At 73.2% G+C, this 57671-nt stretch carries 48 protein-coding genes, 1 tRNA gene and 2 pseudogenes (1 of these 51 running past the window's edge); 16 read left to right on the forward strand and 35 right to left on the reverse strand.

Translation table 11 applies throughout. The features are described from left to right. The 13 genes and pseudogenes from CCE02nite_RS01590 to CCE02nite_RS01650 form a co-directional block, all read right to left on the reverse strand. Window positions 1-260: pseudogene (locus CCE02nite_RS01590) on the reverse strand (hypothetical protein); the annotation flags it as partial. Next, the gene (gene der, locus CCE02nite_RS01595) at window positions 257-1801 is read right to left on the reverse strand and encodes a ribosome biogenesis GTPase Der (RefSeq protein WP_141387579.1); all 1545 of its coding nucleotides are present in this window, start codon (window positions 1799-1801) and stop codon (window positions 257-259) included. The gene der and the pseudogene CCE02nite_RS01590, both read right to left, overlap by 4 nt. An 84-nt stretch (window positions 1802-1885) precedes the next feature. Then, the gene (locus CCE02nite_RS01600) at window positions 1886-2257 is read right to left on the reverse strand and encodes an iron chaperone (RefSeq protein WP_141387580.1); all 372 of its coding nucleotides are present in this window, start codon (window positions 2255-2257) and stop codon (window positions 1886-1888) included. A gap of 78 nt (window positions 2258-2335) precedes the next feature. Further along, the gene (locus CCE02nite_RS01605) at window positions 2336-3304 is read right to left on the reverse strand and encodes an EamA family transporter (RefSeq protein WP_255318573.1); all 969 of its coding nucleotides are present in this window, start codon (window positions 3302-3304) and stop codon (window positions 2336-2338) included. Further along, the gene (locus CCE02nite_RS01610; protein WP_141387582.1) at window positions 3301-4005 is read right to left on the reverse strand and encodes a lysophospholipid acyltransferase family protein; all 705 of its coding nucleotides are present in this window, start codon (window positions 4003-4005) and stop codon (window positions 3301-3303) included. Before CCE02nite_RS01610 ends, CCE02nite_RS01605 begins: the two co-directional genes overlap by 4 nt. After that, the gene (cmk, locus tag CCE02nite_RS01615) at window positions 4002-4754 is read right to left on the reverse strand and encodes a (d)CMP kinase (protein WP_255318574.1); all 753 of its coding nucleotides are present in this window, start codon (window positions 4752-4754) and stop codon (window positions 4002-4004) included. The genes CCE02nite_RS01610 and cmk overlap by 4 nt, the downstream gene beginning before the upstream one ends. Next, window positions 4751-5113, reverse strand: a complete 363-nt coding sequence (gene aroH, locus CCE02nite_RS01620; protein WP_047234608.1) for a chorismate mutase — start codon at window positions 5111-5113, stop codon at window positions 4751-4753. The genes cmk and aroH overlap by 4 nt, the downstream gene beginning before the upstream one ends. Before the next feature lie 81 nt (window positions 5114-5194). Then, window positions 5195-6220 carry a pseudouridine synthase gene (locus tag CCE02nite_RS01625; protein ID WP_141387584.1) on the reverse strand — a complete coding sequence of 342 codons (1026 nt, stop codon included), beginning with the start codon at window positions 6218-6220 and terminating at the stop codon, window positions 5195-5197. A 152-nt stretch (window positions 6221-6372) separates the two neighbouring features. Next, window positions 6373-6981: pseudogene (gene scpB, locus CCE02nite_RS01630) on the reverse strand (SMC-Scp complex subunit ScpB); the annotation flags it as partial. Beyond that, window positions 6978-7913, reverse strand: a complete 936-nt coding sequence (locus CCE02nite_RS01635) for a segregation and condensation protein A (RefSeq protein WP_141387588.1) — start codon at window positions 7911-7913, stop codon at window positions 6978-6980. The pseudogene scpB and the gene CCE02nite_RS01635, both read right to left, overlap by 4 nt. Continuing rightward, on the reverse strand, window positions 7897-8727 hold the full coding sequence (locus tag CCE02nite_RS01640; protein ID WP_255318593.1) for a ParA family protein: 831 nt from the start codon (window positions 8725-8727) through the stop codon (window positions 7897-7899). Before CCE02nite_RS01640 ends, CCE02nite_RS01635 begins: the two co-directional genes overlap by 17 nt. A gap of 256 nt (window positions 8728-8983) precedes the next feature. Further along, a complete protein-coding gene (gene xerD / locus CCE02nite_RS01645) occupies window positions 8984-9937 on the reverse strand; it encodes a site-specific tyrosine recombinase XerD (RefSeq protein ID WP_141387593.1) in 954 nt (317 codons plus the stop codon). A gap of 30 nt (window positions 9938-9967) precedes the next feature. Continuing rightward, window positions 9968-10996: a heme o synthase gene (locus tag CCE02nite_RS01650; RefSeq protein ID WP_255318575.1), complete on the reverse strand. Its 1029-nt coding sequence runs from the start codon at window positions 10994-10996 to the stop codon at window positions 9968-9970. Between the two features lie 353 nt (window positions 10997-11349). Here CCE02nite_RS01650 and tkt point away from each other — a divergent pair, with 353 nt between their 5' ends. From tkt to CCE02nite_RS01675, 6 genes are all read left to right on the forward strand, one after another. Then, window positions 11350-13512, forward strand: a complete 2163-nt coding sequence (gene tkt / locus CCE02nite_RS01655) for a transketolase (RefSeq protein WP_141387595.1) — start codon at window positions 11350-11352, stop codon at window positions 13510-13512. A 124-nt stretch (window positions 13513-13636) separates the two neighbouring features. After that, window positions 13637-14776, forward strand: coding sequence for a transaldolase (gene tal, locus CCE02nite_RS01660; RefSeq protein ID WP_141387597.1), 1140 nt, complete (start codon window positions 13637-13639; stop codon window positions 14774-14776). A gap of 148 nt (window positions 14777-14924) precedes the next feature. Further along, window positions 14925-16466 carry a glucose-6-phosphate dehydrogenase gene (zwf, locus tag CCE02nite_RS01665; RefSeq protein WP_141387599.1) on the forward strand — a complete coding sequence of 514 codons (1542 nt, stop codon included), beginning with the start codon at window positions 14925-14927 and terminating at the stop codon, window positions 16464-16466. Between the two features lie 112 nt (window positions 16467-16578). Next, window positions 16579-17496 carry a glucose-6-phosphate dehydrogenase assembly protein OpcA gene (gene opcA, locus CCE02nite_RS20715; protein WP_218027000.1) on the forward strand — a complete coding sequence of 306 codons (918 nt, stop codon included), beginning with the start codon at window positions 16579-16581 and terminating at the stop codon, window positions 17494-17496. After that, entirely contained in the window at window positions 17493-18281 is a 789-nt protein-coding gene (pgl, locus tag CCE02nite_RS01670) for a 6-phosphogluconolactonase (protein WP_218027001.1), read from the forward strand. The genes opcA and pgl overlap by 4 nt, the downstream gene beginning before the upstream one ends. Beyond that, window positions 18278-18964 carry an O-methyltransferase gene (locus CCE02nite_RS01675; RefSeq protein ID WP_141387603.1) on the forward strand — a complete coding sequence of 229 codons (687 nt, stop codon included), beginning with the start codon at window positions 18278-18280 and terminating at the stop codon, window positions 18962-18964. Before pgl ends, CCE02nite_RS01675 begins: the two co-directional genes overlap by 4 nt. A 40-nt stretch (window positions 18965-19004) precedes the next feature. Here CCE02nite_RS01675 and CCE02nite_RS01680 read toward each other — a convergent pair whose 3' ends face one another. From CCE02nite_RS01680 to uvrC, 9 genes are all read right to left on the reverse strand, one after another. Continuing rightward, window positions 19005-19352: an RNA polymerase-binding protein RbpA gene (locus CCE02nite_RS01680; RefSeq protein ID WP_141387605.1), complete on the reverse strand. Its 348-nt coding sequence runs from the start codon at window positions 19350-19352 to the stop codon at window positions 19005-19007. Window positions 19353-19482: 130 nt separating this feature from the next. Next, on the reverse strand, window positions 19483-19725 hold the full coding sequence (gene secG / locus CCE02nite_RS01685; RefSeq protein ID WP_047232868.1) for a preprotein translocase subunit SecG: 243 nt from the start codon (window positions 19723-19725) through the stop codon (window positions 19483-19485). Window positions 19726-19932: 207 nt separating this feature from the next. Then, complete coding sequence (gene tpiA, locus CCE02nite_RS01690; RefSeq protein WP_141387607.1) at window positions 19933-20730, reverse strand: triose-phosphate isomerase; 798 nt, start codon at window positions 20728-20730, stop codon at window positions 19933-19935. An 85-nt stretch (window positions 20731-20815) separates the two neighbouring features. Continuing rightward, entirely contained in the window at window positions 20816-22015 is a 1200-nt protein-coding gene (locus CCE02nite_RS01695; RefSeq protein ID WP_141387609.1) for a phosphoglycerate kinase, read from the reverse strand. A gap of 158 nt (window positions 22016-22173) precedes the next feature. Further along, window positions 22174-23178: a type I glyceraldehyde-3-phosphate dehydrogenase gene (gene gap, locus CCE02nite_RS01700; protein ID WP_047232821.1), complete on the reverse strand. Its 1005-nt coding sequence runs from the start codon at window positions 23176-23178 to the stop codon at window positions 22174-22176. A gap of 329 nt (window positions 23179-23507) precedes the next feature. After that, on the reverse strand, window positions 23508-24488 hold the full coding sequence (gene whiA / locus CCE02nite_RS01705; RefSeq protein WP_047232822.1) for a DNA-binding protein WhiA: 981 nt from the start codon (window positions 24486-24488) through the stop codon (window positions 23508-23510). A gap of 84 nt (window positions 24489-24572) precedes the next feature. Next, entirely contained in the window at window positions 24573-25544 is a 972-nt protein-coding gene (locus CCE02nite_RS01710) for a gluconeogenesis factor YvcK family protein (RefSeq protein WP_170227178.1), read from the reverse strand. Then, complete coding sequence (gene rapZ / locus CCE02nite_RS01715) at window positions 25541-26527, reverse strand: RNase adapter RapZ (protein WP_051028082.1); 987 nt, start codon at window positions 26525-26527, stop codon at window positions 25541-25543. The genes CCE02nite_RS01710 and rapZ overlap by 4 nt, the downstream gene beginning before the upstream one ends. 20 nt (window positions 26528-26547) lie before the next feature. Next, on the reverse strand, window positions 26548-28740 hold the full coding sequence (gene uvrC, locus CCE02nite_RS01720; RefSeq protein WP_141387613.1) for an excinuclease ABC subunit UvrC: 2193 nt from the start codon (window positions 28738-28740) through the stop codon (window positions 26548-26550). Between the two features lie 116 nt (window positions 28741-28856). Here uvrC and CCE02nite_RS01725 point away from each other — a divergent pair, with 116 nt between their 5' ends. After that, window positions 28857-29342 carry an OsmC family protein gene (locus CCE02nite_RS01725; RefSeq protein ID WP_141387615.1) on the forward strand — a complete coding sequence of 162 codons (486 nt, stop codon included), beginning with the start codon at window positions 28857-28859 and terminating at the stop codon, window positions 29340-29342. A gap of 51 nt (window positions 29343-29393) precedes the next feature. Here the strand turns inward: CCE02nite_RS01725 and uvrA are convergent, their stop codons facing one another. Further along, the gene (gene uvrA / locus CCE02nite_RS01730) at window positions 29394-32378 is read right to left on the reverse strand and encodes an excinuclease ABC subunit UvrA (protein WP_141387617.1); all 2985 of its coding nucleotides are present in this window, start codon (window positions 32376-32378) and stop codon (window positions 29394-29396) included. A 129-nt stretch (window positions 32379-32507) separates the two neighbouring features. Between uvrA and CCE02nite_RS01735 the strand changes: the two genes are divergently transcribed. Beyond that, complete coding sequence (locus CCE02nite_RS01735) at window positions 32508-33215, forward strand: MBL fold metallo-hydrolase (RefSeq protein WP_141387619.1); 708 nt, start codon at window positions 32508-32510, stop codon at window positions 33213-33215. A gap of 92 nt (window positions 33216-33307) precedes the next feature. Beyond that, the gene (locus tag CCE02nite_RS01740) at window positions 33308-33607 is read left to right on the forward strand and encodes a YciI family protein (protein ID WP_141387621.1); all 300 of its coding nucleotides are present in this window, start codon (window positions 33308-33310) and stop codon (window positions 33605-33607) included. A gap of 64 nt (window positions 33608-33671) precedes the next feature. Here the strand turns inward: CCE02nite_RS01740 and CCE02nite_RS01745 are convergent, their stop codons facing one another. From CCE02nite_RS01745 to uvrB, 4 genes are all read right to left on the reverse strand, one after another. Continuing rightward, on the reverse strand, window positions 33672-34769 hold the full coding sequence (locus tag CCE02nite_RS01745; RefSeq protein ID WP_218027002.1) for a protein kinase family protein: 1098 nt from the start codon (window positions 34767-34769) through the stop codon (window positions 33672-33674). Between the two features lie 30 nt (window positions 34770-34799). After that, window positions 34800-35927: a TerC family protein gene (locus tag CCE02nite_RS01750; RefSeq protein ID WP_141387623.1), complete on the reverse strand. Its 1128-nt coding sequence runs from the start codon at window positions 35925-35927 to the stop codon at window positions 34800-34802. Next, the gene (locus CCE02nite_RS01755) at window positions 35927-36931 is read right to left on the reverse strand and encodes a TerC family protein (RefSeq protein ID WP_141387625.1); all 1005 of its coding nucleotides are present in this window, start codon (window positions 36929-36931) and stop codon (window positions 35927-35929) included. Before CCE02nite_RS01755 ends, CCE02nite_RS01750 begins: the two co-directional genes overlap by 1 nt. A 281-nt stretch (window positions 36932-37212) precedes the next feature. Beyond that, a complete protein-coding gene (gene uvrB / locus CCE02nite_RS01760) occupies window positions 37213-39321 on the reverse strand; it encodes an excinuclease ABC subunit UvrB (protein ID WP_053370767.1) in 2109 nt (702 codons plus the stop codon). Between the two features lie 245 nt (window positions 39322-39566). Here uvrB and CCE02nite_RS01765 point away from each other — a divergent pair, with 245 nt between their 5' ends. Beyond that, on the forward strand, window positions 39567-40928 hold the full coding sequence (locus tag CCE02nite_RS01765) for a choice-of-anchor A family protein (protein WP_141387627.1): 1362 nt from the start codon (window positions 39567-39569) through the stop codon (window positions 40926-40928). A gap of 67 nt (window positions 40929-40995) precedes the next feature. Here the strand turns inward: CCE02nite_RS01765 and CCE02nite_RS01770 are convergent, their stop codons facing one another. From CCE02nite_RS01770 to CCE02nite_RS01780, 3 genes are all read right to left on the reverse strand, one after another. Continuing rightward, window positions 40996-41613, reverse strand: coding sequence for a pyroglutamyl-peptidase I (locus tag CCE02nite_RS01770; RefSeq protein ID WP_141387629.1), 618 nt, complete (start codon window positions 41611-41613; stop codon window positions 40996-40998). Then, the gene (gene coaE, locus CCE02nite_RS01775) at window positions 41610-42251 is read right to left on the reverse strand and encodes a dephospho-CoA kinase (RefSeq protein WP_141387631.1); all 642 of its coding nucleotides are present in this window, start codon (window positions 42249-42251) and stop codon (window positions 41610-41612) included. Before coaE ends, CCE02nite_RS01770 begins: the two co-directional genes overlap by 4 nt. Window positions 42252-42312: 61 nt before the next feature. Next, entirely contained in the window at window positions 42313-42855 is a 543-nt protein-coding gene (locus tag CCE02nite_RS01780) for a MarR family winged helix-turn-helix transcriptional regulator (protein WP_141387633.1), read from the reverse strand. A gap of 158 nt (window positions 42856-43013) precedes the next feature. On the opposite strand from CCE02nite_RS01780, the gene CCE02nite_RS01785 reads away from it, so the two are divergent. Then, a complete protein-coding gene (locus CCE02nite_RS01785; protein WP_141387635.1) occupies window positions 43014-44966 on the forward strand; it encodes an ABC transporter ATP-binding protein in 1953 nt (650 codons plus the stop codon). A gap of 215 nt (window positions 44967-45181) precedes the next feature. Here CCE02nite_RS01785 and rpsA read toward each other — a convergent pair whose 3' ends face one another. Beyond that, on the reverse strand, window positions 45182-46666 hold the full coding sequence (rpsA, locus tag CCE02nite_RS01790) for a 30S ribosomal protein S1 (protein WP_141387637.1): 1485 nt from the start codon (window positions 46664-46666) through the stop codon (window positions 45182-45184). Window positions 46667-46863: 197 nt separating this feature from the next. Further along, window positions 46864-47889, reverse strand: a complete 1026-nt coding sequence (locus CCE02nite_RS01795) for a 6-phosphofructokinase (protein WP_141387639.1) — start codon at window positions 47887-47889, stop codon at window positions 46864-46866. A 228-nt stretch (window positions 47890-48117) separates the two neighbouring features. Between CCE02nite_RS01795 and CCE02nite_RS01800 the strand changes: the two genes are divergently transcribed. Next, entirely contained in the window at window positions 48118-48981 is an 864-nt protein-coding gene (locus CCE02nite_RS01800; protein WP_141387641.1) for a class I SAM-dependent methyltransferase, read from the forward strand. Window positions 48982-48991: 10 nt separating this feature from the next. Here the strand turns inward: CCE02nite_RS01800 and polA are convergent, their stop codons facing one another. Further along, entirely contained in the window at window positions 48992-51697 is a 2706-nt protein-coding gene (gene polA / locus CCE02nite_RS01805) for a DNA polymerase I (protein ID WP_141387643.1), read from the reverse strand. A 97-nt stretch (window positions 51698-51794) separates the two neighbouring features. Between polA and CCE02nite_RS01810 the strand changes: the two genes are divergently transcribed. Continuing rightward, the gene (locus CCE02nite_RS01810) at window positions 51795-52178 is read left to right on the forward strand and encodes a hotdog fold thioesterase (protein WP_141387971.1); all 384 of its coding nucleotides are present in this window, start codon (window positions 51795-51797) and stop codon (window positions 52176-52178) included. A 52-nt stretch (window positions 52179-52230) separates the two neighbouring features. On the opposite strand, the gene CCE02nite_RS01815 is transcribed toward CCE02nite_RS01810, so the two are convergent. Next, window positions 52231-52896 (reverse strand): GNAT family N-acetyltransferase, encoded by a 666-nt coding sequence (locus tag CCE02nite_RS01815; protein ID WP_170227179.1) that lies wholly within the window; start codon window positions 52894-52896, stop codon window positions 52231-52233. Window positions 52897-53131: 235 nt separating this feature from the next. Beyond that, the gene (locus CCE02nite_RS01820; protein ID WP_053370758.1) at window positions 53132-53752 is read right to left on the reverse strand and encodes an ANTAR domain-containing response regulator; all 621 of its coding nucleotides are present in this window, start codon (window positions 53750-53752) and stop codon (window positions 53132-53134) included. Window positions 53753-53943: 191 nt separating this feature from the next. On the opposite strand from CCE02nite_RS01820, the gene CCE02nite_RS01825 reads away from it, so the two are divergent. From CCE02nite_RS01825 to CCE02nite_RS01835, 3 genes are all read left to right on the forward strand, one after another. Then, a tRNA-Leu gene (locus tag CCE02nite_RS01825) sits at window positions 53944-54017 on the forward strand. Window positions 54018-54142: 125 nt separating this feature from the next. Further along, window positions 54143-56386 carry a glycoside hydrolase domain-containing protein gene (locus CCE02nite_RS01830; protein WP_141387647.1) on the forward strand — a complete coding sequence of 748 codons (2244 nt, stop codon included), beginning with the start codon at window positions 54143-54145 and terminating at the stop codon, window positions 56384-56386. Then, on the forward strand, window positions 56383-57671 hold the 5' portion of the coding sequence (locus tag CCE02nite_RS01835; protein ID WP_141387650.1) for a glycosyltransferase. Its footprint extends 40 nt past the window's final position; the window shows 1289 of its 1329 coding nt (coding positions 1-1289); it begins with the start codon at window positions 56383-56385; its stop codon lies off the right edge, out of view. The genes CCE02nite_RS01830 and CCE02nite_RS01835 overlap by 4 nt, the downstream gene beginning before the upstream one ends.

A 57671-nucleotide genomic window follows, 5' to 3' on the forward strand; every position in this document is an offset into this window, starting at 1 on the left:
ACGAACGACAGCAGGACGACGACCGCGAGCGCCATCCCGAGCCCGCCCCAGAGCACGTGCGCGACGTGCAGGTCTCCCCCGCCCACCTGCGGGTACCCGGAGGCGGCGAGGAGGAAGCGCGTGACGAGCACGGTCGCGACGGTCACGACGAGGAACGTCACGAGGTGGCGTGTCGCGGCGGTGTCGCGCGCGACGCCCAGGCGCAGCGCACGTCCCCGCCGGGTGACGCCGGCGGGGACGCGAGCAGCGCCGTCGCTCACCGCTTGCGCTTCTCCCGCACGCGGACGCTGATCTCGATGGGCGTGCCCTCGAAACCGAACGTCTCGCGCAGACGGCGCTCGATGAACCGGCGGTAGCCGGCCTCGAGGAAGCCGGTCGCGAAGATCACGAACCGCGGCGGCCGCGTGGACGCCTGGGTCGCGAAGAGGATGCGCGGCTGCTTGCCGCCGCGCAGCGGGTGCGGGTGGGCGGCGACGAGCTCGCCGAGGAACGCGTTGAGGCGCCCGGTCGGGATGCGGGTGTCCCAGGACTCGAGCGAGCGCTGGATCGCGGGCACGAGCCGGTCGGTGTGCCAGCCGGTGCGCGCGGAGACGTTGACGCGCGGCGCCCACTGCACCTGGACCAGGTCCTTCTCGATCTCGCGCTCGAGGAACGGGCGGCGGTCCTCGTCCATGAGGTCCCACTTGTTGTAGGCGATGACGAGGGCGCGGCCCGCGTCGACGACCTGCGAGATGACGCGCGTGTCCTGCTCGGTGAGCGGGACCGACGCGTCGACGAGCACGACCGCGAGCTCGGCCTTCTCGATCGCGGCCTGCGTGCGCAGCGAGGCGTAGAAGTCGGCGCCCTTGGTCTGGTGCACGCGGCGGCGGATGCCGGCGGTGTCGACGAGGACGTAGGGCACGTCCTTGATCGTCACGAGCTCGTCGACGGGGTCGCGCGTGGTGCCGGCGGTCTCGTCCACGACGACGCGGTCGGCGCCGGCGATCTTGTTGAGCAGCGACGACTTGCCGACGTTCGGCCGCCCGATGAGCGCGACGCGGCGCGGCCCCGTGGGTCGCACCTCGCCGTGCGCGGACTCGGTCGGCAGGGCGGCCATGGCGCCGTCGAGCAGGTCGCCGGTCCCGCGGCCGTGCAGCGCGGACACCGGGTACGGCTCGCCGAGCCCGAGGCTCCACAGGTACGCCGCGTCCGCCTCGCCGGACTGTCCGTCGACCTTGTTGGCGCACAGCACGACCGGCTTGCCGGACTCCCGCAGGAGGCGCACGACGCGCTCGTCCGTCGACGTGGCACCGACCGTCGCGTCCACGACGAACAGCACGGCGTCCGCGAGGGAGATCGCGACCTCCGCCTGCTCGGCGACCTTCGACTCGATGCCCGCGACGTCGACCTCCCAGCCGCCGGTGTCGACGAGAGTGAACCGACGCCCGGCCCACTCCGCGGGGTAGCTGACGCGGTCGCGCGTGACGCCGGGCTTGTCCTCGACGACGGCCTCGCGGCGCCCGATGATGCGGTTGACGAGCGTCGACTTGCCGACGTTCGGGCGCCCCACCACGGCGAGGACGGGCAGCGCCGCCTCCGGCTCGTAGCCCTCGATCACCTCGCCGTCGGCGTCGAGGAGGACGAGGTCGGTGTCCTCGAGCTCGTAGTCCTCGAGGCCGGCGCGCAGCGCACGCTCGCGCGCCGCGTCGTCCGCCGAGTCCGCGGTGTCCGCGGTGTCCGCGGGCGCCAGGGGCTCCTCGGCCTGCCCGGCGTCGTCGATCTGTCCGGGCGTGCCGGGCTGGGCGGGGTCGGGTGTGGTCATGACGTCCATTCTCCCAGGCCGCGGGCCGGGCTCCGAACCGGGCCGTCCCGGCGCGGCGCGCGCGCCCTCGGCGAGCGGTCCGTGTCAGCCCGTCGCGCCGTCGCGGCGTGCGGCGAGACGCTCGACGACGGCGCGCACGACGTCGTCGGGCACGGGCTCGGCGAGCGGGAACCGCAGCGTGCCCTTGCCGTCCTGGTAGCGCGCGACGCGGCGCGCGAGCTCGTCGTCGACCTCCGGGACGGGGTACAGCGACACGTGGTGCGCCCACCCCGCGAGGTAGACGACGTACCGCCCGTCGCGCGTGAACGTCGGGATCCCGTAGCTGATGCGCTCGTCGAGGCCCGGCACCGTGTCGTGCACGACGGCGCGCAGGTGCGCGACGACCTCGCGCGCGTCCGGGGCGAGCGTCGCGAGGTACTCGTCGACGGTCGTGGGCTTGCCCGGAGCGTCCGTCATCCGCTCTCTCCTCCGCACGTGCTGGCCGGCGTCCGTGACCTCGCGTCGGCACGTCCTCCTGGCCGGCTACGCGCGAACCTACCGCGCGGCGGGCGACCCCGCGAGGCGCACGAGCACCACGCCGGCGACGACGAGGACGCCGCCCGCGGCCTGCACGAGGGTGGGCACCTCGCCGAGCAGGAGCCAGGCGATGACGACGGCGAACAGCACCTCGGACAGGCCGACGAACGACGCGAAGCGCTCGCCCATGCGCACGGTGGCGGCCACGCCGGACACGTACGCGAACGCGGTCGCCACGAGCACGACGACGGCGAGCGGCACGTACCAGGGCGCGGGCGACCCGAGCAGCACGACGTCTACGAACGGCGCGGCGAACGGCAGCACGCCCACGAGCCCGGCGATGCCCAGCGCGAGCGCCCCGACGCCCAGTCCCGACGCGGCGAGCGCGACGGGCGGCAGCCGGGTCGGGCGGGCCGACAGCACGAAGTAGGCACCGAGGCCCACGGCCGCACCGAGGGCGAAGAGGACACCGAGGAGATCGGGGCGCGCGCCGGCGGGATCCACGACGAGCACGAGCCCGGCGACCGCGACCACGCAGCCCGCGAGCGTGAGCCGCGGCGGGACGTGCCGCGTACGCAGCCACGCGAGTCCCACGAGCAGCACCGGGGCGAGGTACTCCACGAGCAGCGCGATGCCGACCGGCATCCGCGCGACGGCCGCGAAGTAGCAGAGCTGGGTCGCGGCGATCGCGAGGAGGCCGAACCCGAGGACGAGGCGCCACTCCTCGCGCAGCATCCGGTGGCTGCCCCGCAGCGCGACCGCCGCGACGGGGGCGAGGACGAGAGCCGAGCACAGGGCGCGCGCGAACACGGCGGCGCCGGGGGTCCACCCCGCCTCGAGCAGCGGCTTGACGAACGGACCGCTCGCGCCGAACGCGAGCGCGGACGCGAGGCCGACGAGGATGCCCGTGCCCGGGCGGTCGCCCACGACGTGCGCCGTCGTGGGTCCCGTCGGCCCGCCGAGCCTCCCCTCCGGCGAGGCGGTCACGGCGTCGCCCGCCGCTCCCGGTTCGGGTCGTCCGTGGGCAGCGCCACGCCGGTCCGGGCGACGGTGTCCGCGACGAGGACCGCGAGGGCGGTGCGGATGCTCTCGTTCGCGTCCTCGAGCGCCTGCTTGCCGCTCACCCCGGGCGCCCGCTCGACGGCGAACGGCTCGCCGAACCGGACCACGAGGCGCCGGCGCAGTCCCGGGATCCGGTTGACGCCCTCGCCCGTGCGGCGCGTGCCGAGCACGGCCACCGGCACGACACGGGCTCCCCCGTTGAGCGCGAGCCACGCGACTCCCGCGCGCGCCGACGTCGCATCGCCGCGCCCGCGGTTTCCCTCCGGGAACACGCCGACCGCGCCGTCGCGGCGCAGCACGCCCAGCCCCGTCGCGAGCGCGCGCCGCCCGCCGCTGCGGTCCACGGGGATCTGGCCCGCCGCGCGCAGGACCCACCCGACCGGCCCGACGAACATCTCCTCCTTGACGAGGACGTGCAGCGGGCGGGGCGCGACGCCGAGCACGATCGGCCCGTCGACCACGCCCGTGTGGTTCGCCGCGAGCACGACGGGGCCGTCGGCCGGCACGTTCTCCGCGCCGATGACCTGGGTCGACCAGACGACGCGCGCGAGGAAGCGGCCGACCCAGCGCGACCAGGCCGGTCCCGCGGGCGACGGCACCCGCACGGCCGCCGAGCCCGTGCTCACGAGCCCTGGCGCGGCCCGACCACCCGCCCGGTGACCTGCTCGACGACGGCGAGCACCGCGTCGATCGTCTGCTCGAGGTCGAGCTCGGAGGAGTCGACCGTCACGACCCCGTCCGCCGCGACCTGGAACTGCGAGACGGTCGCGTCGTCGCGGTCCCGGCGCAGCACCTGGTCCTTCGTCGCCTCGACGGCGGCGGCGTCGGCCGTGCCGTGCACGTCGAGGGAGCGGCGCGCCAGGCGCGCCTCCTCGCTCGCGGTGAGCAGGACGCGCGCGTCCGCGTCGGGCGCGACGACCGTCGTGATGTCCCGGCCCTCCGCGACCACGCCCCGACCGCCCGCGAAGCCCTCGGGCGTCCGCTCGACCTCGATCACCGCACGCTGGAGGCGGCGCAGCTCCGCGCGCACGTCGAGGTTGGTCGCGACCGCGCTCACGGCCGTGGAGATCTCCGTGGACCGGATCGCCTCGCCGACGTCGGTGCCGTCCACGTGGACCGTCGGGCCGGAGGGGTCCAGGCCCATGACCAGCGGCATGACGCGCACCGCGTGCGCGACCGCCGCCTGGTCGGCGAGGTCCTCGCCGCGGTGCAGGCACCACCACGTCGCCGCCCGGTACATCGCGCCCGTGTCCAGGTACGCGAGACCGAGCCGGCGCGCGACGCCCTTGGACACGCTCGACTTGCCGGACCCCGAGGGTCCGTCGACCGCGATCGTCAGCGCGGCGCCCACGGCACCGGTCTCCCCCGCGCTCACTGGGCCAGGTCCTTGCGCAGCGACGTGGCACCGTGCAGGTACACGTGCTGGACGGCGGACCGCTCCACGTCGAGGTCGGCGTGCGCCATGAGGCGCACGACGCGAGGCAACGCGTGCGGCACGGCGATCTCCGTCGCGCACATGAGCGGCACGTCGCCGAGCCCCATCTCGCGCGCCGCGGCCGCCGGGAAGTCGGCGACGAGATCGGGCGTGCACGTGAAGAGGATCGAGATGAGCGCGTCGGTGTCGACGGCGTTCGCGTCGAGCACCTCCTGGACGAGCTCGCGCGTGCGCTCGAAGAGGTGCTCGCGCTCGTCGACGTCGAGCTGGGTCGCGCCCCGGATCGCCCGGACCGGCATGGGTGGTGCTCCTTCAGTGCGGGACGGCCCGCCTCACGGCGGTCCGTCGGGAGGGTGGTGCAGGTGAGGAGGGCTCGGGCCCTAGAGCCCGACGCTCGCCATGAGGCTGCCGAGCTCGGTCCGGCCGAGGACGCGCGTCGTCCCCGGGCGCAGGTTGCCCAGCGCGATGGGGCCGATGCGCGTGCGCACGAGGCGCGTCACGGGGAAGCCGACCTCCTCGAACATGCGCCGCACCACGCGGTTGCGCCCCGAGTGCAGCACGACCTCGATCATCGTCTGGTCCGCGACCTGGTCGACCACGCGGTAAGCGTCCGCGCGCACGACGCCGTCCTCGAGCTCGATGCCGTGCAGGAACTTGTTCGCGACGTTGCCGGGCACCTTCCCGCGCACTGTGACCAGGTAGGTCTTGGCGACCTCGTGCGACGGGTGGGCGAGGTGGTTCGCGAGCTCGCCGTCGTTCGTCAGCAGGAGCAGGCCCTCGCTGTCCGCGTCGAGCCGCCCGACGTGGAAGAGGCGCTCGGAGCGGTCCGCGACGAGCTCGGCGATGGACGGGCGACCGTCGGGGTCGTGCATCGTCGACACCACGCCGCGCGGCTTGTTCAGCGCGAGCGTCACGCGCGAGGAGTCGAGCTGCAGCCGCATCCCGTCGACGTGCACGACGGCGCGCTCCGGGTCGATCCGCACGCCCAGCTCGGTCACGCGGACGCCGTCGACCTCGACGCGCCCCTGGGAGATGAGCTCCTCGCACGCGCGACGCGACCCGAGACCCGCCGAGGCGAGCACCTTCTGGAGGCGCACGCCGTCCTCGACGTGCACGTCGCGCTGCGGCTCGGTGGGCTGCCCGCGGCCCGGACGGCGCGGCCGACCGGCCTGCTGCCCGCCGCGGGACGGCGTCGTGCCGCGCCCCGCGCCCTGGCCACCCCGGCCGGCGCTCGCGCCACGAGCGCCGGACGCGCCCTTCGAGCCGGATCCGCCCCGCCCGGGCGCCCCGCCCGAGCGCGCGGCTCCCCCACCGCGGGGGCCGCCGCGACGCGCGTCGCCCGCCCCGTCGCGCGGGGAGCGCCCGCGCCCCCCGTCGCCGGGCTGGCGTCCGTCCTTCGAGCTCATGCGTGTCCTTCGTCCGTCGTGTCCTGCGTGGCGTCGTGCGGCGTCGGGGCCGGCGCCGGTGCGTCGTCCCCGCCGTCAGCCGCGCCGTCGGAGAGAACCGTCGCGGGCACGACGGCTGCTGCCCGCGCGGGTCCGCGCAGGTCGGCGAGCCCGTCCAGGCCCTCGAGGTCGTCCATGTCCGGCAGGTGCGGCGCGAGCGGGGGCAGCTCGTCGAGCGACGTGAAGCCCATGCGCTCGAGGAAGTAGCCCGTGGTGCCGAACAGGCCGGCGCCGGTGTGCGGGTCCTGACCGACCTCGGCCACGAGCCCGCGCGCCACGAGAGTGCGCACCACGCCGTCCACGTTGACCCCTCGCACCGCCGACACCTGGCCGCGGCTGACCGGTTGACGGTACGCGATCACAGCCAGAGTCTCCAACGCCGCCTGCGTGAGCCGCGCCGTCTGGCCGCCCTGCACGAACCGTCCCACGACCTCCGCGTGCGCGGGCGCGGAGTAGACGCGCCAGCCGCCGCCCGCCTCGCGCAGCTCGAACCCGCGGGGTCGCCCGCCGTCGTCGCCACGGTACTCGGCGGCGAGGTCGTGCAGCGCGGTCAGCACGTCGTCGACCGGGACGGCGAGCGCCGTCGCGAGCTCGACCACGGGGATCGGCTCGTCCGCGACCATGAGCACGGCCTCCAGGGCGGCGGGCAGGCCGCCCGGGAGGTCGTGCACGGCCGGCGCGAGGACCTCGTCGAGGACGGGGGCGCCGTCGGGCTGCGTCACGCGGGGACCTCCTGAGCGGTGGGGTCGAGGGCGTCGGCAGGCTCGCCGTCGCCCTCGTCGAACTCGCTGCCGACGTCGGCGAGCGCGGGCTCGGGCGCGTCGTCGCCCGACCACCGCACGGTGAGCTCGCCGAGCGGCGTCATCTGGTCGAACGCGACGAGCGCCTGGCGGAACAGCTCGAGCAGGGCGAGGAACCGGGCGACGACCACGGCGGTCTCCCCCGCGTCCGCGACGAGGGCGCGGAACGTCGTCGTGCCGTGGCTGCGGACGCGGTCCACGACGATGCCCGCCTGCTCGCGCACGCTCACCGCAGGCGCGTGCAGGTGGTCGAGCGAGACGCCGGGCGGGGGCGCCTTGGGCGCGAGCGCCCGGGCCGCGAGCGCGGCGAGCTGGTCGGGCCCCATGGTCCACACGAGCTCGGGCAGGAGCGCGGCGAGGTGCGGCTCGAGCTGCACGACGCGCGGGAAGCGGCGCCCCGCGCTCTCGAACCGCTCCGCGAGGACGCCCGACACGTCCTTGTACGCGCGGTACTGGAGGAGCCGGGCGAACAGGAGGTCGCGCGCCTCGAGCAGCGCGAGGTCCTCGTCGTCCTCGACGCTGCCCGTGGGCAGCAGTCGCGCGGCCTTGAGGTCGAGCAGCGTCGCCGCCACGACGAGGAACTCGCTCGCGGTCCCGAGGTCCCACCCGGGGTGGTCCTCCCCCGCGGCGCGGGCTGCGGCGGCCGCGCGCTCGGCGTCGCGGATGTACGCGATGAAGTCGTCCGTCACGCGCGCGAGCGCGACCTCGGTGATGTCGAGCTTGTGCTTGGTGATGAGCGACAGCAGCAGGTCGAACGGGCCGCTGAAGTTGTCGAGGCGGACCTCGAAGCCGGTCCGTGCCGGCGAGGCCGAGCCGGGCGGTGACTCGGGCGGCGCGTCAGGCGGCGTCGCCACGGGCGACCAGCTCCCGGGCGAGCTGCCGGTAGGCGACGGCGCCGGGGTGCGTCGGCGCGTAGACGGTGATGGGCTCGGCCGCGACGGACGCGTCGGGGAACTTCACGGTGCGCCCGATGACGGTCTGGAGCAGCTTGTCCCCGAACGCCTCGTGCACGCGCGCCACGACCTCGCGCGAGTGCAGGGTGCGCGAGTCGAACATCGTCGCCAGGATGCCGTCGACCTCGAGGCGCGGGTTGAGCCGGTCACGCACCTTCTCGATCGTCTCGACGAGCAGGGCCACGCCGCGCAGCGCGAAGAACTCGCACTCGAGCGGGATGAGGACGCCGTGCGCGGCGGTGAGCGCGTTGACCGTGAGCAGGCCGAGCGAGGGCTGGCAGTCCACGAGGATGACGTCGTAGTCGTCGACCACGGGCCGCAGCACGCGCGACAGGACGGACTCGCGCGCCACCTCGCCGACGAGCTGGACCTCGGCGGCCGACAGGTCGATGTTGGCGGGCAGGAGGTCGAGGTTCTCGACCTCGGTCGGGACGAGCACGTCGTGGATGTCCGCGCCCCGCTCCATGAGCAGGTTGTAGACCGTGCGGTCGAGCTCGTGCGGGTTGACGCCGAGCCCGACGGACGCCGCCCCCTGCGGGTCGAAGTCGACGAGCAGGACCTTGCGGCCGTACTCGGCGAGCGTCGCGCCGAGGTTGATGGTGGTCGTCGTCTTGCCGACGCCGCCCTTCTGGTTGCACATCGCGATGATGCGTCCGGGGCCGTGCGACGCGAGCGGTGCGGGGACCGGGAACTCGGGCAGGGGGCGGCCGACCACGTCGGTGGGCCGCTCGGCCCGCTCGGCGCTCTCGCCGTTCGAGGCGTGCTCGGCGACGGGTGCGACGTCGCGCTCGGCGGAGGTCACGGGGGCGGCCGGACGGACGGCGTCGCCGTGCGAGCTCTGCGCGCCGCGCGTCTCGGGCTGGGTCTCGGCCTGGCTGCTCACGCTCGCCACGGTATCGCAGGACCTCGCCCCCGCTCGTGCGCACGCGCCCGCGCGCCGCGTTCCCGCCCGTCGCTCGGGAACGGCTCCGTCAGCCCAGCGCGCGGGGGTGGGCGGCGGCGTACACCTCGCGCAGCGTGTCCGGGGTCACGAGCGTGTAGATCTGCGTCGTCGTGACGGATGCGTGCCCCAGGAGCTCCTGGACGACGCGCACGTCGGCGCCGCCCGCGAGCAGGTGGGTCGCGAACGAGTGCCGCAGCGTGTGCGGCGAGATCCGCTCGGGGTGGTCGATGCCCGCCCGCTCCGCGGCGGTGCGCAGCACGGCCCAGGCGCTCTGCCGCGACAGCCGCGCGCCCCGCGTGTTGAGGAAGACGGCCGGCGTGCCACGCCCGTGCGCGGCGAGCGCCGCGCGGCCCCGCACCAGGTAGGCGTCGAGCGCGCGCCGCGCGAACGACCCGACGGGCACCACGCGCTCCTTGCCGCCCTTGCCGAGCAGGCGGACGGCGCCGGTGCCGAGGTCGAGGTCGTCGACGTCGAGGCTCACGGCCTCGGTGATGCGCGCGCCGGTCGAGTAGACGAGCTCGAGCAGCGCCCGGTCGCGCAGCGGGGCGGCGCCGTCGCCGACGCCGGAGGCCTCGAGGATCCGCGCCACCTCGTCGGTCGAGATCGCCTTGGGAAGCCGCTTGCCCTGGGCGGGCGGGCGCACGTCGGCCGACGCGTCGGCGTCGGCCAGGCCCTCCGCGGCGCAGAAGCGGTGCCAGCCGCGCACGGCGGCCACCGACCGCGCGGTGGACGACGGCGAGAGGCTCGCCCCGCCGTCGGCCCCGGTCCGCAGCGCGGTGACGTACGCCGCGACGTCGTCCGCCTCGACCTCGCGCACGGCGTGGTTGCCGCGCGCGGCGAGGAACGCGACGTAGCGCGCGAGGTCGCGCCGGTAGGCGGAGACGGTGTTCGCGGACAGGCCGCGCTCGACGGCGAGGTGCGCGAGGTACTCGCGCGCGGCGCGGTCCAGCGCGTCGGGCACGTGCGCCTCGCCGGACCCCATCGCCCTACCGCCCTCCCGGCACGGCCGGGCTCACAGCGGGAGGAAGACGTCGACCGCCACCGCGACGAAGAGCAGGGTGAGGTACGTGATCGAGGCGTGGAAGACCTTCATCTCCCCGACCTTGCCACCCTTGCCGTCGGCCTTGTCGCGCGCGCGGCGCAGCATGGTCACGCACGAGGACAGGAACCAGACCCCGAGCACCGTGGCGACGACGCCGTAGACCCAGGTCATGCCGGCGAGCGGCCACAGCGCGAGCGACGAGGCGACCATCGCGACGCCGTAGACGATCATCTCGCGTGCGACCCTGCGGTCGTCCGCGACGACTGGGAGCATCGGCACGCCGGCGTCGGCGTAGTCGCGCTTGAACTTCATGGACAGCGGCCAGTAGTGCGGCGGCGTCCAGAAGAAGATGACGAGGAACAGCGCGAGCGCGGCCCAGCTCAGCGAGCCCGTCACGGCGGACCAGCCGATGAGCACCGGCATGCAGCCCGCGATGCCGCCCCAGACGATGTTCTGCGGGGTGCGGCGCTTGAGGATCATCGTGTAGCCGACGACGTAGATCGCGATCGCGGCGAACGTCAGCCACGCCGAGACGACGTTGACCAGGAGCGCGAACCACACGAGCGACACGACACCCAGGACGGTCGCGAACACGAGCGCGGCCCGCGGCGTCACCTCGCCCGTGACGAGCGGGCGCCGCTTGGTGCGGTTCATGACCTCGTCGATGTCGCGGTCGAGGTAGCAGTTGTAGACGTTGGCCGACGCGGCGGCGAGCGTGCCGCCCACGAGCGTCGCGAGGATCAGCCCGATGCCCGGCAGCCCACCCTGGGCCAGGATCATCGTCGGTACCGTGGTCACGAGGAGGAGCTCGATGATGCGGGGCTTGGTCAACGCGACGTAGGCACCGACGCGCTCACGCAGGGCGCGGGTGGCGCGGGCGGCCTCGGCCGTCGGCGCGACCGGGGTCGCGGGGCTCGTCGGCGAGGACGGCTGCTGGGTCGACGCGGCGCCAGACGGGCTTCCGGTCCCGTCGATCGGTGCCTGGCTCGTGGTGTGCACGCGCTTCGGTGTTCCGTTCTGAGGTGGGGGGCGAGCTGGGACGGACCGCCGGTCGTCCTCGCTCATCGTACGTCCCCGCCTGCGCCGGGGCCGACCGGACGGGCCGGGCGATTGTGTGACATCCGACCGAAATCCAGCACGTGGTCACCGCCCGGGCACGAACCGCGTCCGCGTATAGGCTGGGTCTGCAACCGTCCCGCGTCGGACCGCCCGTCAAGACCTGTGGCCCGCGGACGACGTGACCGGCACCGGGCCGCCCCGCCCCCTGAGGCGTGAGGCCGGGAAATGTTCAACGGTTGTTTCGAGTTGTCGCGAGGATCCGGGGCGCGCGCTCCGGACGGGAATGAGGTTCGGTGAACGCGTTGTCCCCTGCTCACACGCCCCTGGACTGGACGGACCTGGACGACCGGGCCGTCAAGACGATCAAGGCGCTCGCCGCCGACGCGGTGGAGAAGGTGGGCAACGGCCACCCCGGCACCGCGATCTCGCTGGCCCCGGCCGCCTACCTCCTGTTCCAGAAGGTCATGCGCCACGACCCGTCGGACGACCACTGGGTCGGCCGCGACCGGTTCGTGCTCTCGGCGGGCCACTCGTCGCTCACGATCTACCTCCAGCTCTTCCTCGCCGGGTACGGCCTGGAGATGGCGGACATCGAGGCCCTGCGCACGTGGGGCTCCAAGACCCCCGGCCACCCGGAGTACAAGCACACCAAGGGCGTCGAGATCACGACCGGCCCGCTCGGCCAGGGCCTCGCGTCCTCCGTCGGCATGGCGTTCGCCGCCCGCCGCGAGCGTGGCCTGCTCGACCCGTCGACCGCCCCGGGCGAGTCGCCGTTCGACCACCACGTCTACGTCATCGCGTCCGACGGCGACCTGCAGGAGGGCGTGACGAGCGAGGCCTCCTCGCTCGCCGGCCATCAGCAGCTCGGCAACCTCGTCGTCATCTGGGACGACAACAAGATCTCCATCGAGGACGACACGGACATCGCGTTCACCGAGGACGTCCTCGCGCGCTACGCGGCGTACGGCTGGCACACGCAGCGCGTCGACTGGACCAACGGCGGCACGGGCTACGGCGAGGACGTCGACGCGCTGCACGCCGCGATCGAGGCCGCCAAGGCCGAGACCGGCAAGCCGTCGATCATCGCGCTGCGCACGATCATCGGCTACCCGTCCCCGACCAAGCAGAACACCGGCGGCATCCACGGCTCGGCCATGGGCGCCGACGAGATCAGGGGCCTGAAGATCGAGCTCGGCCTCGACCCCGAGGCGAGCTTCGCGATCGACGACGAGGTGCTCGCGTACACGCGCGCCGTCGGCGAGCGCCAGAGCGACCGGCGCGGCGCGTGGGAGACCGCCTTCGCGGCCTGGAAGACCGCGAACCCGTCCGGCGCCGAGCTCCTCGGGCGCCTCGCGAACCGTGAGCTCCCCGCCGGCTGGGAGGACGCGCTGCCGACGTTCGAGGCGGGCAAGGCCGTCGCGACGCGCTCCGCGTCCGGCAAGGTCCTCACTGCGCTCAAGGACGTGCTGCCGGAGCTGTGGGGCGGCTCCGCCGACCTGGCCGGCTCGAACAACACGACCATGGACGGCGAGCCGTCGTTCGTCCCGGTCGAGCACGCGACCAAGAAGTTCCCGGGCCACGAGTACGGCCGCACGCTGCACTTCGGCATCCGCGAGCACGCCATGGGCGCGATCCTCAACGGCATCGTCCTGCACGGCGGCACGCGCGCCTACGGCGGCACGTTCCTCCAGTTCAGCGACTACATGCGCCCCGCTGTGCGCCTCGCCGCGCTCATGGAGATCCCGACGACGTTCGTGTGGACGCACGACTCGATCGGCCTCGGTGAGGACGGCCCGACGCACCAGCCCGTCGAGCACCTCGCCGCGCTGCGCGCCATCCCCGGCCTCGACGTCGTCCGGCCGGCCGACGCCAACGAGACGTCGTGGGCGTGGCGCACGATCCTCGAGAACACCGACCGCCCGGCGGGCATCATCCTCACGCGCCAGAACGTCCCGACGTTCCCGCGCGGCACCGAGGGCTACGCCGACGCGTCGGGCACCGCCCGCGGCGGCTACGTGCTGCTCGACACCGAGGGCACGCCCGACGTCATCCTCATCGGCACCGGCTCCGAGGTGCAGCTCGCCGTCGAGGCGCGCGAGATCCTCGCGGGCGAGGGCGTGCAGGCGCGCGTCGTCTCCCTCCCGAGCCGCGAGTGGTTCGACGGCCAGGACGCCGCCTACCGCGAGTCGGTCCTGCCGTCCGCCGTCCGCGCGCGCGTCTCGGTCGAGGCGGGCGTGGCGCAGGGCTGGCGCGAGCTCGTCGGCGACGCCGGCCGCACCGTGAGCCTCGAGCACTACGGCGCCTCGGCGGACTACCAGGTGCTGTACCGCGAGTTCGGCATCACGTCCGAGGCGGTCGCCTCGGCGGCGCGCGAGTCGATCGCGGCCGCGCGCGGTGGCGATACCCCGGGTGCCGCGCCGACGCCGTCGGAGGGCGGCACTGGCGACCAGCGCTGACCCTTCGTAGATTCCGAGGTGGGGCCGTGCGCGGCCCCACCTCGGGACTGCCCCGGGAACCGGCCGCCGTGCGCGACCGCCGGGGAGCACGCCCGCAGCGAGAGCACCACCGAGAGGAAGTCCGATGACGCAGTCCCCCACCGTCCCCGGCCCCATCGAGCAGCTCACGGGAGCGGGCGTGTCCATCTGGCTCGACGACCTCTCGCGAGAACGGCTGCGCACCGGCAACCTCGCCGACCTCGTCGCGACGCGCGGCGTGGTCGGGGTCACGACGAACCCCACGATCTTCGCGTCCGCGCTCTCGAAGGGCGACGCCTACGACGCGCAGCTCGCCGAGCTCGCGCCCGCCGGCGTGGACGACGCCGCGGTCGAGGCCGCCGTCGAGCGGATCACGACGGACGACGTGCGCGCCGCCGCCGACCTGCTGCGCCCCGTGTACGACGCGACGGACGGCGTCGACGGTCGCGTGTCGATCGAGGTGGACCCGCGCCTCGCGCACGACGCCGACAAGACGGTCGTCACGGCCGAGCGCCTCTGGGCCACCATCGACCGGCCCAACGTCTACATCAAGATCCCCGCGACCGTCGCGGGACTCGACGCGATCTCCCGCACCCTGGCGCAGGGCATCAGCGTCAACGTGACGCTCATCTTCTCGCTCGCGCGCTACCGCGCGGTCATGGAGGCGTTCGCGATCGGGCTCGAGCAGGCGCGCGCGGACGGCATCGACGTCGCGCCGGTGGGTTCCGTCGCGTCGTTCTTCGTCTCGCGCGTGGACACCGCGGTGGACGCCGCGCTCGAGAAGGTCGGCACCCCGGAGGCGCTCGACCTGCGCGGCCAGGCCGCGATCGCCAACGCGCGCCTCGCGTTCGAGGCCTACGAGGAGTTCCGCCAGACCGACCGGTGGCGCTCGCTCGCCGCGTCCGGCGCGCACCCGCAGCGCCCGCTCTGGGCGTCGACCGGCGTGAAGAACCCGGAGTACCGCGACACGATGTACGTCGACGAGCTCGTGACCGACGGCATCGTCAACACCATGCCCGAGGCGACCCTGCAGGCGTTCGCCGACCACGGCGTCGTGACGGGCGACACGATCACCGGCACGGCGGCCGCGTCCCGCCGCACGCTCGAGACCGTCGAGTCCTTCGGCGTCTCGCTCGTCGAGGTCACGGACCGCCTCGAGGAGGAGGGCGTGCGCAAGTTCGAGGACAGCTGGACCGAGCTCCTCGCGACGACGCGCGACAACCTGCGGCGCATCGCCTCCTCCTGACCCCGGCGCGCCTGACCGCCGTGCCGCGGTCAGGCGTCCGACCTGCGGGAACGACGACGCGACGACGCTCGCCGCCCGTATCATCCGCAGACGCCTCAGCCTTCTGCAGTCCTCCCGACCCCTCCTCGAAACGGAACGGTGCCACCAGGTGAGACCGGCCAAGATCACGCCAGAGCACAACCCGCTGCGCGACCCCCTCGACCTGCGCCTGCCGCGGATCGCGGGCCCCTGCGGGCTCGTCATCTTCGGCGTCACGGGCGACCTCGCCCGCAAGAAGCTCATGCCTGCGGTGTACGACCTGGCCAACCGCGGCCTGCTCCCCCCGGGCTTCGCGCTCACGGGCTTCGCGCGCCGTGACTGGGAGGACCAGGACTTCGCGCAGGTGGTCCACGACGCCGTCAAGGAGCACGCGCGCACGCCGTTCCGCGAGGCCACGTGGCGGCAGCTCGCCGAGGGGATCCGGTTCGTCCAGGGCACGTTCGACGACGAGGACGCCTTCGAGCGGCTGCGCGAGACCGTCGAGACCCTGGACGCCGAGCGCGGCACGGGCGGCAACCACGCCTTCTACCTCTCGGTGCCGCCGAGCGCGTTCCCGGTCGTGTGCCGGCAGCTCTCCCGCTCCGGGCTCTCCCGCTCCGAAGAAGACGCCTGGCGCCGCGTCGTCATCGAGAAGCCGTTCGGGCACGACCTCGAGAGCGCTCGCGAGCTCGACGCCGTCGTGTCGGAGGTCTTCCCGCCCGACTCGGTGTTCCGCATCGACCACTACCTCGGCAAGGAGACGGTCCAGAACCTCCTCGCCCTGCGGTTCGCCAACCAGATGTTCGAGCCGATCTGGAACGCGAACTACGTGGACCACGTGCAGATCACGATGGCCGAGGACATCGGCATCGGTGGCCGCGCGGGCTACTACGACGGGATCGGCGCCGCACGCGACGTCATCCAGAACCATCTGCTCCAGCTCCTCGCGCTCGTCGCGATGGAGGAGCCGGTGTCGTTCGACGCCCCGTCGCTGCGCGCCGAGAAGATCAAGGCGCTGTCGGCCGTGCGCCTGCCGCGCGAGCTGTCGAAGCACACCGCGCGCGGCCAGTACGCGGCCGGGTGGCAGGGCGGCGAGGAGGTCATCGGCTTCCTCGACGAGGACGGCATCCCTGCCGACTCGACGACCGAGACCTACGCCGCGATCCGCGTGGACATCGACAACCGCCGCTGGGCGGGCGTCCCGTTCTACCTGCGCACCGGCAAGCGCCTCGGGCGCCGCGTGACCGAGGTCGCCGTCGTGTTCAAGAAGGCCCCGCACCTGCCCTTCGAGACCTCGCAGGCCTCCGACCTGGGCAACAACGCGCTCGTCATCCGCGTCCAGCCCGACGAGGGCGTCACGATGCGCTTCGGCGCGAAGGTCCCGGGCACCGCGATGGAGGTCCGCGACGTCACGATGGACTTCGGGTACGGGCACGCGTTCACGGAGTCCTCCCCCGAGGCCTACGAGCGCCTCATCCTCGACGTCCTGCTCGGCGACCCGCCGCTCTTCCCGACGCGCGAGGAGGTCGAGCTCTCGTGGAAGATCCTCGACCCGATCACCGCGCACTGGGCGGCCAAGGGCACGCCCGACAAGTACCGGTCCGGCACGTGGGGCCCGGAGTCGGCCGACGCGATGCTGGCGCGCGACGGCCGCTCGTGGCGGCGCCCGTGACGACCGTCGTGCCGGCGTCGGCCCCGCGGAGCGCGGCGCCCCACCCAGAGAACCCCCGACCCCGTCGTGCCCCGCAGGGCGGCACGACCCTCCGACCGGCGAGGACCCCGCGATGATCATCGACCTGCCCGACACGACGACGAACGCGGTGAACAAGCGCCTCGTGCGCCTGCGCGACGAGGGGGGCGCGATCGCGCTCGGCCGCGTCCTCACGCTCGTCGTCATCGCGCGCGAGTCCGACGTCGAGACGTCGATCGAGGCGGCGAACGACGCGAGCCGCGAGCACCCGTGCCGCGTCATCGTCGTGGCGCCGTCCGGCCGGAGGACCGTCCCGCACCTCGACGCCCAGATCCGGGTCGGGGGCGACGCCGGTGCGTCCGAGGTCGTCGTGCTGCGCACGGCGGGGCCCCTGCTCGAGCACGCGGACACGCTCGTCATGCCGCTCCTGCTCCCGGACGCGCCGATCGTGGTGTGGTGGCCCGGGCAGCCGCCCGCGTCGCCGGACGACGACCCCGTCGGGGCGATGGCGCAGCGACGCATCACGGACTCGATCACGTCCAAGGACCCCGAGGCGACGCTCGCGCAGCTCGCGACGACGTACGGCCCGGGCGACTCCGACCTGGCGTGGGCACGCGTCACGCTCTGGCGCGGCCTCATCGCCGCCGCGCTCGACCAGCCGCCGTACGAGCCCGTGACGAACGTCCTGGTCGAGGGTCAGGCGAAGCACACCTCCCTCGACCTGCTCGCGGCATGGCTCGGGTCCCGCCTGCGCTGCCCCACGCAGGTCGTGCGCCGTCGCGGGGCAGAGGCGATCACGCGCGTCACGCTCGAGCGCAAGAGCGGACCGATCATCCTCGACCGCCCGGACGGGCGCATCGTGACGATCAGCCAGCCGGGCAAGCCCGACCGCCGTGTCGCGCTGCCCATCCGGACGCTGAGCGAGGCCCTCATCGAGGAGCTGCGCCGCCTGGACCCGGACGAGATCTACGGCGAGGTGCTCACCAAGGGGCTGCAGAAGGTGGGCGCGTGAGCGCCGCCCAGCCCGGGGGCGCGCACGCGTCCCACGGGCGCCTCGTGGTGGTCCACCCCGACGCCGGCGTCCTCGCCGAGGCGGTCGCGTCGCGGCTCGTGACGCGCCTGCTCGACGTGCAGTCCGTGCGCAGCCCCGTGCACGTCGTGCTCACCGGCGGCACCGTCGGCATCGCGAGCCTCGCGGCGCTCGAGCGCCACCCGGCGCGCGACGCCGTCGACTGGTCGGGCGTGCACGTGTGGTGGGGCGACGAGCGATTCCTCCCCGAGGGCGACCCCGACCGCAACGAGACGCAGGCGCGCGACGCGCTGCTCGCCCACCTGCCTCAGCTCCCGGCCGAGAACGTGCACCCGATGCCCGGGGCGGACGTCGTGGCGACCCCCGAGGAGTCCGCCACGGCGTACGCGGCGACCCTCGCCGAGCACGCCCCGGACGGCGTCGAGGTGCCCGAGTTCGACATGCTCCTGCTCGGGATGGGTCCCGACGGCCACGTCGCGTCGCTCTTCCCCGGGCACCCCGGGCTCGACGTGACGGGCGTCCCGACCGCCGGGGTCCACGGTTCGCCCAAGCCCCCGCCGGAGCGCGTGACGCTGACCTTCGAGGCCATCGCGCGCGCCCGTCAGGTGTGGGTCGTCGCCGCGGGCGCCGAGAAGGCCCCCGCCGTCGCCTCGGCGCTCGGCGGGGCCCCCGCGGCCGAGACCCCGGCGGCCGCGGTCACCGGCACCGAGCGCACGCTGTGGCTCGTCGACGCCGCGGCGGCGAGCACGCGGGACGCCGACCGATGACGCCGGGCGGCGAGCACCTCGACCCCGCCGTGACGTGGGACGCGGTCGACGCGTACTTCGCTCCGCTCGTGGGCGAGGACGACGTGCTCGCCGCCGCCAGCGCCAGGGCGCGGGCCGCGGGCCTGCCGGAGATCCAGGTCTCGCCCGCGCAGGGCCGTCTCCTGCAGCTCCTCGCGCTCGCGGCCGGCGCGCGCCGCGTGCTGGAGGTCGGCACGCTCGGCGGCTACTCGACGATCTGGCTCGCGCGTGCGCTGCCTCCCGGGGGCGCGCTCGTCACGTGCGAGATCGACGCCGCGCACGCCACGGTGGCCCGGGAGTCACTGGCAGAGGCCGGTCTCACGGACGTCGTCGACGTCGTGCTCGGCCCGGCCGCGGACACCCTGCGGCACCTCGTCGACGCGGGCGTCGAGCCGTTCGACCTCGTGTTCGTCGACGCGGACAAGCCGTCCAACCCGGTCTACCTCGACCTGGCGATCCGGCTCGCGCGCCCGGGCACGCTCGTCGTCGTCGACAACACCGTCCGCGGCGGGGCCGTCGCCGACGCGACCAGCACCGACCCCGACGTTCTCGGGGTCCGGGAGATGGTCGACCGCGTCGTCGCGGAGCCGCGGCTCGACGCCACGGCCGTGCAGACCGTGGGGTCGAAGGGCTACGACGGGTTCGTGCTCGCGCGCGTTCGCTGACCCGCGGACGAGGTCCGGCCTCCTCGCCGGGCCCGGACGGTCAGCGACCGCGGCGGGCCCGCAGCGCGGCGAGCGCCTCGTCGAGGATCGCGACGCCGTCCTCGTCGCTGCGCCGCTCCTTCACGTACGCGAGGTGCGTCTTGTACGGCTCGTTGCGCGACGGCGTCGGCGGGTGCTCCCGGTCCTGCCCGGCGGGGAACCCGCACCGTGGGCAGTCCCAGGTCTCGGGCGCCTCGATCTCCGCCTCCGAGGAAAAGCTGGGCCGCGTCTCGTGGCCGTTCGCGCACCAGTAGGACACCCAGAAGCGCGGTGCGATCTCGCCGCGCTCGGACTCCCCGAGCGGTCCCGCCCCGACGCGCGACCCGCGGATCGCGTTACCACCTGCCACGTGCTCTCCCCCGTCCGTGCCGTCGTCGGCACTCGATCCTGCCCGTACCGCGCCGTCCGGCGCGGCTGCCCCCTGCCGACTCCTCAAGCCCTGCTCGACCGCGTGACGCCCCGTGCGGGACGCCTGCGGGTCAGCTCACCTTCTGGAGGAGCCCCAGGAGCACGATGACGACAGCCCAGACGAGAGCGAACGCCACGGTGATCCGGTTGAGGTTGCGCTCGGCGACGCCGGAGCTGCCCACCGAGCTCGAGATCCCGCCGCCGAACATGTCGGAGAGGCCGCCGCCCTTGCCCTTGTGCATGAGCACGAGCAGGGTGAGGAAGCCGCTGGTGAGGACCAGCAGGATCTGGAGGATGATGCGCAGCACGTCCACGAGTACGTCCTTGAGGCTCAGGGCCGTCCCGACCGATGTCGAGTGCGACCGCACGGTTGTCGTGCGCAGGCGTGACCTGCCGCACAGGGGACAAGAGTAGGCGACGGGAGGCCGCTGCGGCCAACCCCGGTCGCCGTCGTCTCACGTCAGCGACCGACGGCCCCGGGATCCGCTCCCGGGGCCATCGGTGCGAGGGTCTCGCGGAGGTCAGGCCCCGGTCGCGTGCGACTGGTAGCGCGCGATCTTCGCGAACTCCTCGGGGTCGAGGCTGGCGCCACCGACGAGCGCGCCGTCGACGTCGGGCTGCGCCATGATCGCGGCGACGTTGGACGACTTCACCGAGCCGCCGTACAGGATGCGCGTCGCGTCCGCGAGGTCCGCGTCGTACAGGTCGCCCAGGGCGCCGCGGATCGCACCGCAGACCTCCTGCGCGTCCTCCGGCGTCGCGACCTCGCCCGTGCCGATGGCCCAGACGGGCTCGTACGCGATGACGAGCGTCGCGAGCTGGGCGGCGGGGATGCCCGCGAGGGCGCCCTCGACCTGGGCGAGGGTGTAGGAGATCTGCTCGCCGGCCTTGCGGACGTCCAGGCCCTCGCCCACGCACAGGATCGGGGCGACGCCCTGACCCACGGCGGCGACGATCTTCTCGTTGACCTGCGCGTCCGTCTCGCCGTGGTACTGGCGGCGCTCGGAGTGGCCGATCGCGACGTAGCTCACGCCGAGCTTGGCGAGCATCGTCGCCGAGATCTCGCCCGTGTACGCGCCCTCGGCGTGCGCCGAGACGTCCTGTGCGCCGTACTTGAGCTCGAGCTTGTCCGCGTCGACGAGCGTCTGCACCGACCGGAGGTCGGTGAAGGGCGGCAGCACGGCGACCTCGACGGCCGCGTAGTCGTGCTTCGCGTCCTTGAGGGTCCACGCGAGCTTCTGCACGGTGTGCGTCGCCTGGTGGTGGTCCAGGTTCATCTTCCAGTTGCCCGCCATGAGCGGGGTACGGCTGTTCGCCACGGTCCTTCTTCTCTCTGTGGGGGTCGCACCGCCCGCGCGCACGGCGTGCCGCGGGCGGTGCGTGAGGATGGTTCGGGAGGGGCGCTCAGCCCTCGAGGACGGAGATCCCCGGGAGGTCCTTGCCCTCGAGGAACTCGAGGCTCGCGCCACCACCGGTCGAGATGTGGCTGAAGCCGGCCTCGTCGAAGCCGAGGATGCGGACCGCGGCGGCCGAGTCGCCGCCACCCACGATCGTGAACGCGCCGTTCGCGGTCGCGTCGACGAGCGCCTGGGCCACGGCACGCGTGCCGCCCGAGAACGCCTCGAACTCGAACACGCCCGCGGGGCCGTTCCACACGACCGTCTTCGCGTCGACGATCTTGCTCGCGAAGAGCTGCGCCGACTCGGGGCCGATGTCGAGACCGATCTTGTCGGCCGGGATCGCGTCCGCGGCGACGACCTCGTGCGGAGAGTCGGCGGCGAACGCGTCGGCGACCACGATGTCGGTCGGCAGGACGATCTCGACGCCGTTCTTCTCGGCGTCCGCGAGGTAGCCCTTGACGGTGTCGATCTGGTCCTCCTCGAGGAGGGACTTGCCGACGCCGTAGCCCTTGGCGGCGAGGAACGTGAACACCATGCCGCCGCCGATGAGCAGGCGGTCCGCCTTGGTGAGCAGGTTCGCGATGACGCCGAGCTTGTCCGAGACCTTCGACCCGCCGAGCACGACCGCGTACGGGCGCGCGGGGTCCTCGGTCGCCTTGCGCAGGGAGTCGACCTCCTTGAGGACGAGCTCGCCGACCGCGGAGGGAAGCACCTGCGCGACGTCGTAGACCGAGGCCTGCTTGCGGTGCACGACGCCGAAGCCGTCGGAGACGAACACGTCCGCGAGCTGCGCGAGGTCGTGCGCGAGCGACTGGCGCTCCGCGTCGTCCTTGGAGGTCTCGCGCGCGTCGAAGCGGATGTTCTCCAGGAGCGCGACCTCACCCTCGCCGAGCGCGGCCACGGTCTCGCGCGCCGAGTCGCCGACGACGTCCTGCGCGAGGTGGACCGGCACGCCGAGCAGCTCGCCGAGGCGTGCCGCCACGGGCGCGAGCGAGTACTTCGCGTCGGGCTCGCCCTTGGGGCGGCCCAGGTGCGCGGTGACGATCACCTTCGCGCCCGCGTCGGTGAGCTTCTTCAGCGTCGGGAGCGCGGCGCGGATGCGGCCGTCGTCCGTGATGGTCGTCCCGTCGAGCGGGACGTTGAAGTCGGAGCGGACGAGGACGCGCTTGCCGCGCAGGTCGCCCAGGGAGTCGATGGTGTTCATGCGGTCTCCTACGGTTCGGTCGCCGTCGTACGGGGCGCCTGCCGAGGACCGGCCGGGCCCGCACATGAGGACGTCCGCGTGCGCGTCACCGGGCGGTGCCGGGACGCGCACGCGGACGCATGGTTGCTACGCAGGGTCGTGCTGCGTCAGCAGGTGGCTCAGAGCTTGTCGCCGACGAGCTGCGTCAGCGCGACGAGGCTGTTCGAGTAGCCCCACTCGTTGTCGTACCAGGAGACGACCTTGACCTGGTCGCCGATCACCTTGGTGAGCTTCGAGTCGAAGATGCTCTGGTGCGGGTCCGTCACGATGTCGCTCGAGACGATCTCGTCCTCGACGTAGGCCAGGACGCCCTTGAGCGGGCCCTCCGACGCGGCCTTGACCGCGGCGTTGACCTCGTCCACCGTGACCTCGCGCGAGGCGGTGAAGGTCAGGTCCGTCGCCGAGCCCGTGATGACCGGCACGCGCAGCGCGAAGCCGTCGAGCTTGCCCTTGAGCTCCGGCAGGACGAGCGACACGGCCTTGGCCGCACCCGTCGAGGTCGGGACGATGTTCTGCGCGGCGGCGCGGGCGCGACGCAGGTCGCGGTGCGGGCCGTCCTGCAGGTTCTGGTCACCCGTGTAGGCGTGGATCGTGGTCATGAGACCACGCTCGATGCCGATCGAGTCGTTGAGCGCCTTCGCCAGCGGGGCGAGGCAGTTCGTGGTGCACGACGCGTTCGAGATGATGTGGTGCGCGGCCGGGTCGTACTGGTCCGAGTTCACGCCGACGACGAACGTCGCGTCCTCGTTCTTGGCCGGGGCCGAGATGATGACCTTCTTGGCGCCGGCGTCGATGTGCGCCTTCGCCTTGGTCGCGTCGGTGAAGAAGCCGGTCGACTCGATGACGATGTCGGCACCCAGCTCGCCCCAGGGGAGGTTCGCGGGGTCACGCTCGGCGAGAGCACGGATCTTCTTGCCGTCGACGATGATGTTGTCGTCGTCGAAGTCCACGCTCAGCGGGAAACGGCCGAGGACCGTGTCGTACTTGAGCAGGTGCGCGAGCGTCTTGTTGTCCGTGAGGTCGTTGACGCCCACGATCTCGATGTCGGCGCCCGACTCGACGATGGCGCGGTAGAAGTTCCGTCCGATACGACCGAAGCCGTTGATACCGACGCGGATGGTCACAATGCCCTCCTCAGGGCGCGCCGGTTGTCCCGACGCACACGGTTGATGCCGAACGATCACGTACGCCGTCGTACGCAGGTGGTGATCGCGCCCGTGCCCCGCTGCCCGGGATCCCGGCACAGCACCCTCCGTGCCCGTGGACCGTCACGGCGACAGCCGGGACCACCCACGCCCACGAGGGGTGTCAGCGAAGGAGCACGTCGTTGTCACCTGACGCATCCGAGCCTATACCAACCCCACGCCAGCGTGTGACCTGGATCCCACGGTTCGGGACCATCGTCCCGTCGGTGCATGACGTCCAGGTGGCGGGCGCGCCCCGGAACGGCTGGTCAGAGGTCGAGCAGCTCCGGGCTCAGGCCCGCCTCGGTGTCGGGGATGCCGAGCTCGGCCGCGCGCTTGTCCGCCGTCGACAGCAGGCGCCGGATGCGGCCCGCGACCGCGTCCTTGGTCAGCGGCGGGTCTGCGAGCTGCCCCAGCTCCTCCAGCGAGGCCTGCTTGTGGGCGAGCCGGAGCTCGCCGGCCTCGCGCAGGTGGTCGGGCAGGTCCGGGCCGAGGATCTCGAAGGCCCGCTCGACGCGCGCCCCCGCCGCGACGGCGGCCCGGGCCGAGCGGCGCAGGTTCGCGTCGTCGAAGTTCGCCAGCCGGTTCGCGGTCCCGCGCACCTCGCGCCGGGCGCGTCGCTCCTCCCAGACCAGGACCGCCTCGTGCGCGCCCAGGCGCGTGAGGAGCGCGCTGATCGCATCCCCGTCCCGGATCACGACGCGGTCGACCCCGCGCACCTCGCGCGACTTCGCGGAGACACCCAGGCGGCGGGCCGCGCCGACCAGGGCGAGCGCAGCCTCCGGACCGGGGCAGGTGATCTCGAGCGCCGACGACCGGCCCGGCTCGGTGAGCGACCCGTGCGCCAGGAACGCGCCGCGCCACGCCGCCTCGGCCTCCTCCACCCCGCCGGAGACGACCTGCGGCGGGAGCCCTCGCACGGGCCGCCCGCGCTGGTCCAGGAGGCCCGTCTGGCGGGCCAGCGACTCGCCGTCGCGCACGACGCGCACGACGTACCGGCTGCTCTTGCGCAGCCCGCCCGCCGACACCACGATCAGCTCGCTGGTGTGCCCGTAGACGTCCGCGATGGTCTCGCGCAGGCGGCGCGCCGCGATCGCGGTGTCGAGCTCGGCCTCGATGACGACGCGGCCCGAGATGAGGTGCAGCCCGCCCGAGAAGCGGAGCATCGCCGAGACCTCCGCCTTGCGGCACGAGGTCTTGTCCACCCGCAGTCGAGCCAGCTCGTCCTTCACCTGTGCCGTGAGCGCCATGCGGGACATCCTGCCACCGATGCCGTGGCGTCGCGGCGGCGGACCGGGCGCCCGCGGGCCGTCGGGGGCCCGCGTCCGGCAGGCTCAGCGCGCGGGCGAGCCGACGTCGCCGAGGAAGTCGTCGAACACGTCCCGGTACGCCGCCGCCAGGCGCAGCGCGTCGTGCCGCGGGGTGCCGTCCCCGCGTCGCACCTGCCGCAGGAGGAGGCGCGCACCCATGCGTGCGGACGCCTCCGCGAGCTGCTCCGTGTCCTCGACCGCGGACGGGTCCGCGACGACGGCGTCGATCCGGAGACCGGGCGCGTGCTTGTGCAGCGCCTCGAGGTGGTCCGTCGCCGACAGCCCGTAGGTCTCCCCCGTCTCGCTCGACAGGTTGAGCGTCACGCAGCGGCGCGCGGAGGTCTCGTGCAGGGCGCGCGCGAGGTCGGGCACGAGCAGGTGGGGCATCACCGAGGAGAACCACGATCCCGGGCCGAGCACGACCCAGTCCGCCTCCTCGACGGCCTGCACCGCCTCCGCGCACGCGGGCGGGTCCGCCGGCACGAGCCGGAGCTGCTCGATGCGGCCGTGCGTGACGGCCACGTGGCTCTGCCCGACGACGGTCTCCAGATGGTCCCCGGTCCGCACGTCGGCCTCGATCCCGAGCGGCACCGACGCCATGGGCAGCACGCGCCCGCGGGCGCCGAGGAGCTTGCCCACCCAGTCGAGACCGGCGACCGGGTCGTCGAGCAGCTCCCACAGCGCGACGATGAGCAGGTTGCCCACCGCGTGGTTGTCGAGGTCCCCCTCCGACGTGAACCGGTGCTGGAGGAGCGCGCTCCACGTGCGGCCCCACTCCGAGTCGTCGCACAGGGCCGCGAGCGCCATGCGCAGGTCCCCCGGGGGCAGGACGCCGAGCTCGGTGCGCAGGCGACCGGACGACCCGCCGTCGTCGGCCACGGTCACGACGGCGGTCAGCCGGTCGGACATGAGGCGCAGCGCGGAAAGGCTCGCGGACAGGCCGTGGCCGCCGCCCAGGGCGACGACGGCAGGGTTGCGCTGGGCGACCACGGTCACTCCTTGCCGAGGTCGCGTGCGGTGACGATGACGCGCTGGCCCTGCGCGCGCAGGCGCGCGGCGATCGCCTCGCTGATCGCGACGGAACGATGCTTGCCCCCGGTGCAGCCCACGGCGATCGTCACGTAGCGCTTCTCCTCGCCCAGGTAGCCGGCCAGGACCGGCTCGAGCGCGTTCACGTAGCGGTCGACGAACTCGAGCGCGCCGGGTCGCCCGAGCACGTAGTCCCGCACCGGGGCGTCCCGCCCGGTGAGGTGACGCAGCTCGGTGATCCAGTACGGGTTCGCGAGGAACCGCACGTCGACCACGTGGTCGGCGTCGAGCGGCAGCCCGTACTTGAACCCGAACGAGACGACGTTGATCCGCAGCGTCTCGGGCGTCCCGTCCGCCACGGCGGCACGGACCTCGCGCGCGAGGTCGTGCACCGTGAGCTCGGACGTGTCGATGACGACGTCGGAGCGCTCCTCGAGGCTCGCGAGCAGACGTCGCTCCTCGGCCAGGCCGTCGAGGATGCGCCCCTCCCCCTGGAGCGGGTGCGGGCGCCGGACCTGCTCGTACCGGCGCACGAGCACCTCGTCGGACGCGTCGAGGAACAGGATCCGGTAGAAGACCCCGCTCTGGCGGAGGTGGTCGAGCACCTCGACGAGGTCGGTGAAGAACTCGCGTCCGCGCACGTCGACGACCGCCGCGATGCGCTCGAGCGTCGAGCCGGACCGGGTCATGAGGTCCACGAGCGGGACGATCATGCGCGGCGGCAGGTTGTCGACGACGTACCAGTCGAGGTCCTCCAGGACCGCAGCCGCGCGGGTGCGGCCGGCGCCCGACATGCCCGTGATGATGAGCACCTCGGCCTCGCTCGGCTCGGGGGCGTGGGTCGCGGCCTCGATCGCGGGGATGCCGCTGGGGACGGTGGTCGGGGAGGGCTCGGGCACGCGGGCGGGCTGGCCCTGCGGGCTGAGGTCCGGGGTCGGCTCCGAGGTCATGGCACCAGCATGCCAGCCGCTCACGCCCGGGCCGTGGCCCCGTCACGCACCGGAGTGTCCCCGGCGCGCTCGGGCATGCCCTCCGGGCGCGGGGCGCCGTCGTCGGGCGCCGGCCCCTCGGGCGCCGGCCCCTCGGGGGCCGCGCCCGGGGACGGCTCGGCACCTCCGCCGAGGGCGGCGACCACCGCGCGCGCCGTGCGCTCGCCCATGCCCCGCACGGTCGCGATCTCCTCGACGCTCGCCGCGCGCAGGCGCTTGAGCGAGCCGAAGTGCTTGAGGAGCGCGGTGCGACGCGCCGGACCGAGGCCCGGTACGTCGTCGAGCGCGGACGCGGTCATGCCCTTGCTGCGCTGCTTGCGGTGCTGGGCGATGGCGAACCGGTGCGCCTCGTCGCGCACGCGCTGGAGCAGGTAGAGACCCTCCGACGAGCGCTGGAGGATCACCGGGTAGTCGTCCCCCGGGACCCACACCTCCTCGAGGCGCTTGGCGAGGCCGCACAGCGCGACGTCGTCGATCCCGAGGTCGGCCAGAGCCCGGGCGGCAGCTGCGACCTGCGGGGGGCCGCCGTCGACCACGACGAGGTTCGGCGGGTAGGCGAACCGCGCTCGCTTGTCCACGGGGGCGTCGGCGTCGACCTCGCCGCTGCGCGGCACGTACCCCGCCGCCTCCGCGGCCCGCTCCGCCCGGCGGCCCGCGGCATCGGATCCGGTCGCGACGTCGTCGGCCTCGAGGTCCAGCTCGACCTCGCCCGAGCGCGAGCGGTCGGACAGGTATCGCTTGAACCGGCGCGTGATGACCTCGTACATCGCGGCGGTGTCGTCCGCGGCCCCGTCGCCGTCGGGCCCGCGCACGGTGAAGTGGCGGTACTCGCTCTTGCGCGCGAGCCCGTCCTCGAACACGACCATCGACGCGACCTGGTAGGTGCCCTGGTTGTGCGAGACGTCGTAGCACTCGATCCGCAGCGGGGCGGTGTCGAGGTCGAGGGCCTCCTGGATCTCGCGCAGCGCCTGGCTACGTGTCGTGAGGTCGCCCGCACGGCGCGTGCGGTGCAGGGCGAGAGCGTGCTCCGCGTTCGCCCGCACGGTCGCTGCGAGCTCCTTCTTGTCGCCGCGCTGCGGCACGCGGACGTCGACGCGAGCGCCGCGCAGCCCCGAGAGCCAGGTCGTGACCTGCTCGGTGTCCGGCGGCAGGACGGGGACGAGCACCTCGCGCGGGACCACGTCGCGCGCGCCGGCCCGGCCCTGACCGGTCCCCGGGTCGGCCGCCGCGGCCTCCTCGGCCGCACCGTAGACCTGCTGGAGCAGGTGCTCGACCAGCTCCGCGTCGGTCACGTCCTCGACCTTCTCGACGATCCAGCCGCGCTGACCGCGGATCCGCCCGCCACGCACGTGGAACACCTGGACGGCCGCCTCGAGCTCGTCGCCGACGAGCGCGAACACGTCGGCGTCGGTGCCGTCGCCGAGCACCACCGCGTTCTTCTCGGTCGCGCGCTGGAGGGCGACGATGTCGTCGCGCAGGCGCGCCGCGGCCTCGTACTCCATCGCTGCGGCGGCCTCGTTCATCTTGCGCTCGAGCCGGCGGACGAACCGCTGCGTGTCGCCCGCCATGAAGTCGCAGAAGTCCTCGGCGAGAGCCTTGTGGTCCTCGGGCGTGATGCGCCCGACGCACGGTGCCGAGCACTTGTCGATGTACCCCAGAAGGCAGGGGCGGCCCGTCTGGTGGGCCCGCTTGAAGACGCCCGTCGAGCACGTGCGGACGGGGAACACGCGCAGGAGGAGGTCGAGCGTCTCGCGGATCGCCCACGCGTGCCCGTAGGGCCCGAAGTACCGGGTGCCGGGCCGCTTGGCGCCCCGCATCACCTGGGCGCGGGGGAACTCCTCCCCCATCGTCACCGCGAGGTAGGGGTAGGACTTGTCGTCGCGGTACTTGACGTTGAACCGCGGGTCGAACTCCTTGATCCAGGAGTACTCGAGCGCGAGCGCCTCGACCTCGGTGCCGACGACGGTCCACTCGACGGATGCCGCGGTCGTCACCATCGTCTGCGTGCGGTGGTGCAGGTTCGCGACGTCCTGGAAGTAGTTCGACAGGCGAGCACGCAGGTTCTTGGCCTTGCCGACGTAGATCACGCGCCCGTGGTCGTCGCGGAACCGGTAGACGCCTGGCGAGGTGGGGATCTCCCCCGGCGCCGGGCGGTACGTCGCGGGATCAGCCATGTTCTCCAGCCTAGGTCAGGCCACCGACGGTCCGGTGGCAGGGGACGTGCGAGGGCCGCGGCGGCCTCGGCCAAGACGTGGTGTGACCTGCACCACCGCCCGCTAGGGTGGCCGCCATGAGCGCACACCACGGGTATGCCGCCACGGTCCGCTGGACGGGCGCGGGCGACAGGGGCACCGCCTCCTACACGGCCTACGGCCGGGACCACGACGTGCTTCTCGAGGGGAGGCCGCCGCTGCCCGGGTCCGCGGACCCGGCGTTCCGGGGCGACCCGACGCGCTACAGCCCCGAGGAGCTGTTCGTCGTGAGCCTCTCGCAGTGCCACATGCTGTGGTTCCTCCACGTCGCCGCGGCGGCGGGCGTCGTCGTGCGGGAGTACGTGGACGACGTCACCGGCACCATGCGCGTCGAGTCCGGCGGCGAGGGGCAGTTCACGGACGTCACGCTGCACCCCCGCGTCGTGGTCGACGACGGCCCGGGGACCGACGAGGAGTCGCTGGCCGCGCTCCACCAGCGCGCGCACGACCACTGCTTCATCGCGCGCTCGGTGAACTTCCGCGTGCTCGTCGAGCCTGCGCCCGCGCGGCGGGCGGCAGCCTGAGCACTCCGTCCGTGGTCGGCGACGCGCCGGGGCTCCCCCGCCGGGTCGCGGCTAGGCCGCGGACGCCTTGCGGCGTGAGCGCGTGGTGCCCTCGTCGGTCGCCCGGCGGGCCTTGGCCGAGCGGCCCTTGGCCCCCTTCGCGGCGGGTGGCTGCGCGGCACCAGGCTTCGCCGGCGAACCGACCGGCACCGGGTCGTGCTGGTCGAGGATCTCCGCGAGGAAGCGACCGGTGTGGCTCGCCTCGACGCGCGCGACCTGCTCGGGCGTGCCCTGCGCGACGACCTTGCCGCCCCCCGAACCGCCCTCGGGCCCCATGTCGACGACCCAGTCGGCGCTCTTGATGACGTCCAGGTTGTGCTCGATGACGAGGACGCTGTTGCCCTTGTCGACGAGGGACTGCAGCACGCCGAGGAGCTTGCGGATGTCCTCGAAGTGCAGGCCCGTCGTCGGCTCGTCGAGCACGTAGATCGTGCGACCGGTCGAGCGCTTCTGCAGCTCGCTCGCGAGCTTCACGCGCTGCGCCTCGCCGCCCGAGAGCGTCGGGGCGGGCTGGCCGAGCCGCACGTAGCCGAGGCCGACCTCCACGAGCGTCTTGAGGTGCCGCGAGATCGCGGGGACGGCCGCGAAGAACTCCGACGCCTCCTCGATCGGCATGTCGAGGACGTCGGCCACGGTCTTGCCCTTGAAGTGGACCTCGAGCGTCTCGCGGTTGTAGCGCGCGCCGTGGCACACCTCGCACGGCACGTAGACGTCCGGGAGGAAGTTCATCTCGATCTTCAGCGTGCCGTCGCCCGAGCACGCCTCGCAGCGACCGCCCTTGACGTTGAACGAGAAGCGGCCGGGCGTGTACCCGCGCACCTTGGCCTCGGTCGTCTCCGCGAAGAGCTTGCGCACGTGGTCCCACACGCCCGTGTACGTCGCCGGGTTCGACCGCGGCGTGCGCCCGATCGGTCCCTGATCCACGTGCACGACCTTGTCGAGGTGGTCGAGCCCCGTGACGCGCGTGTGCCGGCCGGCGACCTGACGCGCGCCGTTGAGCTCGTTGGCGAGGACCGTGTAGAGGATCGAGTTCACGAGCGTCGACTTGCCCGAACCCGAGACCCCGGTCACGGCGGTGAACGTCCCGAGCGGGAAGCTCACGTCGATGCCCGTGAGGTTGTGCTCGCGCGCGCCGACGACCTTGACCTGACGGCCCGGGTCGGTCGGGCGGCGCTCCGCCGGGAGCGGGATGCTGCGACGGCCCGAGAGGTAAGCGCCCGTGACGGACTCCGGCGCCTCGAGCAGGCCCGCGTAGTCGCCGGAGTGCACGACGCGACCGCCGTGCTCGCCCGCGCCCGGGCCGATGTCGACGACCCAGTCCGCGGTGCGGATGGTGTCCTCGTCGTGCTCGACGACGATGAGCGTGTTCCCGAGGTCGCGCAGGCGCGTGAGCGTCTCGATGAGGCGACGGTTGTCGCGCTGGTGCAGGCCGATGCTCGGCTCGTCGAGGACGTAGAGCACGCCCACGAGGCCCGAGCCGATCTGCGTCGCGAGGCGGATGCGCTGCGCCTCGCCGCCGGACAGCGTCGCGGCGGGTCGTTCGAGCGAGAGGTAGTCGAGGCCGACGTCGAGCAGGAAGCCGAGCCGCGCGTCGATCTCCTTGAGCACCTCCGTCGCGATCGCGCGCTCGCGCGCGCCGAGCTCGAGCGCCCCGAGGAACGCCGCGGCCTCGCGCAGCGGGAGCCGGCACACGTCCCAGATGGACCTGCCGCCGACCTTGACCGCGAGGACCTCGGGCTTGAGGCGCGCACCCTGGCACACGGGGCACGGGACCTCGCGCATGAAGGCCTCGTACTTCTCCTTGGACCAGTCCGACTCGGTCTCCGTGTGCCGTCGCTCGAGGAACGTGATGACGCCCTCGAACCCGGTCGAGTACTGCCGCTCACGGCCCCAGCGGTTCTTGTACCGCACGTGCACCTGGTGGTTCTGCCCGTGCAGCACGGCCTTCTTCGCGCGCTCGGGCAGCGCCCGCCACGGCGTGTCCATGGAGAACCCGAGGTCGTCCGCGAGCGCCGTGAGGACCCGCTCGAAGTACTCCGAGGAGATCTGCGCCCACGGCGCGACCGCGCCCTCGCCCAGCGACTTCTCGACGTCCGGCACCACGAGGTCGGGGTCGACCTCGAGGCGGAAGCCGATGCCCGTGCACTCGGGGCACGCGCCGTAGGGCGCGTTGAAGGAGAACGTGCGCGGCTCGATCTCGTCGAGCGCGAGCTCGTGGTCGTTGGGGCAGGCGCGCTTCTCGGAGAAGCGGCGCTCGCGCGCCGGGTCGTCCGCGTCGGCGTCGACGAGCTCGATGACGACGAGACCGCCCGCGAGGCCGAGCGCGGTCTCGACCGAGTCGGTGAGCCGGCGCTGCACGCCCTCGCGTGCCACGAGGCGGTCGACGACGACCTCGATGTCGTGCTTGAGCTTCTTCTCGAGCGCGGGGACGTCGGTGAGCGTGCGCACCTCGCCGTCGACGCGAGCACGGGCGAAGCCCTTGGTCTGGAGCTCCTTGAAGAGCTCGGAGTACTCGCCCTTGCGCCCCCGCACCACCGGCGCGAGCACCTGGTAGCGCGTGCCCTCCGGCAGCTCGAGGAGCCGGTCGACGATCTGCTGCGGCGTCTGCGCGGTCACCCGCTCGCCGCAGACGGGACAGTGCTGCGTACCGGCGCGCGAGAAGAGCAGGCGCAGGTAGTCGTAGACCTCGGTGATGGTGCCGACGGTCGAGCGCGGGTTGCGGTTCGTGGACTTCTGGTCGATCGACACCGCGGGCGACAGGCCCTCGATGAAGTCGACGTCGGGCTTGTCCATCTGCCCGAGGAACTGGCGCGCGTACGCGGACAGCGACTCGACGTAACGACGCTGGCCCTCCGCGAAGATGGTGTCGAAGGCGAGCGACGACTTGCCCGAGCCGGAGAGCCCCGTGAAGACGATGAGCTTGTCCCGCGGGAGGTCGAGGTCGACGTTGCGGAGGTTGTGCTCGCGGGCACCGGAGATGACGAGGCGATTGCTCACCGCAGCATCGTACGACCGACCACCCACATTCGCACAGGTGTTCGACGTCACCTTCGCGCGTCCTCCGACGAACGCTCACCGCGGGCGCACCCGTCCCCGACACGGTCCCCACCGCGGCGGACTGACGGCATGGTGTACACGGGACGGGTCGTCGTGGGAGGGCCGAGCGACGGGCGCCGCCTCGACGAGGTCGAGATCCGCAAGCTCGCCGTCGGGCCGCTCGCGAACGACGTCTACCTCCTCACCTGCCGGCGCACGGGTGCCCAGGTCCTGATCGACGCCGCGGACGCGCCCGACGACGTCCTCGCGCTCGTCCGCGAGGGGTCGCCGACCGCGCGTCTCGACGTCGTCGTCACGACGCACCGCCACACGGACCACCTGCGAGCGCTCGCCTCGATCGTCGCGGTCACCGGCGCGACGACGGCCGTCGGCGACCCCGATGCCGACGCGGTCGCGGCTGCCGCGGACGTGCACGTCACCCGCCGTCTCCGTCACGGCGATGTCGTCCGCGCCGGCGACCTCGCGCTCGAGGTCGTGGCGCTGCGCGGCCACACGCCGGGATCCGTCGCGCTGGCCTACCGCGAACCGGACGTCGTCCACGAGCCCGAGGCGGCGGCGGGCCGGGTGCACCTCTTCACGGGCGACTCGCTGTTCCCGGGCGGCGTCGGGAACACCCAGCGCGACCCGTCCCGCTTCGAGCGGTTGCTCACGGACGTCACGGAGCGCGTCTTCGACCGGTTCGACGACGCGACCTGGATCTACCCCGGCCACGGCGCGGACACGACCCTCGGCGCCGAGCGCCCGCACCTCGACGAGTGGCGCGAGCGCGGCTGGTAGCGGAGGGCGGACCAGCCCGGGACGGCACTGCGGTGACGACCGAGGCGCGGACCCGACCGCGGGCCGTCGCGCCGTCCTGGTTCACTGACGGCATGCCGATCCACGCCGTCACCTACGTCTACGCAGACCGCGCCGCCGAGCTCGACGCCCTGCGTCCGGAGCACCGCGCGTTCCTGGGCGATCTGTACACCCGGGGGACGCTCCTCGCGTCCGGCCCGCTGCCCGCGCACGAGGGCGCGCCCGCCGGGGCGCTGCTCGTGCTCGACGGGGACACGCCCGACGCCGTCGCCGCGGTCCTCGACGAGGACCCGTTCGGGAGGGCGGGTCTCGTCGCCGAGCGCACCGTCCGCCCGTGGGCGCCGGTCATCGGCGACTGGGCGGACCGCGCCTGACCGGGGGCTCACCGTCCCCTCCACGTGCCCTCGCCCGGGGCGGGAGCCCACTCCCCGGGACGGCTCACCGCGTGCGGTCGCGCCGTGACTGGTGCTCCCGGCCGAGCCGACGGATCGCCTCCCACGGGTAGGGCGTCGACCGGCTCTCCCGCTGGAACGCTCGGTAGAAGTCCCCGACCACCGCCGCGACCGGGGCGTGCCGGGACAGCGTCGCCGCGACTGCCGAGGTGGCGCCCGTCGGGAGGCTGCCCTGAGCCCAGGAGCGCACGAGCGCGCGACGCTCGTCGGGACCGCACCCGTACAGGGCGACGGCCAGCCAGCTCACCAGGTGGGTGACGCTGTAGCAGTCGTCGTACTCCTGGTGCGCGGCGACGAAGTCGACCTCGTCGGGCGAGAGGTCGAAGCGGGAGGAGATCGCGAGGCCGAAGTCGGCGAGAAAGAGCCGCTCGCCGTCGGTCAGGACGTTCTCGAAGTGCGTGTCGAAGTGCAGCAGGCCCCGTGACCTCATGAACGAGATCCCGGCGCTCAGCCCGTCCTCCACCAGCGCGCAGGCGCGCTCGGCGGTCTCGCCACCGGCCTCGACCTGTGCGCCGAGCCAGTCGTGCAGCGTCTGCGGGACGTGCTCCAGGAACAGCACGATGCTCGCCGAGGAGTCGCGCAGGGCCTCGATCCGGCGACGCACCGCCGTACCGCCGCCCCAGTACTCGACGGCACGCTCGACGTCGGCCAGCTCGTCGGGCAGGGGCCGGCCCGCGTCGGGGAGCACCCGCCAGTGGTGCATCAGCGGAAAGCCCTCGTGGTCCCCCGCGATCACCCAGCCCGTCGTCATGACGTGCACGGCCAGCTCCCGCCAGGCCCCGAACCCCGGGGCGCCGATGGTGCCGACGCCGTAGTGGCAGAACGTCGGGAGGTCGAACAGGTTCGCCGTGGAGCGGACGTTCTCCGCCTGTCGCTCGAGGTCGGTGAGTCGTACGTGCTTGACGAACACGGGTGCGCCGTCGACGTCGAGCAGCATCGTCTCCCCGCCGATGCCCGCACCGACCCGCGGGGCGGCGTCCAGGAGCTCGCGGAGCCGGCGGTCGCTGTGCAGCGACAGCGCGGTGCCGACCGCCGCGTGCCTGGCCAGGCGGGAAGCGCGGGACCTGTCGGGCAGGGCTGGCACCGTCTCGCTCCGCGGCTCGTCGGGCACGCGCTATCGCGCGGCGCCGTCCTGCGGGCCCGTGCCCCACGGCGGTGTCTCGCCGACCGGCGCGCCCCCGTCCACGGACTCGACCTCGGGGTCCTGGACCGCGTCCTCCACGACGGCGGCAGCACCGCCCGTCGCGGCCACCTCGGAGTCGTCCTGGGCGTGCAGCGCCCGTGTGCGCAGGAGGCTCGCGACCGTCGTGACGGCGAGCGCGCCGACGATCACGACGAGCGACAGCCAGATCGGGACCGTCGGCACGGCGTCGAGGTGCTCGCCGCCGTTGATGAACGGCAGCGTGTTCTCGTGCAGCGCCTCGAGGATGAGCTTCACGCCGATGAATCCGAGGATCACCGCGAGACCGATCGGCAGGTAGACCAGCCGCTCGAGCAGGCCACCCAGGAGGAAGTAGAGCTGACGCAGGCCCATGAGCGCGAAGACGTTCGTCGTGAAGACGATGAACGGGTCCTGGGTGAGCCCGAAGATCGCGGGGATCGAGTCGAACGCGAAGAGCAGGTCGGTGCTGCCGATCGCGAGGAACACGATGACGAGCGGGGTGAAGACCCGCTTGCCGTCCTCGACCGTGCGCAGCCGGCCGCCGTCGTACTGCGTGCCCAGCGGCAGCACCTTCCGCAGCGCCCGGACGGCACGGTTCTCGTGGTACTCCTCCGGCTCGTCCCCACCGGCCACGAGCTTGATCGCCGTGTAGATGAGGAACGCGCCGAACAGGTAGAACACCCACACGAACTGCGCGATGATCGCCGCGCCCGCCAGGATGAACGCCCCGCGCAGGACGAGCGCGACGATGATGCCGACCATCAGCACACGCTGCTGCTGGTCCCGCGGCACCGCGAACCTGGCCATGATGATGACGAACACGAAGAGGTTGTCCACGGAGAGGCTGTACTCCGTGAGCCATCCCGCGTAGAACTCCCCGGCCGGTGCCGCCCCGCCGACCGCGCCCACGATCGCCCCGAAGACGAGGGCGAGCGCGACGTAGAAGCCGACCCACAGCGCGCTCTCGCGCATCGAGGGGACGTGCGGGCGGCGCCCCACGACGAACAGGTCGACGAGGAGCAGCACCGCGAGCGCCGACAGCGACGCCCACTCGAACCAGACGGGGAGCTCGTGAACCATCAGCGTGAGCCCTCCGAGCTCTCGACGGAGCGCCGACGGTCGGCGCGGTCCTTGGCGAGGCTCGCGACCGTGGTGATCGTGAGCACGACGACGATGAACCCGAGGGACAGCGCGGTCGGGATCTCCGGGATGACGGTGATGTGCTCACCGCCGTTGATGAACGGCACCTCGTTCTTGTGCAGCGCGTGGATGAGCAGCTTGACGCCGATGAAGCCGAGGATCGCCGCGAGGCCGTACGCGAGGTAGACGAGGCGGTCGAGGAGGCCGTCGATGAGGAAGTAGAGCTGGCGCAGGCCGAGCAGCGAGAACGCGTTGGCGGCGAAGACCAGGTAGGTCTCCTGCGTGAGGCCGAAGATCGCCGGGATCGAGTCGACCGCGAAGAGGAGGTCGGCGCTGCCGATCGCGATCATCACGATGAGCATCGGGGTGATGTAGCGCTTGCCGTCGATCCTCGCCGTCATCTTGTCCTCGACGTACGTCTCCGTCGTCGGGAACAGGCGGCGGGTCAGCTTCAGCGCGCCGTTCTCGTGGAACTCCTCGTCGTGACCCGAGCCCGCCTTGACCTGCGTCCACGCGGTGTAGAGCAGGAACGCGCCGAAGACGTAGAAGATCCAGCTGAAGTTCTCGATGAGGGCCGCGCCGAGCAAGATGAAGATCGTCCGCAGGACCAGCGCGATCGTGATGCCGATGAGCAGCACCTTCTGCTGGTAGAGCCGCGGGACGCGGAAGCTCGTCATGATGAGGACGAACACGAAGAGGTTGTCGACCGACAGGCTCTTCTCGGTGATGTAGCCGGCGAAGTACTCGCCGCCGTACGTCGAGCCCCAGACGGCCCAGACGATCCCTCCGAAGGCGACCGCGACCGCGACGTAGCCGGCGGACCACCAGGTCGCCTCGCGCAGGCTCGGTGCGTGCGGGGTCCGCACGTGCCCGACGTAGTCGACGGCGAGCATCGCGAGGATCACGCCGATGGTGACGAGCCAGGCCCAGACAGGCACATCCATGAAGATTCCTCCGGTACGTGGGGAGCACTGTGTACCGAAGGTCTCTTCCGCCACGCACCGCCACGCGCACCCGCGCGGGACGCGGGCTGGTGGTTGCGGGACCGGTGACACCGGGCCGACGACTGCGCCGACCGTGATGACGACATCACCGCGGAGGAATACTCCCCTTCAACGAGGAGCCAGCATAGGCCATCGCTCCTCCTGACGTGGCAACACCACGCCACCGTGGACTGTTCCTCGGTGGCCCGTGGGCGGTGCGCACGTCGCCCAGCGGCGACCCGTCAGGCGGTCGCGGCCTGCATCTGCCGCAGCTCCTTCTTGAGCCCCGAGATCTCGTCGCGCAGCCGGGCGGCGAGCTCGAACTGCAGCTCGCCCGCGGCCGCGTGCATCTGGTCGCTCAGCTCCTGGATGAGCTGGGCCAGGTCGCTCGCCGCGGCGCCCGCGAGCCGGTTGCCCGACGACGCGCCCTCCTTGGGCCCGCCCGGCACCGGCGCCTTGCCCTTCGCGCCCTTGCCCGGCTGCCGGTACCCGCCTGCCAGGAGCTCGGCCGTGTCGACGTCCTCGCGCGCGAGCATGTCCGTCACGTCGGAGATCCGCTTGCGCAGCGGGGTCGGGTCGACCCCGTGCTCCGTGTTGTACGCGATCTGCCGCTCGCGACGGCGCTCGGTCTCCTCGATCGCCGCGGCCATGGCCGGCGTGATCTTGTCCGCGTACATGTGCACCTGACCCGACACGTTGCGGGCCGCACGACCGATCGTCTGGATGAGCGACTTGGGCGACCGCAGGAAGCCCTCCTTGTCCGCGTCGAGGATCGCGACGAGCGACACCTCGGGCAGGTCGAGGCCCTCGCGCAGGAGGTTGATCCCGACGAGGACGTCGTACTCGCCGAGGCGCAGCTCGCGCAGCAGCTCGACGCGCCGCAGCGTGTCGACCTCGGAGTGCAGGTACCGCACCCGCACGTCCTTCTCGAGCAGGTAGTCGGTGAGGTCCTCCGCCATCTTCTTGGTGAGGGTCGTGACGAGAACGCGCTCGTTCCGTTCGACCCGCTCACGGATCTCGTGCAGCAGGTCGTCGATCTGCCCCGTGGTGGGCTTGACGAGCACCTCCGGGTCGACGAGGCCGGTCGGGCGGATGATCTGCTCGACGACGCCGTCCGCCATCGAGAGCTCGTAGTCGCCGGGGGTCGCCGACAGGTACACGGTCTGACCGATCCGCTCGACGAACTCCTCCCAGCGCAGGGGCCGGTTGTCCATCGCGCTCGGCAGGCGGAACCCGTGGTCGACGAGGCTGCGCTTGCGCGACATGTCGCCCTCGAACATCGCGCCGATCTGCGGCACGGTCACGTGCGACTCGTCGATGACGAGGAGGAAGTCCTCCGGGAAGTAGTCGAGCAGCGTGTTCGGCGCCGATCCCGCCTCGCGGCCGTCGATGTGCCGCGAGTAGTTCTCGATGCCGGACGCGGTGCCGATCTGGCGCATCATCTCGATGTCGTACGTGGTGCGCATGCGCAGCCGCTGCGCCTCGAGCAGCTTGTTCTGCCGCTCGAGCTCGTCGAGCCGCTCGGCGAGCTCGGCCTCGATCGAGGAGATCGCGCGCTCCATGCGCTCCGGCCCCGCGACATAGTGCGTCGCGGGGAACACGTGGATGCTCGGCTCGGACCGGATCACGTCACCCGTGAGCGGGTGCAGGGTCTGGATGCTCTCGATCTCGTCGCCGAAGAACTCGATGCGGACCGCGAGCTCCTCGTACACCGGGATGATCTCGACCGTGTCCCCGCGCACGCGGAACGTGCCGCGCGTGAACGCCATGTCGTTGCGCGTGTACTGCATGGTCACGAACTGCCGCAGCAGGTCGTCGCGCTCGACCTGCATGCCGACGTCGAGCCGGACCATGCGGTCGACGTACTCCTGCGGCGTGCCGAGTCCGTAGATGCACGACACGGAGGCGACCACGACGACGTCCCGACGGGTGAGGAGGGAGCTCGTGGCGGAGTGCCGCAGCCGCTCGACCTCGTCGTTGATCGACGAGTCCTTCTCGATGTAGGTGTCCGTCTGCGCGATGTACGCCTCGGGCTGGTAGTAGTCGTAGTACGAGACGAAGTACTCGACCGCGTTGTTGGGCAGCAGCTCCCGGAACTCCGTCGCGAGCTGCGCCGCGAGGGTCTTGTTGGGCGCCATGACCAGCGTCGGGCGCTGGAGCTCCTCGATGAGCCACGCCGTCGTGGCGGACTTACCCGTCCCGGTCGCGCCGAGGAGCACGACGTCCTTCTCCCCCGCGCGGATGCGCTGCGAGAGGTCCGCGATCGCCGTCGGCTGGTCGCCGGACGGCTGGTACTCGGAGATGACCTCGAACGGGGTGGTCGCACGCTGGAGATCGGTCACGGGACGCATGACTCCACGGTACGTCGAGCCACCCACACGGACCCTTCCGCGCGTGGTCGACGCACTCTCGGAGCCGTGCGCGGACATCACCCCGACATAATTTGGAAGGCGTCATGCGGAACCTCTAGGGTCACCTCGACCCTGCAGCGCTCCCCGACGCCCGTGGAGCAGCTCGACAGCACAGACAACGGGCGACGGAGTCCGTCCGCAGTAAGTCAGCGCCGCTAGCGAACCCTCGATCTGGAGCCGACACCATGCGCCTTCACCCCGCGCGCCCCCGCGGAATCCCTCTGCTCGCGCTCACCGCGCTCGCCCTGACGACCGTCGGCCTCGCCGCGCCCGCGACCGCCGCGCCGCTGGCTGCCGCGCCGACGCTCACCGCCGACGACGTCTGCACAGCGGACCCGTCCACGCGACCGGTCGGCGTGTACGAGCTCACCGCCGTGGAGGACGCGGGCGTCGGCATCTGGGCAGGGGGCGGGCTCACCGTCACGACGGCGACCGAGCTCGAGGGCCGTGTCGTCGTGGGCGGGGACGCCGACCTCTCCGGGGCCGGGAGCCTCGACGTCGGGACCGCGGGGGGCGGCGGCTCGGCCATCACCCCGGCCGGCGGGACCGACATGCTCGTCGTCGGCGGCGACCTCGCGACCGCGACGAACACCCAGGTGGGCTTCCACGCGTCGAGCGGCGGCAACGTCGTCGTCGGCGGCGAGATCACCGGCGCGACCCCGAGCACCGAGAACCGCAACGCCCCGGGTCGCCCGGGGACCGTCACGCAGGGCGTCGGCCACGAGGCCGCGCTGCGCCCCTACACCGCGCTCCCCGGGCTCGTCACGGGCATGGCGGCCGACGCCGCCGACGGTGCCGTCGCCGCCACGCCCCGCGACGGCGTCCTGACGGTCGAGGCAGGCGCGCGGTACACGCTCACGGCCGCCCAGGCCTCCTCCCTGACGACGCTGTACGTCACCGGGAGCGGTCCGGTGCTCCTCACCGTCACCGGCACCTCCGTCGACGTGCCGCGGCTCCAGCACGTCGAGTACGGGGGCGTGCGCGTCTACCAGGCCGCCCAGCACCTGTCGGCGCACTTCCTGTGGAGCTTCCCGGACGCTACGCAGGTGACCCTCGGCACGAACGACCAGTTCCCCGGAACGGTCGTCGTCCCTCGCACGGACGCGACCCTCACCGTCGCGACCTCGACCAACGGGCGCATCCTGTCGAACGGCGCCGTCTCCTACACCGGCGGCGCCGGGATCGAGCACCACAACTACCCGTTCGCCGGCCCGTGCGAGACGACGCCCTTGGTCGAGGAGCCCAAGCCCGAGCCGTCGCCGGAGGGCCCGAACCCGGGCGAGGGCGTGACCGCGCCGCCGACGTCCGAGGAGACCCCGGCCACCGAGGTGCCGGGAGAACCGTCATCGGAGTCGACCCCGGCGGCCGAGTCGTCGGCGGCGCCGAGTCCTGAGACGCCCGCCGCGTCCGCCGAGCCGGGCGACACGCCGGAGGGCGGCCTCGCGACGACGGGCGCCTCGGTCGTCGTGCTCGCCGTGGTGGCGGCGCTGCTGCTCGCCGGGGGCGCGACGATCCTCGTCGTGGCACGTCGGCGCGCGACGAGCTGACGCTCCCAGCACGCACCGAGGGCCCGGCAGGACGGCCTGCCGGGCCCTCGGCGTCCCTGCGCCGCGCTCAGCTCTCCGTGCCGCCCGCGAGGACCGGCTCGGGGGTACCGAGGAGCGCGTGCCGCACGACGGCGGCCACGGCGGAGACCTGATCCTCGATGGGGACGACGTCGGCCCCGGGGACGTGGACGAACCCGGCACGCCGCCCCGGCCCGAGACCCCAGTGGTGCATGAGGGCGTAGAAGACGTCGTTGCACACGTAGGTTCCCGCCGTGCTCGACACCGCCACCGGCACACCCGCCGCGCGGATCTCTGCGAGCGACGCCTTGAGCGGGAGAGTCGACCAGTACCCGACCGGACCTCCCTCCGCGACGGGGACGTCCACAGGACGGTTGCCCGCGTTGTCGGGGATGCGCGCGTCGCGCACGTTCACCGCGACCCGTTCGAGGCGCACGCCCGGCGCACCGTCCGCCAGGCCGAGCGCCACGACGACGTCGGGGCCGTGCTCACGGATCGCGGCGTCGAGCACCGGCCACGCCCCGGCGAAGGTCACGGGGAGCCGGACGGCGACCACCCGGTCGCCCACGAGCTCTTCCCCGCGCTCGGCGAGGCGCGCGGCCGTCTCCCACGACGGGTTCGTGAGGGCGCCGTCGAACGGCTCGAACCCGCTGACGACGACGGTCACGCCTCGTGCTCCTCGATCTCGGCCTGGACCTCGGCGTCGACCTCGGCGCGGACCCGCACCCAGAGCTCGTCGACCTGCTCGCGCAGCGCCTCCGGCGAGCCGGAACCGTCGAGGGTCACGTCCGCCGCGGCGAGCCGCGCCGCGTCGTCCGCCTGCGCGGCGAGGCGCGCACGGGCCTCGTCCTCGCTCAGCCCCCGCCCCCTGACGAGCCGTCCCACCCGCACGTCCGCGGGCGTGTGCACGACCACGACGCAGTGAAAGCGCGCGGGGTCGCTCGTCTCGACGAGGAGCGGGATGTCGTGCACGACGACGGCCCGCGGGTCGGCCGCGCCGGCCGCCGCCTCGTGCTCGGCCGCGAGTCGGCGCACCTCCGGGTGGACGATCGCGTTGAGGCGTTCGCGCGCGGTGTCGTCGCCGAACACGACGCGACCGAGCGCGGCGCGGTCGAGCGCGCCGTCGGCGTCGAGGACGCCCGGCCCGAACGCCTCGACGACCTGGTCGAGGCCGACCGTCCCGGGCGCGACCGCGTCGCGGGAGAGCGCGTCGTAGTCCACGACGACGGCGCCGAGCTCGGCGAAGCGTGCGAGCGCGACGGACTTTCCCGCCGCGATTCCTCCGGTCAGGCCGATGCGAAACATGCGCCCCATCCTGCCAGCCGGTGGGCGACCTCGCGCCGGGACGCCCGACCCCCCGGGGGGCTCACCCGTGCGCACCCCGCGGCTCGCCCGCGCCGTCCGCCGGCCGGTCGCCGTCGCGCGCGTCGTCCTGCCGCTCGCCCGCGACGGCACGCAGGAGCCGCAGGAGCTCGGCGCGCTCGGCGGCGTCGAGGCGCGCGAGGAGCGTGCCGGCGCTCGACGAACGCTCCGCTCCCACCTGCGCGACGACCTCACGTCCCCGCGGGGTGAGCTCCACGAGCGTCGCTCGCCGGTCGTGCGGGTCGGGGGTGCGCCGGACGAGACCGGCCTGCTCGGCGTCGTCGACCTTGGACGTCACCGAGCGAGGGGCGACGTCCAGCGCGGACGCGACCGCACCGAGCCGACAGGGCTCGTCGCAGCGGGCGAGGAACCGCAGCATCCGGTACTGGCCGGGGGTGGTCCCCGCCGGCTGGGCACGCTCGCTCGCCTCGCGTCGCACGCGCCGGAGCGCTGCGTGCAGGAGGGCGAGGAACTCCCCCGCCTCGTCCGTCGAGGCCGGGTCGCCCACCACGCCCGGTGCGGGGCGCGCGCTCGCATCGCTCGTCACGAGGCCGAGCGTACCCGGCAGGACGGGGTCTTGTTGAGAACACTCATTGTGAGTTAGACTCACTATCGTCCTCGCGCGAGCGGTCCACACGACCGCGCCCGCCGGCCGGCGCCACGCCCCCGCGGACGACCACGCTCCTCCCCCACCCCGGAGGCCCCATGTCTTTCACCTCACCTCTCCCCGGCTCCGGCGGCGGGCGCGGCATGCGCTCGTTCCGCCAGGACTCCTCCGTCGCGTCCCGTCGGCTGCACCGCGGCACGATCCGACGCGTCCTCACGTTCGCCCGGCCCTACCGCCGCCAGCTCGCGGCCTTCCTCGTGCTCATCTCGATCGACGCCGCCGCGGGCGCGGCCACGCCGCTGCTGTTCCAGCGGATCATCGACGACGGCATCACCGCGGGCGACGTCGGCGTCGTCGTCGCGCTCTCGCTCGTCGCCGCAGGGCTCGCGATCCTCTCCGGCGTGCTCGGCGTCGCCCAGCGCTGGTTCTCCTCGCGCATCGGCGAGGGCCTCATCGTCGACCTGCGCACCGCCGTCTTCGACCACGTGCAGCGCATGCCGCTCGCCTTCTTCAGCCGGACCCGCACCGGCGCACTCGTCCAACGGCTCAACGGCGACGTCCTCGGCGCGCAGCAGGCCTTCACGTCGACGCTCTCCAACGTCTTCTCGAACCTCCTCACCGTCGTGTTCGTCCTCGCCGCCATGCTCTCCATGTCCTGGCAGCTCACGCTCCTCGCCCTGACCCTGCTGCCCGCGTTCGTGCTCCCGGCCCGCTGGGTCGGCAAGCGCCTCGCCGCGATCACGCGTGAGAGCTACGAGCTCAACGCCGAGGCGGCACAGACCATGAACGAGCGCTTCAACGTCGCGGGCGCCCACCTCGTCAAGGTCTTCGGCGACCCGGCGCGCGAGTCGTCCCGGTTCTCCGCCCAGGCCGGGCGCGTCCGCGACATCGGCGTGAGGCAGGCCATGTACGGCACGGTCTTCCGCGTCGGGCTCACCGTCGTCGCCTCCGTCGCGGTCGCGATCGTCTACGGGCTGGGCGGCGTCATGGCGATCTCGGGCTCGCTGACGGTCGGCACCGTCGTCGCGCTCACCGCCTACCTCGGGCGCCTCTACGGCCCGCTGACCGCCATGTCCAACGTCCAGGTCGACGTCATGACCGCGCTCGTGAGCTTCGAGCGCGTGCTCGAGGTGCTCGACCTCGAGCCGACCGTCACGGACGCGCCCGACGCCGACGACCTCGGCGACGACCTCGAGAAGGACGGCGCGAGCCTGGAGCTCGACGGCGTGACGTTCCGCTACCCGGGCGCCGCCGAGGTCTCCCTCGCCTCGCTCGAGTCGGTCGCCGTCGAGGGGGCCGACCCCACGACCGACACCCTGCGCGACGTCTCGTTCTCCGTCCCCGCCGGGGCGATGGTCGCGCTCGTCGGCTCGTCCGGCGCGGGCAAGACGACCGTGTCGCAGCTCGTCACGCGCATGTACGACCCGACCTCCGGGCACGTGCGGATCGCGGGGCGAGACCTGCGCGAGGTCACGCAGGCGAGCCTGCACGACGCCGTCGGCGTGGTCACGCAGGAGGCCCACCTCTTCCACGACTCCATCGCCGAGAACCTCCGGTACGCCAAGCCCGACGCGACCGACGCCGAGCTCGAGGCCGCGCTGCGGCGCGCGCACGTGTGGGACGTCGTCGCGGCGCTGCCGTCGGGGATGGACACCGTGGTCGGCGACCGTGGCTACCGGATGTCCGGCGGGGAGCGCCAGCGCCTGGCCATCGCGCGCGTGTTCCTCAAGGCCCCGCGGCTCGTCGTCCTCGACGAGGCGACGGCGCACCTCGACTCCGGCTCGGAGGCGGCGGTCCAGGCCGCGCTCGCCGAGGCGCTGCGCGGGCGCACGTCGCTCGTCATCGCGCACCGGCTCTCGACCGTGCGCGAGGCGGACCTCATCGTGGTGCTCGACGCCGGGCAGGTCGTCGAGACGGGCACCCACACCGAGCTGCTCGCGCGCGGCGGGCGCTACGCCGCGCTCTACCGGACGCAGTTCGCGGACTCGCCCACGCCGTCGGACTCTGAACCGGCCGCGGCGCCAGCCGAGCCGGCGACCGCCACGGCCTGACGGCCGGACCGCCGGACCGCCGGACCGTCGAGCAGGGCGATCCTGGACCGCCGAACAGGTGGGTCCGGCGGCTCGTCCGCGGCCACCGGCGGACCAGGACGACCTGTTCGGAACCATGCGCGCCTGCCGGGCACGGCGAAGGCCCGCCACCCCTCGGGGTGGCGGGCCTTCGTGCGACCTGCGACGGTTCCGCCGGGTGGCGGGGCGTCAGGAGATCAGTTGCCGGTGAGCTTCTCGCGGAGCGCGGCGAGCGCCTCGTCCGACGCGAGCGTGCCCGTGGCCTCGGCGGCCGGGGCCGACGAGTAGGACGTGCTGCTCGAGGACGACGACGAGCTCGAGGAGCCCGAGTCGCCCGACGCGGCGTCGATGTCGGCCTTGACGGCCTCGGCGACCTGCTTGCGGTGCGCCTCCCAGCGCTCGTGCGCCTTGGCGTACTCCGCCTCCCAGGCCTCGCGCTGCGTCTCGAAGCCCTCGAGCCACTCGTTGGTCTCCGGGTCGAAGCCCTCGGGGTACTTGTAGTTCCCCTGCTCGTCGTACTCGGCGGCCATGCCGTAGAGCGCGGGGTCGAAGTCGTCCGACTCCGGGTCCACGCCCTCGTTGGCCTGCTTGAGCGAGAGCGAGATGCGGCGACGCTCGAGGTCGATGTCGATGACCTTGACGAAGACCTCGTCACCGACGTTGACGACCTGCTCCGGCAGCTCGACGTGGCGCACGGCCAGCTCCGAGATGTGCACGAGGCCCTCGATGCCGTCCTCGACGCGCACGAACGCACCGAACGGGACGAGCTTGGTGACCTTGCCCGGCACGACCTGACCGATCGCGTGGGTCCGGGCGAACGTCTGCCACGGGTCCTCCTGCGTCGCCTTCAGCGACAGCGAGACGCGCTCGCGGTCGAAGTCGACGTCCAGGACCTCGACCGTGACCTCCTGGCCGACCTCGACGACCTCGGAGGGGTGGTCGATGTGCTTCCAGGAGAGCTCGGAGACGTGCACGAGGCCGTCGACGCCGCCGAGGTCCACGAACGCACCGAAGTTGACGATCGAGGAGACGACACCGGGGCGCACCTGGCCCTTCTGCAGCGTCTGCAGGAAGGTGGAGCGAACCTCGGACTGCGTCTGCTCGAGCCAGGCACGGCGCGAGAGGACGACGTTGTTGCGGTTCTTGTCGAGCTCGATGATCTTCGCCTCGATCTCCTTGCCGACGTACGGCTGGAGGTCGCGGACGCGACGCATCTCCACGAGGGAGGCCGGGAGGAAGCCACGGAGGCCGATGTCGAGGATGAGACCACCCTTGACGACCTCGATGACGGTGCCGGTGACGACGCCGTCCTCCTCCTTGATCTTCTCGATCGTGCCCCAGGCGCGCTCGTACTGCGCACGCTTCTTGGACAGGATCAGACGGCCTTCCTTGTCCTCCTTCTGGAGGACGAGGGCCTCGACCGCGTCGCCGACGTTGACGACCTCACCGGGGTCCACGTCGTGCTTGATGGACAGCTCGCGGGAGGGGATGACGCCCTCGGTCTTGTAGCCGATGTCGAGGAGGACCTCGTCGCGGTCCACCTTGACGATCGTGCCTTCGACGATGTCGCCGTCGTTGAAGTACTTGATGGTCGCGTCAACGGCGGCGAGGAAGTCCTCCTCGGTGCCGATGTCGTTGACGGCAACCTGGGGTGCGGACTTCGCGGGGGTAGAGATGGTCATTGAGTTCGATGCTCCGATGCGGACAGGTGTAGTCGAGCGGGTAGGGTTCTCGGCGCGCCGCCGCCCCTGGCCCGTGGACGTCATGGTTGGCGTCGTCTGGGGACGAAGGCAGGCGCAACGCACCGCCGTCCACCTTATCCGGGTGTCACCCCGGTGGTCAACGCGGGATCTGGGGCCGCGCGGGCTCCACCCGATCGTCAGGCGAGCACGCGCGCGACGCGCAGCAGCTCCTCGGGGACGCGCTTGGGCCGACCGGCCACATCGGCCAGCGACACGAGCTCGACGCGCTCCCCGCGCAGCGCGGTCATGACCCCCGACGTCCCCGCGCTCACGGCGTCGACGGCCGCGACGCCGAACCGGCTGCCGAGGATGCGGTCGGTGGGCGTGGGCTCGCCGCCGCGCTGCACGTGCCCCAGGACGGTCAGGCGCGTGTCGAACCCCGTGCGCTCCGCGATCTCCGCGCTCACGCGCTCGCCGATCGACCCCGCGACGATCTCGCCGAAGCGGCCCAGCTGCTGCGTGAACTCCATCGACGACCCCTCGCGCGGCACGGCGCCCTCGGCGACGACGACGATCGAGAAGTTCGCGTGCGCGCGGTGCCGGTGCCGCAGGAACTTCACGACCTGGTCGATGTCGAACGGCTGCTCCGGCGCGAGAACCACCTCCGCGCCGCCCGCGATGCCGGAGTTCACCGCGATCCACCCTGCATGCCGCCCCATGACCTCGACGACCATGACGCGGTTGTGGCTCTCCGCCGTCGTGTGGACGCGGTCGAGCGCCTCCGTCGCGATGTTCACCGCCGTGTGGAACCCGATGGACAGGTCCGTGCCCTCGACGTCGTTGTCGATCGTCTTGGGGATCGCGACGATCTTGACGCCCGCCTCGGCCACCCGGCTCGCGGCGTGCAGCGTGCCGTCGCCGCCGATGCAGATGAGGGCGTCGAGGCGCTCCGCCTCGACCGTCGCGAGGACGGCGTCCATGCTGCCGTCCTCCTGGCGGGGGTGGAACCGCGCCGTGCCCAGCAGCGTCCCGCCCACCGGCAGCACGTTGCGGATGTCCTGGCGCCCGAGCGGGTGCACGTCGCCGTCGACGACGCCGCGCCACCCGTTGCGGAAGCCGATGATGGTGTGCCCGTACTCCCCCGTCCCCTGCTTGACCACAGCCCGGATCGCCGCGTTCAGGCCGGGGCAGTCGCCTCCGCCGGTGAGAAGTCCGATGCGCACCTGTTCCTCCGTCTTTCGTCGTCGCCTCGCGGTTCCCCGCGCGCGTACCCGGCGTCGACGGAGGTGCCGACCTCCGCGGCACCGCGTCGCCCTCAACCCTAGTCAACCCGGCGCCGTGGGTCACCGTCCGTCCCGGTCCTCGGGCACGCCGACGACCAAGGTCCCGAGCCTGCGGGCCGTGCGGCGCGCGACGGTGCCTCGGACCGGTGCGCCCGGGAGAATGGCCGCATGAGCGCGACCCTTCCCCCCGTGCCGCCGCAGGTCCCCGCCGTGGACGACGTCGCCCCGCCCGGTCCGACGGCCGACGCCGGTTATCGGGACGTGCCCGCCACCGAGGGCGGCCGCGCCGGGCGCGGCTGGTGGGACGCGAACGCGGCCGAGTACCTCGACGAGCACGGGGCGTTCCTCGGCGCGGAGGACTTCTGCTGGTGCCCCGAGGGGCTGCGCGAGCGAGACGCCCGGCTGCTCGGCGACGTGGCGGGCCTCCGCGTGCTCGAGGTCGGCGCGGGGGCCGCGCAGTGCTCGCGCTGGCTCGTCACGCAGGGAGCCGAGGTCGTCGCGACCGACGTCTCCCGGGGGATGCTCGCCGCAGGGCGGGCGCTCGACCGGGCCACCGGGGTGCGGGTACCCGTCGTCCAGGCCGACGCGCGCCGTCTGCCGTTCGCGGACGGCGCCTTCGACGTCGCGTTCACGTCGTTCGGCGCGATCCCGTTCGTCCCGGACGCGGACGCGATCCACCGCGAGGTCGCGCGCGTGCTGCGGCCCGGCGGCACGTGGACGTTCTCCGTCACGCACCCCACCCGCTGGGCGTTCCCCGACGACCCGAGCGCGCGCGGGCTGACCGCGAACCGCTCCTACTTCGATCGGCGCCCTTACGTCGAGACGGACGACGCCGGCCGCGTCGTCTACGCGGAGTACCACCGCACGCTGGGCGACCACGTGCGCGAGGTGGTCGCCGCCGGGCTGGAGGTGCGCGACGTCGTCGAGCCGGAGTGGCCCGCCGACAGCACGGAGGTGTGGGGCGGCTGGGGCCCGGTGCGCGGCACCTACCTGCCCGGGACGGCGATCTTCCGCACGCGACTCCCGGGCTGACGCCGCGGGGTCAGTGCCCCGCGTCGTGCCACGTCGCGCCGACGCCGACCGAGACGTCGAGCGGCACGTCGAGGTCCGCCGCCGCGCCCATCTGCGTCCGCAGCACCTCCTCGACGGCGTCGCGCTCGCCCGGTGCGACCTCGACCACGAGCTCGTCGTGCACCTGGAGGAGCAGCCGCGAGGCGAGCCCGCGCTCGTCGATCGCGCGCTGGACGCCCAGCATCGCGACCTTGATGATGTCGGCCGCGCTGCCCTGGATGGGGGCGTTGAGGGCCATGCGCTCGGCCATCTGCCGACGCTGTCGGTTGTCGCTCGTGAGGTCGGGCAGGTAGCGGCGCCGACCGAGGATCGTCGCCGTGTACCCCGTGGCGCGCGCCTCGTCGACGACACCCGTCAGGTAGTCGCGGACGCCGCCGAAGCGCTCGAAGTAGTCGTCCATGAGCTTCTGCGCCTCGCCCACCTCGATGGTGAGCTGCTGCGAGAGACCGAAGGCCGAGAGTCCGTACGCCAGCCCGTAGGACATCGCCTTGATCTTCGACCGCATCGCGGGCGTCACCTCGGCCGCCGGCACCTCGAACACCCGCGACCCGACGTAGGAGTGCAGGTCCTCGCCCGAGCGGAAGGCCTCGATGAGCCCCTCGTCACCGGAGAGGTGCGCCATGATGCGCATCTCGATCTGGCTGTAGTCGGCGGTCATGAGCGTCTCGTAGCCCTCGCCGACGACGAACGCGCGCCGGATGCGCCGACCCGCCTCCGTGCGGATCGGGATGTTCTGGAGGTTCGGGTCGGTCGAGCTGAGGCGTCCCGTCGCCGCGATGGTCTGCTGGAACGTCGTGTGGATGCGGCCGTCGTCCGCGACCGACTTGAGCAGGCCCTCGACCGTCTGGCGCAGGCGCGAGGCGTCACGGTGCGCGAGCAGGTGCTCGAGGAACGGGTGCTGCGTCTTGACGAACAGGTCCGCGAGCGCCGACGCGTCGGTCGTGTACCCCGTCTTGATCTTCTTCGTCTTGGGCATGCCGAGCTGGTCGAACAGGACCTCCTGGAGCTGCTTGGGCGAGCCCAGGTTCACCTCGCGCCCGATGACCGCGTAGGCCTCGGCCGCGGCCGTCGCGACGAGGTCGCCGAAGTGCTGCTCGAGCTCGCGCAGGTACTCGACGTCCGCCGCGATACCGCGCTGCTCCATGCGCGCGAGCACCTGGGAGAGCGGCAGCTCGAGGTCGGTGAGGAGCGTGGCGGCGCCGCGGTCCTCGAGCTCACCCACGAGGACGTCGCCGAGCTGGGCGACGGCGAGCGCACGCACCGCGTCCCGCTCCTGCTCGCCGCTGCCGTCGAGCGAGAGGTCGAGCGCGCCCTGCGCGTCGTTGCCGGCCTCGGTGTCGGGGCGCAGCTCGCGGTGCAGGTGCCGCACGACGAGGTCGCCGAGGTCGTAGCCGCGCTGGTCGGGGTGGCACAGGTAGGCCGCGAGCTCGGTGTCGAACGTGACGCCCGCGAGGTCGTAGCCGCGTGCCGCGAGCTCGTGCCACGCGGCCTTGGCGCCGTGCACGACCTTGGGCCGCTCCGGGTCGGCGAGCCATGCGGCGAGCGCCTCGTCGTCGGCGCCCGCCACGTCGGCGAGCTCCAGCGCGACGGCCGCCCCGGCGTCGTCGGAGACCGCGAGGCCCCACGCGTCCCCGCCGCCCGGCACGGCCTTGCCGGCCACCTCGACGCCGAGCGGGCGCGTACCGTGCTCGGCCAGCCAGGCGCCAAGACCCCCCGGCAGGACGTCGGCGAGCTCGACGTCGAACCCCGCCTCGGCCTCGACCTCGCCCTCCGGGGCGATCGCGAAGAGCCGGTCGCGCAGGGCGCGGAACTCGAGCGCGTCGAGGACGCGGTGCGCGGCCTCGCGGTCCCACGGGCGCGTCGCGAGGTCGTCGGGGCCGACGGGCAGCTCGAGGTCGCGCAGGAGCGCGTTGAGCTGCCGGTTGAGCCGCACCTGGTCGAGGTGCGCGCGCAGGTTCTCCCCCGCCTTGCCCTTGATCTCGTCGGCGTGGTCCAGAAGGCCGTCGAGGTCGCCGTACGCCGTGATCCACTTCGCGGCGGTCTTGGGGCCGACACCCGGGATGCCCGGCAGGTTGTCCGAGGTCTCGCCCACGAGGGCGGCGAGGTCCGGGTAGCGCTCGGGCGGCACGCCGTACTTCTCGACGACGGCGGCGCTGTCCATGCGCGCGAGCTCGGAGACGCCCTTCTTGGGGTAGAGCACGGTGACGTCGGGGCCGACGAGCTGGAACGAGTCGCGGTCGCCCGAGCAGACGAGGACCTCCATCCCGGCCGCCGCGCCCTGCGTGGCGAGCGTCGCGAAGATGTCGTCCGCCTCGTACCCCTCGCGCTCGAGCGTCGGGATGTGCAGCGTCTCGAGGATCTCCTTGATGAGCGGGACCTGGCCGCGGAACGGCTCGGGCGAGGACTCGCGCGTCCCCTTGTAGCTCGGGAGGATCTCGGTGCGGAACGACTGACGACCCGCGTCGAACGCGACCGCGACGTGCGTCGGCTCCTCGTCCCGCAGGAGGTTGATGAGCATCGACGTGAACCCGTACACCGCGTTCGTGTGCTGCCCCGTGGTCGTCGAGAAGTTCTCCGCCGGGAGCGCGAAGAACGCGCGGTAGGCCATGGAGTGTCCGTCGATGAGCAGGAGGCGAGGTCGCGCGGAGGTCGTCACGGGTGCCAACCTACAGTCCATGACCGACACGCACGGCCCCGACCGGACCACCGACCCCACCGCGCCCGCGCCCGCCGCGACGGGCGGCCCCGACGCTCCGCGCCACGCCTACGAGGCCATGGGCCTGCGCACCGCGGGCACGCTCATCGAGCGCATGGGCATCGAGCTGGACGAGGTGGGCGCAGACCGCGTCACCGCCCGCATGCCGGTCGCGGGCAACACGCAGCCCGCCGGGCTGCTGCACGGTGGCGCGTCGGTGGTGCTCGCCGAGACGCTCGGGTCGATCGCCGCCCAGCTCCACGGCGGACCCGGGCGCGCCGCGGTGGGGATCGAGGTCAACGCGACGCACCACCGGGGGGTGCGCGACGGCTGGGTCCACGGTGAGGCCGTCGCGGTCCACCGCGGCCGCACGACGGCGAGCTACGAGATCGTGGTGTCCGACGACGAGGGGCGTCGCGTGTGCACGGCACGCCTGACGTGCATGATCCTCAGCCTGGACTGACCAGGACGTCACGGAGCCCGCCGGCCGCTCTGGCCGGCGGGCGGCCGCCGGCTCAGCCGGGCAGCGTCTCGCGGGCCTCGACCGGTGTCACCACGCCGCTGCGGCTGCGGTACTCCGCCTGGAACTCGCGCAGGTCGACGGGACCGGACATCGTCTCGGTCCGGGCGCGACGGCGGCGCGCGATGAGATCTTCGAGGGACCGGGTGCCCCGGCGGGTGGGCGTGAGGTCGGCCGCGAGGCGGCGCTGGAGCACCGCCGTCGACACGACGCGGTGGCCCGCGACCGGGCCGAAGCCGAGCCGCGCCAGGAAGCGCTGGACGCCGCGCGAGCCGGGGATCGGCACCGAGTAGACGTGCGTCGCACCCGAGGTGGCGGCGAGGTCGGCGGTGGCGCTGAGCAGCGCATGGCCCACGCCGCGGCGGCGCGCCTCCTCGCCGACGTAGACGGCCTCGACGTACAGGCTGGGCTCGTCGGCGAACAGGTGCGGGTCGAGCACGCGCGCCAGCACGAACCCGACGGGGCGGCCGTCGTGCAGGGCGACGAGGACGTTGCCGCCGGGCAGCGTCAGCAGCACCGACAGGTGCCGGACCAGCCGGTCCTCGTCGGGCGCGCAGATCTGGGCGCCGGACGCCGACTCGCGCCGGGCCTCCGAGCACAGCACAGCGATTCCCGGCAGGTCGTCACCGACCGCGGGCCTGACCTCCACTGCTGGGCGCACTGCGCTCCTCCTCGTTCGCACCGTAGGACCGACGGCACCGAGGGACGTGGGGCGTGAGATGGTTCCACGTCGCTCGGACGGCGCCGTCGGCCGTCGACTGAGCACTACGTGGCGACCGCGTGTCCACCGCCCCGGGAACTACTGGACGCCAGTCCAAGACGATAGCCCGCCCGGGGCGCCGTGACAAAGGTCCTGCTCAGGACCCCGGCCACGGCCGATCGGTCGCCGGTGCGGCTCAGGCGCCGCCGACCTGCTCGATGACGGCGTCCGCGACCTCGCGCATGGTGAGGCGGCGGTCCATCGACGTCTTCTGGATCCAGCGGAACGACTCCGGCTCCGACAGGCCCATCTTCGTCATGAGCAGACCCTTGGCGCGGTCCACGCGCTTGCGCGTCTCGAAGCGCTCCGCGAGGTCGGCCACCTCGGACTCGAGCGCCGTGATCTGCGAGTAGCGCGAGATCGCGATCTCGACCGCGGGCAGCAGGTCCGCCGGCGTGAACGGCTTGACGACGTAGGCCATGGCCCCCGCGTCACGCGCCCGCTCGACGAGCTCCGCCTGCGAGAACGCCGTCAGCAGGACGACGGGCGCAGCGTGCGCCTTGCCGATCTGCTCCGCGGCGGAGATGCCGTCGAGCTCGGGCATCTTCACGTCCATGACGACGACGTCGGGCTTGAGCTCGAGCGCCAGCTTCACCGCCGTGGCGCCGTCGCCGGCCTCGCCGACGACGTCGAACCCGGCATCGCGCAGCGTCTCGACCACGTCGAGACGGATCAGGGCCTCGTCCTCGGCGACGACCGCGCGGCGCGCGGGGCGGCCCGACGGGGCGGGGGTCGCGGCGGGCTCGGGCTCGATCATCGGGGGCAGGTCGAGCGGCTGCTTGTCCTCGGGCTGCGCTGTCTGGTCACTCACGGGGTTCACTGTAGTGCGCCGCACCCCCTGCCGCCCCCGCGTTTCGCCCTCGGAGGAGTGTGATTCTCGTGAAGGCACGCGCGTGTGGTTCGATGGTGCACGCGCTGCGGACCCGGTGACCGACCCCGCCGCGCACCGCCCCGGTAGCCCAACCGGCAGAGGCGTTCGGCTCAAACCCGATCCAGTGTGGGTTCGAATCCCACCCGGGGCACCCTCTACCTCCTGGCCTCGTCCCGGCGTCGTGACGCGCAGGAAACCGCAGGAAACACCCTCGACACACCTCGCTCGTACCGTCCCGAGCAGGGCACGTTCCTCGCGCCCGGGACGGAGGTGACGGTGCTCGAGCACGTGGACCCGTTCGTGGGGACGGGTGTGACCGATCTCCCGACGCCGACCGGCCTCGCCGCGACGTGGTGGTCCCCCAAGCCGCTCGTCGGCAACACCCACCCCGGGGCCACGCACCCGCTCGGCATGGTCTCGGCGTGCGCCTACTCGGGCGCGTACCCGACGGGGTACGGCCGGTACGACCTCGGCACCGAGGGCGTGCCTCCCACCCTGTTCGACCACCCGGTCGCGTCGGGCTTCACGCACTTCCAGCAGTCCGGCACGGGGGCGATCCGCAAGTACTACAACTACGTGCGCGTGACGCCCATGCTCGAGCCGCTCGACGCGCTCGGCCGGCGATGGGACCTCCTCGACGAGGACGCCTCCCCCGGCTACTACGCCGCCACGCTCGGCAACGGGGTCCGGTGCGAGGTCACGGTCGGGCCCAAGAGCGCCGTCCACCGCTACACGTTCCCCGCGCACCCCGACGCGCGCCTCGTCGTCGACCTCTCGCTCGGCGGCCTGGCGATCCCGTACGGCACGACCGTCCCGCTCCGCGCCCACCTCGCGACGCTCGGGCCGGGGACGGCCGCCGGCAAGATCGTCGTCGAGGGCGCGCCGCTCGCCGTCCACCTCGAGTGCGACGCGCACCCGTGGCGGCAGATGCTCTGGTACGACCGCCGCCTCATGCCGGGCAGCACCCGCCTGGACTTCGCGGACATCCGGCCGACGACTCTGCGCCCCTTCGGACTCCTCTGGGCGGGCCCGACGACGGCCGGTCAGGTCGTCGAGGTCCGTCTCGGCTTCTCGCTGCGCGGGCCCGAGCAGGCGCGCGCGAACCTCCGCGCGGACTGCGGCCCCGGCCCCGCGGCCTTCGCCACCCGGCACGAGGGCACCACGACGACGTGGGCGCAGCACCTCGACCTGGTCGAGGTCGGGTGCCCGGACCCGGCACGCCGCACGGTCTTCTCGACGGCCCTGTACCACGCGCTGCTCAAGCCCTGCCTCGCCCCGGGCGAGAGCCCGTTCTGGCCCGGCGACACGCCGTTCGCGTTCGACGTGTCGACGATGTGGGACATCTACAGGACCCAGCTCCCGCTCCTCACGACCTTCTGGCCCGACCGCGCCGTCGAGCTCGCGACCGCGCTCCTGCACGTCTGCGAGGAGGAAGGGAACTTCCCGATCGGGTACCGGATGGCCCGCGGGGCCGACCGGTTCTCACGCCAGGCGAGCGCGCTCGCGCACACGTTCCTCGCCGACCTGTGCGCCCTCGACGTCCCCGGCATCGACTGGGACTGGGCGCTCGTGCACCTGCACGCCGACCTGCGCCGGACCTACGGCGAGGAGTACCTCCTGCACGGCGTCGCGCACCCGATCAGCCACACGCTCGACCTCGCGTTCGGCTACTGGTGCACCGCGCGCGTGGCGCGCCGCGTCGGAGACCGCGCACTCGCCGAGGAGCTCGCGCTGCGCGCGCAGGGCTGGACCGCGGCGTTCGACCCCGCGACCGGACTCCTGCGCGACTCCACCTTCTACGAGGGCGGCCGGTGGAACTACTCCTTCCGCCTGGTGCACGACATGGCGGCCAGGATCGCGCTCGCGGGCGGCGACGACGCGTTCGTCGCGCTGCTCGACCGGTTCTTCGGGTTCGGCGCCCCGCCCGTCACCCAGCCCGGGAGACGGCCGGGCGTTGCCGAGATGGCCGCCGGGTACGCGCTGAACCGGTTCGAGGGCCTCAACAACGAGCCCGACATGGACGCCCCGTGGGCGTACCACTACGCGGGCCGCCCGGACCGCACCGCCGAGGTGGTGCACGCCGCGGTCCACCAGCGCTTCGGCACGGGCCCCGGTGGCCTCCCGGGCAACGACGACTCGGGAGCGCTCAGCTCGTGGTACGTCTGGGCCTCGCTCGGACTCTTCCCCGTCGCCGGGCAGGGCATCTTCCTCGTGAACGCGCCGTCGTTCGCCGAGTCCCGTCTCCGCCTGCCGGGCGGCGTGCTGACCGTCGAGACGACCGGTTTCGTCGAGCCGGGGCCGACCACCGGGCCGCAGTACGTGCGCGCCGCGTGGCTCGACGGGCAGCCGCTCGACCGCACCTGGCTCCCTGCGACGCGCGTGCGCCGCGGCGGGCGGCTCCTGCTCGAGCTCGGGCCCGAGCCCGCCGGGTGGGGCACCGCGCCCGAGCACCGACCGCCGTCGTACCCCGACGGAAGCACGACGCCCCACGCCCCCGACCAGATCCCGGAGACGTCATGACCACCACCCCGCGCCCGACGCCCGCCCGCCGCCTCGTCGTCGTGGTGCGCGCCGACCCCGTGATCTGCGGCCACTCGGGCGAGGCCCGCAACCTCGCCGAGGCCGCGCTGGACCGCGGGTTCACGGACGTGCGGATCGTGACCTGGCCCGTCGAGCGCCTCGAGGCCGCAGGGCTCCCGCTCAAGCCGCTCGACACCGTCCTGCCCTACAGCGCGGGCATCACGGTCGAGCGGCCGGGTCCCGTCGGCGACTACAAGGTGCCCGACGGCCGATACCTCGCCGGGCTCACCGGCCGCCTCGTCGAGCTCTTCACCGACGGCGTGCCCACGGTCTGCCTCTCGCTCTACCTCAGTCCGCACACGACCGCGGTGACCGACGCCGTGCGCGTGGCTCGCAGCACCGGGCTCCCCGTCGAGGTCGCCACGATCGCCGAGGCGGTCGGATCCGACGTGACGAACGTCGTCCGCTCGTGCGTCGAGGACGGCCGCTTCGGGGCCGCCGCGCACGTCCTGTCCGGGTACCTGGCGAGCGACCTGTGCGTCGCCGTCTCCCGATACACGCGCGACCTCGTGGTGGCGTGCGCCCAGGAGATCGACGACCGGCACGGGACCTTCTTCGCCGAGCAGTGCGCCGAGCGCGTGGAGGTCTCCTACCCGGCGATCGACACCAGCGCGTACACCGGTCTCGACCCGGCGGTCACGCGGGACGTGCTCGCCGCCCGCGGCCTGGACGACCGCCCGTACGTGCTCTTCCTGTCCCGCCTCGCCGCCGCGAAGGGCGTCGACGACCTGATCGACGGGTTCGCACTGTCCACCCGCGCCGCCGGCGCCCGCCTCGTCGTCGCGGGCCGTGGTCCGGCCGAGGTCGCCCTGCGCGCCCGGGCCGCAGCGAGCCCGGCCGCCGACCGGATCGTCTTCCTCGACGACGTCGACGATGCCGGCAAGCCACACCTCATGGCCGGCAGCGCCGCGTTCGTCCTCCCGAGCAAGCCACGCCCCGAGTTCGTCGAGACGTTCGGCATCGCGCTCGCCGAGGCGATGCTCTCCGGCGGGGGGCCGGTGATCACCACGGACACCGGCGGCATCGGCGAGGCTGTCGGCCCGCACGCGACGATCGTCCCGACGCACTCCCCTGCCGCGGTCGCGCACGCGCTCGACGAGGCGCTCTCCCTCGACACCCCGGCGCGACGGGCGCGCGCCGACGCGGCCCGGACGTACGCGCTGCAGTTCGACCGGGCCGCCGTCCTCGACGCGATGCTCGCCCGTCTCGTGACGTCGCCCACCGC

The organism is Cellulosimicrobium cellulans (assembly GCF_006539945.1).
Classification (GTDB): domain Bacteria; phylum Actinomycetota; class Actinomycetes; order Actinomycetales; family Cellulomonadaceae; genus Cellulosimicrobium; species Cellulosimicrobium cellulans.

Bases quoted from the DNA above. Each gene is read 5' to 3' on its own strand.
- der (WP_141387579.1), bottom strand. From the start codon at position 1,801: ATGACCACACCCGACCCCGCCCAGCCCGGCACGCCCGGACAGATCGAC.
- CCE02nite_RS01600 (WP_141387580.1), bottom strand. From the start codon at position 2,257: ATGACGGACGCTCCGGGCAAGCCCACGACCGTCGACGAGTACCTCGCG.
- aroH (WP_047234608.1), bottom strand. From the start codon at position 5,113: ATGCCGGTCCGGGCGATCCGGGGCGCGACCCAGCTCGACGTCGACGAG.
- CCE02nite_RS01625 (WP_141387584.1), bottom strand. From the start codon at position 6,220: ATGAGCTCGAAGGACGGACGCCAGCCCGGCGACGGGGGGCGCGGGCGC.
- xerD (WP_141387593.1), bottom strand. From the start codon at position 9,937: ATGGGGTCCGGCGAGGCGCACGTGCCCGACGCGCTGGACCGCGCCGCG.
- tal (WP_141387597.1), top strand. From the start codon at position 13,637: ATGACGCAGTCCCCCACCGTCCCCGGCCCCATCGAGCAGCTCACGGGA.
- opcA (WP_218027000.1), top strand. From the start codon at position 16,579: ATGATCATCGACCTGCCCGACACGACGACGAACGCGGTGAACAAGCGC.
- CCE02nite_RS01675 (WP_141387603.1), top strand. From the start codon at position 18,278: ATGACGCCGGGCGGCGAGCACCTCGACCCCGCCGTGACGTGGGACGCG.
- CCE02nite_RS01695 (WP_141387609.1), bottom strand. From the start codon at position 22,015: ATGAACACCATCGACTCCCTGGGCGACCTGCGCGGCAAGCGCGTCCTC.
- whiA (WP_047232822.1), bottom strand. From the start codon at position 24,488: ATGGCGCTCACGGCACAGGTGAAGGACGAGCTGGCTCGACTGCGGGTG.
- rapZ (WP_051028082.1), bottom strand. From the start codon at position 26,527: ATGACCTCGGAGCCGACCCCGGACCTCAGCCCGCAGGGCCAGCCCGCC.
- uvrC (WP_141387613.1), bottom strand. From the start codon at position 28,740: ATGGCTGATCCCGCGACGTACCGCCCGGCGCCGGGGGAGATCCCCACC.
- CCE02nite_RS01725 (WP_141387615.1), top strand. From the start codon at position 28,857: ATGAGCGCACACCACGGGTATGCCGCCACGGTCCGCTGGACGGGCGCG.
- CCE02nite_RS01735 (WP_141387619.1), top strand. From the start codon at position 32,508: ATGGTGTACACGGGACGGGTCGTCGTGGGAGGGCCGAGCGACGGGCGC.
- CCE02nite_RS01740 (WP_141387621.1), top strand. From the start codon at position 33,308: ATGCCGATCCACGCCGTCACCTACGTCTACGCAGACCGCGCCGCCGAG.
- CCE02nite_RS01750 (WP_141387623.1), bottom strand. From the start codon at position 35,927: ATGGTTCACGAGCTCCCCGTCTGGTTCGAGTGGGCGTCGCTGTCGGCG.
- CCE02nite_RS01755 (WP_141387625.1), bottom strand. From the start codon at position 36,931: ATGGATGTGCCTGTCTGGGCCTGGCTCGTCACCATCGGCGTGATCCTC.
- uvrB (WP_053370767.1), bottom strand. From the start codon at position 39,321: ATGCGTCCCGTGACCGATCTCCAGCGTGCGACCACCCCGTTCGAGGTC.
- CCE02nite_RS01765 (WP_141387627.1), top strand. From the start codon at position 39,567: ATGCGCCTTCACCCCGCGCGCCCCCGCGGAATCCCTCTGCTCGCGCTC.
- coaE (WP_141387631.1), bottom strand. From the start codon at position 42,251: ATGTTTCGCATCGGCCTGACCGGAGGAATCGCGGCGGGAAAGTCCGTC.
- CCE02nite_RS01785 (WP_141387635.1), top strand. From the start codon at position 43,014: ATGTCTTTCACCTCACCTCTCCCCGGCTCCGGCGGCGGGCGCGGCATG.
- rpsA (WP_141387637.1), bottom strand. From the start codon at position 46,666: ATGACCATCTCTACCCCCGCGAAGTCCGCACCCCAGGTTGCCGTCAAC.
- CCE02nite_RS01800 (WP_141387641.1), top strand. From the start codon at position 48,118: ATGAGCGCGACCCTTCCCCCCGTGCCGCCGCAGGTCCCCGCCGTGGAC.
- polA (WP_141387643.1), bottom strand. From the start codon at position 51,697: ATGGACTGTAGGTTGGCACCCGTGACGACCTCCGCGCGACCTCGCCTC.
- CCE02nite_RS01810 (WP_141387971.1), top strand. From the start codon at position 51,795: ATGGGCCTGCGCACCGCGGGCACGCTCATCGAGCGCATGGGCATCGAG.
- CCE02nite_RS01820 (WP_053370758.1), bottom strand. From the start codon at position 53,752: ATGATCGAGCCCGAGCCCGCCGCGACCCCCGCCCCGTCGGGCCGCCCC.